Raw genomic sequence first — 53782 nt, forward strand, 5'->3', positions numbered from 1 at the left:
CGATGCGGGCGATGCCGTCGCCAGAGCCATCACCAATGCCGCGATGCGGCTTGCAAATGCCTTGCTCATTTTCAGCTCCTTGTCGATTGTGAACGACTTGCTGTACCGCTCCTCCCACCGATGCCGAAACGACGCCCGCAGCCATGCGCAAGACGCTGGCGAGCCATGGTTACGACCGGGGACGTACGTATCGCTTCGCCGATGGGCTGCGCGAGCTTAAAGGAGGGGTGTCTGGCGCATCCGAGATGCAGTAGGCATCCGATATTCAGCCAGGGTCGTTCGACGGGGCGTGTTGCCTAGCGACTGCGAGGTACTGCGCGCGCGTCGACCTATGTCCAGATATTCGGCGGCTACGTGGGCGTGGACATCCGCAGTGGCTTCGACTCGCCTGGGCTTGGCACGACGCCGGAATGAGTTCCCGTCCGCAGCGGGATCGTACATCTCAGTCCGGCGACTGAGGATAGCGCTTGTGCAGGGCATGCACGATGCGGTTGCGGCGCGCGGCGTCCATGCGCGGTCGGCTGCGCGCATCGGTGAACACGTAGCCCAGTTTAGGGTTGATGACGCGCACGTCGCCCTGTTGTCTTTCCGGGGGCGGCTGCACGAACCAGCCGGGAAGGCAGATCACCGGTATCACGGGCGTCGGCTCTCCGGTTTCGCCACGCAGGTATTCCGACAGCCAGCGCGCCTGTGCGCGAGCCTGGTCCAAGGGTTTCGTCTCGGCCCAGCCGGGGAACTGAATGGCGCTGCCGTCGTAGGCGGCCGTTGCCGAAGCCTTGCCCGTCCCGGATTTCCTGCGTGACTTCGTCTCGACCATGAAGACGGCAGTCGGGCCGATCACCACGTGATCCAGGTTTGATTTTTCGGCGGGAATGTCGTGAAGGACAAGACAATCCTGCGCCTGCAGGCGATCGAGCTGTTGGGCCGATGCGATTTCGGCGCGCATGCCGTCCCGCCATTTCCTGCGCTCCTGGGCGAGTGTCGCGATTCGCCATGCGAGCCAGGCGACCCACAGGGCGGTGGCAATGGAAATCACCCATCCGCTCCAGCCGAAGTGCAGTTCCGACCAGCGCACGCGAGGCAGCAGGAGCGACAGCATGATGATCGGCCCGATCATCGCGACCAGCATCGTCCGTTCCATGATGTCGCTGTTGAGACTTTCGACGCGCCGTCGGGCCTGCGCACCGGCTTGATGCAGCAGCTTGTCGGTCAAGGGCGACCGTCGTTTTCCTTGGCTGTCCATTCGCCTCAGGAACAACAGGGTGGCGACTACGATCCCGACCGGAACGATGGCCAGAACGAAGATGACTGCGGCTGGCAGCAGCATGCCGAGCGATGCATTCACGGATCAGCCCTCCCTGTGCTTCGTGTTTTCGCATCTTAGCGCGTCGGAAATGGATCACGCATACATCGTGATGTACCGGATGCCTTCTTTTCTGTTATTGCACAGGTTCACGATATTCTCCGCACTTCTATCCGGTGCTCAGCGAGGACTATGCGATCAAGATCGCACGCGACGGGAACGTTCCGGAAAGCGGTTGCGGCTTCGTGATGCGTTTCGAGGTGAAGACGAGCTACCTGGATCGATACGCGGTGCAGGAGGCGGTGGCTGCCAGCACCTCGAATAGTGGATTCCCGCCGAGGACATGGATGCGTTCAACGCAGCCATCGTCGGCGTGATCGAGGTCGTTCGCGAGTTCCGCTAGAAGGCTGCCAGTTCGCGCGATCGAGGAGCACCGGGAAAAACCCTACGCCCCCTGTGCCCGCACCCACTGCACGATCCCCGTGCTGTTCATCGCACCCGCCTGCCGCGCGACTTCGCGGCCACTGCGGAACAGGGCGAGGGTGGGAATGCTGCGGATGGCGTAGCGCGCCCCCAGGGCCGGTTCTGCTTCGGTATCGACTTTCAGCAGGCGCAGGCGCGGTTCCAGCTGCGCCGCCGCCTGCACGAACTGCGGCGCCATCATGCGGCACGGGCCGCACCACGGCGCCCAGAAATCCACCAGCACGGGAATGTCGTTGCGGGTCAGGTGTTTCTGGAACGCGGCTTCGTTCGCTTCCAGCGGATGGCCGTCGAACAGCGGTCGCCGGCACTTGCCGCAGGTCGGCGCTTCGCCGAGGCGTTCGGACGGCAGGCGGTTGATCGCCTGGCAGTGCGGGCAGACGAGGTGCAGGGCGTCGCTCATGGAATGGATCCGGTGGAGTTGCCGGCTTCGGATATGAGGCCGGATCCCGCGATCGAAATAGGGGGCATCGACGCGTGTTCCTCCGTGCGGCCGCAAAGGGCCGCAGCGACGCGCGGCAGGTTCGGGTGGTCCGCCTGCGCGAGGGCATTCGCGTCGACCTGCGGATGCGTCTCTTCGCGGTTCGTCGAACCGGAGTTGCGCTGTGCAGTCATCATGTAATAACGTAAGTTACATGAAGACGGGCGAAGCGGTCCGTCGAGCTCCATACGCTGCTCCCGGCGACGCCATTCACGCCGTTCCCCCCACGAGTGCCGATGCATTGGACAAGCCGACGTTCGACCATGACCACTGGGATCGCCTCTGGTCGAAGGCCCTGCGCGAACACGCCGACAAGATTGCACTGCGTCCGCCGAACGCGCATCTGCAGACGGAACTCGCCACGCTGCCGCCGGGCCGCGCGCTCGATGCCGGCTGCGGGCACGGAGCGGAGACGCTCTGGCTCGCCACGCGAGGCTGGCGCGTGGATGCGGTGGATTTCTCGCCGACGGCATTGGCGTGCGGGCGTGCGCTGGCCGAGCGAGCAGGTCAGGCAGTGGCAGAGCGCATCGACTGGATCGAAGGCGATCTCGCGCAATGGACGCCGGCGGCGGAACGCTACGACCTCGCGGTCTGCCTCTACGTGCACGTCGCCGGCGCGGTCGAGACCCTGGTGAAGCGATTGGCGGCGGCTGTCGTGCCCGGCGGAACGCTGCTGCTGGCGGGGCACCGGCCGATCGATCCCGCCACCGGCGCGGCCACCGCGGCGGCGAACCAGGTGCAGGTGTCGGTGGAGGCGGCGCTGGCCGCGCTCGATCCCGCCGCGTGGGAGATCCTCGTCGCCCAGGAGCGGCCGCGCGCGATCGCCGGCACCGGCGTGGACGCGGTCGTGCGCGCGCATCGCCGCTCGCACACGCGCCACGGAGCGCCAGCATGAAGAAGGACAGCCGCCTTTCCTCCGTCCTCCACGTGCTGCTGCACATGGCGCAGAGCGACGGTCCGCTCACTTCCGAGGCGCTCGCGCGCATGCTCGGCACCAATCCGGTGGTCGTGCGGCGCGTGCTGTCCAGCCTTCGCGAGAGCGGCTACGTCGCCTCGACGAAAGGGCACGGCGGCGGCTGGGTGGTCGCCTGCGACCTGCGCAAGGTGACCTTGCTCGACGTCTACCGCGCCGTCGGCGAGCCGACCGTATTCGCGATGGGCCATCGCCTGGAGAACCCGCAGTGCCTGGTCGAGCAGGCCGTCAACGAGGCGCTCGACGACGCCTTCCGCGAAGCCGAGGCCCTGCTGGTCGAACGGCTCGGCGGCGTCACGCTGGCCGATCTTGCCGCCGACTTCGGCCGCCGCATGAAGCGCGTGCGCCCCCAACCCTGCAGGAACGATGTCCATGCAAAACGATGATGCCGATGTCCTCTTCGACGCGATCGTGGTCGGCGGCAGCTACGCCGGCCTGTCGGCGGCGATGCAGCTGGCGCGCGCGCGGCAGCGCGTGCTGGTGATCGACGCCGGCGTGCGCCGCAACCGCTTCGCGACGCACGCGCACGGGTTGATCGGGCAGGACGGTCGTCCACCCGAAGTGATCGCCGAGGAAGCCCGCGCGCAGGTGCTGGCCTATCCGAACGTGCGCTGGCGGCACGGCAGCGCCACGCAAGCGTCGGGACGCAGCGAGGAATTCGTCGTCGAGGTCGACGATGGCAGCCGCCGCCGCGCGCGCCGCCTCGTGCTGGCGACCGGCATCGAAGACGAATTGCCGGCCATCGACGGCCTGCGCGAGCGCTGGGGCCGCAGCGTGTTCCATTGCCCGTACTGCCACGGCTACGAACTCGACCGCGGCCGCATCGGCGTGATCGCCGTCGGCGAGCTGTCGATGCACCACGGGCTGATGCTGCCCGACTGGGGTACCACCACCCTGCTCGTCAACGCGGCGTTCGAGCCGAGCGATGAACAGCGCGCCGCGCTGGCGCGTCGCGGCGCCGTGATCGAGCCTGCACGCATCGCCCGCGTCGACGGCATCGCGACGGTGGTGTTCGAGGACGGCCGCCGCATCGATTTCGACGGTCTGTTCGTCGCCACGCGCACGCGCGTCAACAGCCCGCTGGCCGGACAGCTCGGCTGCGAATTCGAGCAGGGCCCGCTCGGCGCCTTCATCCGTACCGATGCGCTGAAGGCGACCAGCGTCGCCGGCGTGTTCGCCTGCGGCGACGCCGCGCGCGGGGCGCACAGCATCGCGTTTGCGATCGGCGACGGCGCCCAGGCGGGTGCGTCGGCGCATCGCTCGCTGATGTTCGACTGAGGCTTCGCTCAGGCCGGGCCGGCGATCTGCAGGCTCGCAAACGTCGCGCGACTGGCGTCGTGCAGCGCCGCGGCGAAATCGCCTGCGCGGCAGGGGGCCTCGCCGGCGAGCCAGGCGACGATCGGCGAGAGCAGGCCGTCGGCGAGCGTGTGCGCGGCGAGGCGACGCGGCAGCCGCACAGAGCCGCCGGCGCCGTGCTTCAGTGCTTCTTCGACCCGCAACACCAGGGCATTGCGCACGACGCGATGCGCCGCACCCTGGAAGATGCCGGGCGCCATCGCGCGGTTGTGCCAGAAGTGATCGAGCAGCATGGCGAGCTGCGGCGGCGTGGATCTGCCGATCGGCACGCCGGCGAGCAGCGCGAGCGCATCGCCCATGCTGGCGACCAGCAAGGCGTCCTTGCCGGCGAAGTGTTCGTAGAAGGTCGAGCGGCCGACGCCCGAGGCTTCGAGCAGGTCGTCGATGCGGATCTCGTGGTAGCGCCGCCGCAGCGCGAGCGACACGAAGGCGGAGAGCAGGGCCTCGCGCGTCCTGCGCCGGCGCGGGTCGAGGTCGTGTGCGTTCGTCGCCATGCGTCGCATCTTCCCACGCCGGGCGGCGGACGAAGGGCCGGCATCGTCCGGAAAATGGCGTCGGCCGCTTGCTATCGTGGCCGCAACATTCCATCTGCGAGCAACCCGCCATGTCCGATCTGAGCGCATCCGACCTGCGGCCCTTCATCCCGGCCAGGGACTATGCAACGTCGAAACGCTTCTACGCCGCTCTCGGCTGGGAGACGAAGGACGTGGCCGCCGGGCTCGCGCTGGTGCACGTGGCGCGGGACCAGCACTTCTACCTCCAGGACTACTACCTGCGCGAGGTGGCGGAGAACTGCATGCTGCACCTGACCGTGACCGATGCGCAGGCGTGGCATCGGCACGTCACGTCCGTGCTGCGCGATGACACATTCCCCGGCGCGCGCGTGCAGCCGCCCAAGCTCCAGCCGTACGGCGCGCTCGTCACCTTCGTACACGACCCGACCGGCGTGCTGCTGCACCTGTGCCAGTGGCAATGAGCCTGCGTCGACGCGAGTGGGAAAGGCGGAGGGGACGGGGCGAATCGGCGGAACCGGACGTTTGCGCGCTCCCCGTTTCAACATAGTAAACCATGCACGGCTTGCGGCAAGCCCGTGCGCGTGAGGCAGATTCGCCGCCCGCCGCAGACCCCTGCGGAGACGGGAGAGGCGAAATGCACGACCAAATCGACGTGATCGTGGTCGGCGCCGGGCCGACCGGCCTGATGCTGGCCGCGGAGCTGCGCCTGCACGGCGTGCGGGTGCTCGTGCTCGAGAAGGAGGCGGAGCCGACACCGGTGGTGCGCGCGCTCGGCATGCATGCGCGCAGCATCGAGGTGATGGACCAGCGCGGCGTGCTGGAACGCTTCCTCGCGCTCGGCAAGACCCATCCGCTCGGCGGATTCTTTGCCGGGATCGCCAAGCCGGCGCCGCCGCGGCTGGATACCACGCATCCGTACGTGCTGAGCATTGCGCAGCCCGTCATCGAGCGGCTGCTCGCCGAGCTCGCGCTCGAACTCGGCGCGCAGATCCGCCGCGGCTGCGCGGTGGCGTCGCTGAGCCAGGACGACGCCGGCGTGAGCGCCGGACTCGCCGACGGCACGCGGCTGCGCGCGCGCTATCTGGTCGGCTGCGACGGCGGCCGCAGCACGGTGCGCAAGCAGCTCGGCATCGGCTTTCCCGGCGAGCCCTCGCGGGTCGACACGCTGCTGGGCGAAATGCGCCTGACGGCTTCGCCGGAGACGCTGGCCGCGGTGATGGGGGAGGTGCGCAAGACCCAGCTGCGCTTCGGTGCCATGCCGCTCGGCGACGGCATCTATCGTATTGTGGTGCCGGCCGAAGGCGTGGCAGCGGATCGCTCGATCCCGCCGACGCTCGAGGAGTTCCGACGGCAGCTGCGCGCGGTCGGCGGCACCGACTTCGGCGTGCATTCGCCGCGCTGGCTGTCGCGCTTCGGCGACGCCACGCGGCAGGCCGAGCGCTACCGCGCCGGCCGCGTGCTGCTGGCCGGCGATGCGGCGCACGTGCATCCGCCGGTCGGCGGGCAGGGTCTCAACCTCGGCGTGCAGGATGCGTTCAATCTCGGCTGGAAACTCACCGCCGCGATCGCCGGCTGGGCGCCGGACGATCTACTGGACAGCTACGAGGCCGAGCGCCGTCCCGTAGCCGCCGGCGTGCTGGACAACTCGCGCGCGCAGATGGCGCTGATGTCGCTCGAACCCGGCGCGCAGGCGCTGCGCCGGCTGCTGTCGCGGCTGATGGATTTCGACGAGGTGAGCCGTTACCTGACCGAGACGATCATCGCCGTCGACCTGCGCTACGACTTCGGCGATGCCCACGACCTCGTCGGCCGGCGGCTGGGCGACGTGGCGCTGACGCAGGGGCGCCTGTACGAACACCTGCATCGCGGGCGCGGACTATTGCTGGACCGGACCGGAGGTCTGTCGATCGACGGCTGGGCGGACCGCGTCGACCACCTCGTCGATGCCGGGGCGCAGCTGGACCTGCCTGCAGTGCTGCTGCGGCCGGACGGCCACATCGCCTGGGTCGGCGACGATGCACGAGACCTGCGGGCGCGGCTGCGGCGCTGGTTCGGCGCTCCCGTTGCTGAACGGCGGGAAACGCCGGATCGCGACGCTCGCTCTGCGGCGCGGACGAAGCCTGTAAGGTAAAGACTCGATCCGATCCGGAACTGCACGCTTGCGAAGGCGTCCAACGGACCCCAGCTCGACCATCGTGCGAACCGCCGGCGAATGCAGGACGAGGAATCCACCGTGAAAGTCTTCATCAGTGCCAAAGCCCAGGCCGTCGCGGCGGCCGGCGCCGTTTTTCTCTGCGCCGGCGTGGCCTTCGCCCAGACCGCCGCGCCCGCGCAGGACACCGCGCCGGTCGATCCGGCCGCGGCGACCGCGCCGCTGAAGCTGCAGATCCCCGAGGGCTCGCAGCCCTGGCCGCAGGCCGGAGGCGAGGACAGCCCCGGCGAGTACTTCGGCGACCACGGCGAGGATGACAACGGAGTCAGCGTGCACGGCAGCTTCACCACCGGCGTCGGCTATTCCAAGGGCTACGGCACGAGCACGTTGAACGCCGCCGAGCTGCACATCAGCAAGCAGTACGACGACGGCAAGACCGTCGACATGCACATCAACGTGGAGAAGACCAAGGGGCCGGGCTTCTCGCCGTACGGCTATCCGTACGGCGGCTACTACGGCCCGCGCTACCGCTGAAGGCTGCATACCGGAAGCGGCCGACGTCTCCGGAACATTTCGCGAGGCGAACGGAAGGGCGGCACGACAGCGATACGATGCAGCCGTCGCCCGCCGCGTGCCGCCATGACCTCGATCGTCGTCCATCACCTGAACAACTCCCGCTCGCAGCGCGTGCTCTGGCTGCTGGAAGAACTCGGCCTGCCGTACGAGATCGTGCGCTACCAGCGCGACGCGCGGACCCTGCTGGCGCCGCCCGAGCTGCGCAAGGTGCACGCGCTGGGCAAGTCGCCGGTGGTGGAATGGGACGGCGCGGTGCTGGCCGAATCGGGTGCGATCCTGGAAACGCTGGCCGGGCATTTCGCGCCCGGTCGCCTGGCGCCGGCCGCGAACACGCCCGAGGCCCTGCGCTACCGCTACTGGATGCACTACGCCGAGGGATCGGCGATGCCGCCGCTGCTGCTCAAGCTGGTGTTCGACCGCGTCGGCTCGGCGCCGATGCCGTTCTTCGTCCGGCCGGTGGTCAAGGGCGTGGTGCGCAAGGTACTCGGCGGATTCGTGCAGCCGCAGATCGAGCAGCATCTGGACTACCAGGAAGCCGCGCTGCAGCAGTCGCCGTGGTTCGCCGGCACGCAGTTCAGCGCGGCGGACATCCAGATGAGCTTTCCGGTCGAGGCTGCACGTGCGCGCGGCGGCCTCGATGCGCGTCGTCCACACCTGATGGCATGGCTGGAGACGATCCACGCGCGGCCGGCCTACCGGCGCGCGCTGGAGCGCGGCGGGCCGTACGCCTTGCTGGACGGGGATTCGTCCGCCTAGGCGGATGCGCGGTTTCCCGCCGGCCGGCTGCACGGCGACACGCCTGCGCCGTTTGACTCGCCCGGCGCGGGATGCGAGAAGAACGCCTCGCATTCCACCGGGGCTTCCGATGTTTCGACCGATCTTCTTCGTGCTCGCCGTCGCGCTGTTTTCCGCCACCGCCGCAGCGGAGCCGTCGCCCGCGGCGCCGGCCGTGCGCGAGATCGTGCTGGTGCGCCACGGCAACTACACGCCCGACGCCTCCGTCGACGAGAAGATCGGTCCGCCGCTGTCGCCGATCGGCGTGGCCCAGGCGCGGCTTGCCGGCGCGCGGTTGCGCGGCGAGCTGACGCGACCGGACGGCCTGCACGTCAGCCCGATGCAGCGCGCGCGCGACACGGCGGCGGCGATCGGCGCGGAATTTCCAGGGCGCGGATTCGAGGTGCTCGACGATCTCGCCGAGTGCACGCCGCCGACGCGTCGCGCCGAGGTCATGGCGAAGGAGAAACCCGAGGACGCGGCCGCATGCAAGGCGCGGCTGGACCGCCTGTTCGCGACCTGGTTCCGTCCCGCGCAGGGCGCGGCGCGCACCGACGTGTTCGTCTGCCACGGCAACGTGATCCGCTACCTCGTCACGCGCGCGCTCGGCGTGGACAGCGCGGCCTGGCTGGAGATGTCGGTCGGCCACGCCAGCCTCACGCGCATCCGCGTCGAGCCGGACGGGCGCTTCAAGGTGATCGCGGTGGGCGACGTCGGGCACATTCCGCAGAACCTGCGCACCGGGGCCAGCGGCGACGCCGATCGCAGTCTCGCGGCGCCCGAGCTGGAGCTGACGCGGGCGGGCGGTTCGGGCGGCTGAAGGACGGGCTTCGGTGGTGTCTGCGTAGCGCCCGGAGGGGAGTTGATTATTTACCTACTAGAAGGTAGATTATCGACATGGCCAAGCGACCGAACACCTCCGAGGAAATCCTGCGCTGCGCGCGATCGCTGATCGTCGCCGGCGGCTACAACGGATTCAGCTACGCCGACATCGCCAAGGTGGTCGGCATCCGCAATGCGAGCATCCATCACTATTTCCCGAGCAAGACGGATCTCGTCCGCGCCCTCGTCGCCGGCTACCGCGAGGACGTGGACGCCGGCATCGCCGAGATGGAGCGGCGCATCGCCGACCCGGTCGAACAGCTGCGCGCCTACACCGGCTACTGGGAGGCCTGCATCGCCGATGCAAGCGACCCGTTCTGCGTCTGCGCCTTGCTCGCCGGCGAAATTCCGGTGCTGCCCCAGGAGGTCGCGCTCGAGGTGAGGGCGCATTTCCGGCGGTTGTCCGCCTGGCTCGCCTCGGTCCTGGAGCGCGGCGCCAGTCAGGGCGGCCTGCGCTTGAGCGGTACGGCCAGGGACGAGGCCGAAACCTTCATGGCCGGCATCCACGGCGCCATGCTGTCGGCGCGTGCCTATGCAGATCCCCAGGTCTTCGGCATCGTCGCCCGGCGCCTGCTGGAACGCCTCGTCGTGTAGACCGGAAAGCGTGCTTTTTTTGCCCGAAATACCTACCAATCAGTAAATAGATAAACCGGTCCGGAACGAGTTCGTTCCACTGGCCTTCCAGTCCCACTCACGAACCAAGGAACTCGACATGTTTGGAATCTCTCCGCTCGGCTGGGTGCACACGCTCGGCAGCCTGCCCGCCATTCCCGCGGCGGCGTATCTGTTCGCCCGCCACGGCCGCATCGTGCCGAGATCGACGGTGGGCGCGGTGTACTTTGTCTCGATGCTGATCGGCGCCGTCACCGCCTTCCTCGTCGCGCACCAGTTGGTCAGCTACGTCATCGGCGCCGCCACCCTCGTGCTGCTGCTCGCCGGCTACGGCGTCGGATACCTCCCGACGCTCGGCCGGGCCGGCCTGTACGTGGAGACGATCTGCCTGACCCTGAGCGCATTCCTGCTGATGGTGCCGACGGTGACCGAGACGCTGCGGCGCGTTCCGGACGGCCATCCCCTGGTGACCGATCTGAATTCGCCGCTGCTGCTCGGCGCACAGGCCACGCTGCTCGGCCTTCTCGTCGTCGGCCTCACCGCGCAGATCCTGTATCTGCGCCGGCAGGGCCGTGCCGGCATGGCCGGGGTCGTCGCAGGCTGAGTCGTCGCGCCTGCCGCGACGACGCGCGGTCCTACAGGTTGCCCGCCGGCCCGTACGTGCCGGCGTAGCCGCTGGTGCAGCCCGTCGTGCAGGTCGTCGTCAGCATGTTGCGGACGATGACGCCGGTGTTCGCCAGCGAGCGGAAGTGCCCGACGCCGCCGCTGGTGTCGCCGCCGCCGGCGTTGTACGGGCTGCCGTCGGCCCAGTCCCAGTCGAACGCGTAGGCGCTGTCGCCGAAGCCGACGCCGACCTGCGCGATCACGTTGCTGCGCGCGTTGAACAGCGCGCCGCTGGCGCAGTTGCCGGCGTTGGTCGTGAAGCAGTGCACCTGGTCGTACAGGCCGGCGGTGATCGTGTAGAAGCGGATGCCGGTCCAGCTGGCGGGCAGGGTGCGCAGGCTGCCGCTGCCGCTGCCGGTCCAGCGGTTGTAGCCGTAGTACGGCACGCCCGAACTCGGGTACAGGCCGAAGGTGTAATAGTCGTACGGCCAGACGTAGGCTTCCGCATTGCAGGTCTGCGCATACGGCGACTGGTAGCCGGTGTACAGGCAGGTCTGCAGGCCGCGGATGCCGCCGCCGATGTTGACGAAGCGGCGGATGCTGGCCTGGTAGCCGTAGTAGCGGATCGCCGCGAGCGCCATCGACGAGCCGAGCGAATGCGCGACGACGTCGACCTGCGATTTGCCGGTGTAGGCCTTCACGCGGTCGATGAAGGTCTTGACGATGTCGTAGGTGTAGGGCTCGTGGTAGTTGTACTGCGGGTACTGGCGCTCGACGTCGGAGAGATAGGTCACGCCGAACAGCTCGCAGTCGTTGTAGCCGGCGGCCTTGAGCTCCTCGTAGACCGAGCGTGGCGGCGTCGCGTAGCCGTCGACCGCGCCGGGCGGCATGTCCAAGCTCGCCGCGAGGTCGCCGTTGCCGTGCAGGAATACCACTGGCGTCCGGCTCGCCGTGCAGTCGCCGCCGCCGAAGCCGCCGTAGCCGACGTTCGGGGCGAAACCGCCGGCGTACTGCGCGGTCGTGGTGGTGCAGGTGTAGCCGTTGTCGCTGCTGCACTGGAGTGCGGCGGCCTGGCCGGTCCAGCACAGGGCCAGCACGCAGGCCAGCGCGGGGAGGGCGCCGGGCGGGCGGGGCGGCAGGCCGGCGGAGTGCGGATCGTGCGATGCGCGCAGCATGGGCGACTCCTCGTGGCTTGGGAGGTGTCGCGATCATGCGCCGGCGCGCCGCTCGCTCCCACTGTACGAAAGGGCAACGAAAAGAGCGTGCGGGTTCGGGTTTTTCCCGCTGCGATGTCGAATTCGCTGCTGCGCGTTCGTCGTGAAGTACACCCCAAGGAGAATCCGCATGACTCTCGCCAAGCCGATCACGCCGCATCTGTGGTTCGACACCCAGGCCGAGGAAGCCGCCTCGTTCTACTGTTCGGTGTTTCCCGATTCGGGCATCGACGCGGCGATCCGCCTGCGCCAGACGCCGTCGGGCGATTGCGACGTGCTGCAGTTCCACCTGTGCGGGCAGCCGTTCATGGCGATCAGCGCCGGGCCACATTTCCGCTTCAATCCGTCGGTGTCGTTCTTCGTCAACTTCGATCCTTCGCGCGATCCGCAGGCGCGCGAACACCTCGATGCGCTGTGGAGCGCGCTCGTCGACGGCGGCCAGGCGCTGATGCCGCTCGGCGAATATCCGTTCAGTGCGCACTACGGCTGGGTGCAGGATCGCTACGGCCTGAGCTGGCAGCTGATCCTGACCCGGCCCGAGGGCGAGCCGCGGCCGATGATCATGCCCTCGCTGCTGTTCACCGGCGAGGTCTGCGGCAAGGCGCAGGAGGCCGGCGCGTTCTACCGTTCGGTGTTCGAAGGCTCACGCGAAGGCACGTTCGTGGCGTATCCGGCGGGCGATGCGACCAACCGCGAGGGCAGCACGATGTTTTCCGACTTCCGCCTCGGCGATACGTGGTTCGCCGCGATGGACAGCGGCTATCCGCACGGCTTCGCCTTCAACGAGGCGATCTCGTTCCTGGTGCCGTGCCGCGACCAGGCCGAGATCGATCGCCACTGGGCCGCCTTGTCCACCGTACCCGAATCCGAGCAGTGCGGCTGGTGCAAGGACCGCTTCGGCCTGTCCTGGCAGATCTCGCCGATCGCGATGCACGAGATCCTGGCGTCGGGCGATCAGGCGACGATCGACCGCGTCACGCGGGCGTTCCTGTCGATGCACAAGATCGATCTCGCCAGACTCGAGGCCGCGGCGAAATAGAGGCCAGGTGCAGGAACCGGAAGCGGCGGCACGCGACGGCCGCCGCTTCCGTGCGTGTCGCCGAACGGCGCGTCAGCCGCCCGTCTTGCGCGACACCACGTCGAACCCGCCGCCGGGCCACTGCCAGCGTCCCTTGATCGTCCTTCCGTCCGCGCTCAGGCGGCCCTTGAAGAAGTTGTCCGAGCCCTTGTCGCCCAACCAGGTCCAGTACGTCCCGTCGTCGTCGATCTGGTAGGTGTAGGTGAAGTTGCAGCCGTCGTCGGCCATCAGATGGGAGCGCAGGCTCTGCGTGTCCTCGTCCCAGGTGACGTATTCGATGCCCGCCAGCGTGCGGCCGCTCGGCGTGACCGTCTCGAATTCCTGGATCAGGTAGTGCCCGCCGAGGCCCATCCGGTAGACCGAAGTCCCGGGCGCGCCGCCTTCGTTGGTCCAGGTGCCGACCAGATGCGCCAGTCGCTGCATCGCCGGATGTGGTGTCAGGGGCAGCTCGGCTACCCGGTGGTTGTTGTTGTCGGCCATGGATCCTCCCGTCGAAATGCCGTTGCGATCGCACTTGCGCGAAATACGCCGTGTTCATGCCTACGACGGACGAATGCGACGCGAATCGACAGGCGCTGCGGCCTGCGGGGCCGGGTGGCTCAGGGCACGAAACTGAGGAACAGATAGGCCGCGAACATCACCAGATGCACCATGCCCGGCAGCATTGTGGTGCGTCCGGTCCTGAGCGAGATGGAGACGACGAACAGCGACAGCACCAGCAGCACGGTGGACTTGGCGTCGACGCCGAGCGCGAGCGGCCAGCCCATGACCACCGACAGCACGGCCACCGTCGGGACGGTCAGGCCGATGCTCGCGATGGCCGAGCCGATGGCGAGGTTGAGGCTGGTCTGCAGGCGATTGGCGTGCGCGGCGCGGATCGCGGCGACGCTCTCCGGCATCAGCACGATGGCGGCGATCAGGATGCCGATCGTAGCGGCGGGAGCGCCAGCGGCTTTCAGTGCCGCCTCGATCGACGGCGAGATGCCTTTCGCGCTCAGCACCACCGCGACCAGGGCCACCAGCAGCAGTCCGAGGCTGGTGAGGGCTTCGGCGTTGCTGGGCTGGCTGGCGTGCTCGTCGGGATCGTCGTGTTCCTTTTCCGTCGGCAGGAAGTAGTCGCGATGGCGGATCGTCTGGAACACGGTGAAAGCGGCGAACAGCACGAGCGTCGCCACGGCCACGAACAGCAGCTGGCTCGAGGTGTAGACCGGCCCCGGCGCGCTGGTGGAGTAGTTCGGCACGATCAGCGTGAACACCACGATGACCGTCAATGTCCCGAGCGCGGCGTTGACGCCTTCCAGCCTGAAATCCTGCACGCGATGCCGGCGGCCGCCGATCAGCAGGCTGGCGCCGACGATGCCGTTGAGGATGATCATCACCGACGCGAACACCGTGTCGCGGGCGAGACCGGACGTGCTCTCTCCGCCGGAGAGCATCATCGAGACGATCAGCGCCACCTCGATGATGGTCACCGCCAGCGCCAGTACCAAGGTGCCGAACGGCTCGCCGACGCGATGCGCGATCACCTCCGCGTGGTGCACCGACGCGATCACGCTGCCCATCAGTCCCAGGGTGAGCACTGCGACGATTCCGGGAAAGCCCGGCGCGAGCCAGGACAGGGCCAGGATGGCGATGCCGAGCGGGGGGACGGCGAGCGTCCACGAAGGATTGTGTCGGATCTGCTGGCTCATCGGTTCGGGCGCTCCATCGGGGGGGATGGTAACGCGGGAAGCCGCAGCCGGCATCGACATGCGCAGATTCAGTGCCGACAAGATGCGCCGTTTCGTGGCCGGTGATGCAGGACCATCGCCTCAGCGCTGCCGATCCTCCACCCTGAACTTCCCGTTCGCGACGGCGACCGCGCCGCCGTTGCTGTCCTTCAAGCGGAACGCGAAGCGGCCTTCGTAGACCTTGCCGTCGGCGCGCAGGATCTCGAAGCGGTTCTCCGCGGCGTCCTTGTCGAGGCGGTATTCGGCTTCGGGCGTGCCGCCCATCGGGCGGGTGCCCTTGTCGAAGCGGACGTCGCAGGTGCTGCGCTCGAATGCCTTGTGGTCGAGGGCGAGCGGTTTGCCGTCCTCGAAGCCGTCGCAGACGATCGACAGCAGGTCGACGCGGGTCTTCGGCGGTGGCCACGCCGCCGCACCCTTGGTCGAGGCGCTGAGCGAGAACGCACCGCCGACCGGAATCAGGGTGATCTCCGCGTCGCCGGACTCGAAGGCGACGTCGCCGACCTGGGCGCTCAGCGACTGCGGTTCGTCCGCGCGTGCGACGGACAGCGTGGCCAGGGCGAGGAGGGCGAAACAGATCGGCGTGCGCATGGTGGCGGGCTCCGGAGGTGGGTTTTCCTCGCGGGCTTGCGAGGGGTTCCGACAGACAGTTACGCGGTTCGGACCGGCGAAGGGACATCGCCGGCCGCTGTGTCGCAACCGCGAGCTCCGCCTGCGTATCTCCGGCCGCGCGGGCAGCGTCGCCCGCGTGTTGCGGGAGCCGTCGTGCCGAAATCGTTTGCGGGTGTTTCCTTCGTGTTCCTTCTGTTGGTGCTGCCGTGGACGGCGGCGGCGGAGCCGGCCCGTGTGGCCTCCGCACTGACCGCGCCGATCGGGCAGTCGCTGGATGCGGCGATGCGCGTGCCGGGCGCGGCGCCGGCGATGGCGGCGGTCGTCGTGCAGGGTGATGCGGCGCCGTGGATCCACGTGCGCGGACGTGTGCGCGCCGATGGCGACGCGCCGGCCGACGCCGACACGCGCTTCTACATCGCTTCGCAGACGAAGTCCTTCATCGGGCTGCTGGCGGCGGTGCTCGACGCGCGCGGCGAGTTCCCGCTGTCCAGGACCCTGGCGCAGGTATGGCCCGAGCTGCAGCTGCCGGCGCCGGCCGATCCGCGGCGCATCCGCATGGAAGATCTGCTGTCGCACCAGGAAGGCCTGTCCACCGACACGCTCAACGTGCTCACCGCGCACGTGCGCGACGTGCCGGCCGCGGACTATCCGCGCCTGCTGGCGAGCGAAACGACCTCGCGCGCTGCGGGCTTCCGCTACGCCAACATCGGCGACCTGATCTACGGAGCGGCGCTGGAGGCGGACACCGGCCGTTCCTGGCGCGACTGGCTGGAACGCGCATTGCTGCGGCCGCTCGGGCTGGGCGGCGTGACCGCGCGCAACGCCACGCGGGCGCCGGCGCAGCTGGCCTGGAACCACCAGTGGGACGGCACGCGATGGCGCGCGCTGCGGCCCAAGCCCGATGCGCTGATGCATGCGGCCGGCGGCCTGTCGGCGTCGCCGGCGGCGATGGCGCGCTGGATGCAGGCGAACCTCGCTCTGGCCGGCGCGGACGCCGCCTTGCCGGCCGCCGCGTGGTCACGCTCGCAGCGGCCGATCGCGCAGGCCAGGCTTGCCGACGGCGAGATCGACTGCAACGGCTACAGCCTCGGCTGGTACGCCTGCACGTATCGCGGGCAGCAGGCGCTGATGCATCCCGGTTCCTACGATGGCGCGGTGTCGGTGACCGTGCTGGTGCCGTCCGCGCGCGCGGGCCTGTCGCTGATGGCCAACAGCGACAGCGCGATGGAAAGCCTGCAGCTGGAATGGATGAAGGCCTTCATCGGATTGGCCACCGGTCAGCCGGGCGAGGACGAACGCCTGCGCAAGATGCGGGAAGCCTATCCGGCGAACGTCGCGGCGAAGGCGCGCAAGCGACTCGCGGCCATCGACAAGGAGCGCGCCGATCCGCAATGGGGCGGATGGACCTGGCGCCCCGACGCGGACGCGCTGCGCGCCTGCCGCGGCGAGTTCGCCGACGCGCTGTACGGAACGATGCGGGTGACGCGAGGCGCGCACGGACTGACGGCGCGCGTCGGCGAGCTGGAAATGACGCTGGAGCCGGCGCAGCCGGGCCTGTTCGGCGCCTCGACCCAGGCGCTGGAAGCGCCCGAGCCGCTGCGCTGCGAGGCGGACCAGGGGCGGCTGGTCTGGCGAGGCAAGGTATTCCGCAAGGCGCGATGAACGGGTTGCGCGCAGTCGCCGAGCCGCCTTGAGCCCCCGCAGGCGACGTGGGACCATCGCGCCGATGAACAGCCGACCCGCCGCGACGCCGTCCTTGCGCGATCTCGCGCGGCTGCGCCGCGTGCGCGATCGCATCGATCGCGAGTACGCGCAGCCGCTGAACGTCGAGGCGCTGGCGCAGGGCGTGCACATGTCGGCCGGGCATCTGAGCCGGCAGTTCAAGCTCGCTTTCGGCGAATCGCCGTACTCGTACCTGATGACCCGCCGCATCGAGCGCGCGATGGCCCTGCTGCGGCGCGGCGACCTCAGCGTGACGGACGTGTGCTTCACGGTCGGCTGCGCCTCGCTCGGCACGTTCAGCACGCGCTTCGCCGAGCTGGTCGGCGTCTCCCCAGGTGTCTACCGCCAGCAGCAGGCGGCGGCGACGGCCGGTTTGCCGTCCTGCATCGCGCGGCAGGTGACGCGACCGGTCAGGAATCGAGAAGCGCCGGCGGCCGAGCCCGATCTAGCATGACCGCTCGACCCACACCGAGCAGGACACCATGGACATCCACATTCACGCCAGCTTCCTCCCGCATACCGATCCGGAGGCCTCGCTGGCCTTCTACCGCGACGTTCTCGGCTTCGAGCTGCGCAACGACGTCGGCTACAACGGCATGCGCTGGCTCACGGTCGGCCCCGCCGGCCAGCCCGGCACCTCGATCGTGCTGTATCCGCCGGTGGCCAGCCCCGGCGTCACCGACGAGGAGAAGCGCACCATCGCCGAGATGATGGCCAAGGGCACCTACGCGACCCTGCTGCTGGCCACCAAGAACCTCGACGCCGCCTTCGAGAAGGTGCAGGCCAGCGGCGCCGACGTCGTCGAGGAGCCGACCCAGCAGCCGTACGGCGTGCGCGACTGCGCGGTGCGCGATCCGGCCGGCAACCTGCTGCGCATCCAGGAGCGGGGCTGACCGCTTCGCCGCACGCTCACGGGAGAGGCACGATGGCGACCACGAAGAAGACCACGGCGAGTGCGAAGAAGATCGAGGCGAAAGGCGCGGACACGCCGTCGCGGCGCATCGACGCGCGCATCCGCGAGCTGGGCGACTGGCGCGGCGAGCTGCTCGCGCGCATCCGCGCGACGATCCGGCAGGCCTTGCCCGACGTCGTGGAGGAATGGAAATGGCGCGGCGTTCCGGTCTGGTATCGCGACGGCATGATCTGCACCGGCGAGACCTACAAGGATCACGTGAAGATGACCTTCGCCAAGGGCGCGAGCGTCGACGATCCGGCCGGGCTGTTCAATTCCGGCCTGGACGGCAACGTGCGGCGTGCGATCGATTTCCATGAGAGCGACGAACTCGACGAGAAGGCGCTGAAGGCGCTGATCCGCGCTGCGGCGGCGCTCAACGCGCCGTCGGCAAGGAGCGCGAAGACGTCCGCGGCGCCAGCGAAGAAGGCCGCCGCCGCGCGTGGCGCCAAGGCGGCGCCGGCGCGTCGCGCGAGGACACCGCGATGATCACGAGCCCGTGGACGCGCCGGATCCATCGCCGGCTGTCGATGGGCGGGCGTCGGTGCCGCACCGCCGCCTAGGAGGGCGCACCATGGCCACAGACCGATCGAGAACCGCCGGCAGGCCCGTCGCCAAGAAAGCGGCCGCCAAGCGGGTCGCCGCGAAGACGGCGACGCCGCGCAAGTCCGCCGCGAAAAAGACGGCGGCGCCGCGCACCGACGAGCCGCGCCTGCTCTCCGGCGGCAATCCGCAGATCCCCAAGGGCTACGGCGATGCGCCGGTGCAGGCCTACATCGCCGCGATGCCGGGCTGGAAGCGCGAGCTGGGGCAGCGACTCGACGCGCTGATCGAGCGCGCCGTGCCCGGCGTATACAAGGCGGTGAAGTGGAATTCGCCGCTGTACGGCATCGAGGGACAGGGCTGGTTCCTCAGCCTGCACTGCTTCACGCACTACCTCAAGGTCGCGTTCTTTCGTGGCGCCTCGCTGCGTCCCGTTCCGCCGGGAGCTTCGAAGATGCCGCAGACGCGCTATCTCGACATCCGCGAGGATGACGCGCTCGACGAGGCGCGTTTCACCGACTGGGTGAAACAGGCCAGCCGCCTGCCCGGCGAACGCATGTAGACCGCGCATGTCGATCGCGGCGCCGCCGTCGCCATCCGCTGTACGATTCGGCGCGGCGGGATCGCGGCCATGCGCCGTGATGCCGTCCGATCCCGCAGCCGATGGCAGAACGAATGTCGCGTACCGAAATGGAAGCCACCCTCCAGGCGCATCGCGCTGGCCGACTCGACGAGGCCGAAGCCGGCTATCGCCGGCACGTGGAAGAGGGCAGGCGTGAGATGGAATTCCCGTTCGCCGTGCTGCTGCTGCAGCGCGCGCGCTACGCCGAGGCCTTGCCGCTGCTGGAGAGGCTCGCCGCGGCCGAACCCGCCAATGTGGACGTCGCTGCCAATCTCTCCATCGCGCTGCGCCACGGCGACCGGCCCGAGGAAGCGTTGCAGGCGGCGCGGCGCGCGAGCGAACTGGCACCGGACAAGGTGCAGGGCTGGAACGCGCTCGGCCTCGCTGCGCTGCAGCTCGACCGCGCCGACGAGGCGCTGCGCGCGTTCGAGTCCGGTCTCGCGCTGGATCCGCGCAGCGCGGCGATGGCGCTGCATCGCGGGCACTGCCTGCGCCGCCTCGGCCGCTACGACGCGGCCGCGCAGGCGTTCTCGCGCCTGGTGCAGGTCGCACCGGAGTGGATCGAAGGCTGGCGCGGACTGGCCCAGGTGCAGGCCACGGCGGGCCAGCTGCAGGCGGCATTGCAGAGCCGGCAGCGCGCGCGTGCGCTGGCGCCGGGCGATGCGGAACTCGAGCGCGAGTACGCGATCGCGCTGCTGCGCACCGGCGCGACCGCCGAGGCCGCGCAATGCCTGGAGCAGGTGCTGGATACGCATCCGCAGGAGTCGCAGGCGTGGTTCTGGCTCGGGCGCGTGCGGCTGGCGCGCAATGAAATTCCCGCCGCGCGCGAGGCCTTCGAGCAGGCGCGGCGCCTCGATCCGGACGATGCGGAAATCGCGCACGCCTGCGTCGCGCTTTCCGGCACGCTTCCCGAGCACGTGGAGAGCGACTACATCCGCTCGTTCTTCGACGAGTTCGCCGATCACTTCGACCACACCCTGGTGAACCGGCTCGCCTACGGCGTGCCGCGGCGGCTGGCGCAGTTCCTGCGCCGGCACGAGGCCGAAGCGGACCACGTGCTCGACCTCGGCTGCGGCACCGGCCTGATGGCGGTGGAGCTGCAGCGGCCGGGGCTGATCATCGACGGCGTCGACCTGTCGCCGAAGATGCTGCGCCAGGCCGAAGCGCGCCACCTCTATCGCACATTGCACGAAGCCGAGATCGCCCAGTTCCTGCGCGGCACGGACCAGCGCTGGGAACTGATCGTCGCCGCCGACGTGTTCGTCTACGTCGCCGACCTGCGACCGATCTTCGACGGCGTGTTCGCAAGCCTCGCGCCGGGCGGCCGCTTCGTGTTCTCGATCGAACGCAGCGGCAGCGGCGCCACCGAACTGCTGCCGCAGACCGGACGCTACCGCCACGACGGCGAGCGGCTGGCGCAGGAACTGGCCGCCGCCTGCTTCGTCGACGTGGTGCGCGAAGACGCGGTGCTGCGCCAGGAGCATCACAAGCCGGTGGAAGGGGAATTCCTGCTCGCGCGCCGGGGCGGCTGAGCGCGCCGCGCATCGCCGGCGCGCTTCACTCCGGTTCCGGATGCCGCTCGCGCCAGCGCGCGAGGCGTTCGCGATACAGCGCCAGTTCGTCGGCGTAGATGTCGTGCACGCAGCGCTCGCAGCCGCTGTCGCAGCAGTCAGCGGGAAGCGGAGGTTCGGGCGGGATCGGTCGCGGATCGGGGCCGGGCGTGTTCATCCGGAGCGCAGGATATCAATCCCGCCTATGCGCTCGTCCGTGTTCGCGCGTTTGTCCTTACACTGGCTGCCTCCAACGAGGGAGGACGTGCGATGCGTAGGCGATCGATGCGGATTTCCGCTGCCGCATGCGCGGCGGCGCTGTGTTCGGTTCTGGCGATGCCATCCGCGCGGGCCGTGGATGCGGCGCAAGCGGGCAGGCCGGTCGCGACCTACGACGCCGAGCTGGCCCGGCGCGTGGGCGCCGACGAGCGCGGCATGCGCAAGTACGTGCTGGTCGTGCTGAAGACGGGCGCCACGCGCGTGCCCGACGGTGCGGAGCGCGACGCGATGTTCGCCGGGCATTTCGCCAACATCGAACGCCTGGCGAAGGCGGGCAAGCTTGCGCTGGCGGGGCCGTTCTCGAAGGATCCGGCCGGCTGGCGCGGGCTGTACGTCTTCGCCGTCGACGGCATCGACGCCGCGCGCACCCTGGTCGAAACCGATCCGGTGGTGCAGAAGGGCGAGATGGTGCCGGAGTTCCACGAGTGGTACGGCAGCGCCGCGGCGATGCTGCTGCCGGAATGGCACGAGCGCCTGGTGCCGCCGGCGGCGAAGAAGCCTTAGCGCACACTCACTCTCTCGTTTGCGGGAGAGGTGAAATCAATCCGTTTCCTCTCCCGCAGGCGAGAAAGGTGAAGTGCGAATCGGCCTGCTCCCTCTCCCGCTGGCGGGAGAGGGCTGGGGTGAGGGCAGGCGGAGCGCCGCGCCGCGGTTTTCCCGCTAGCGCGCGTCGCCGACGACGAGGTTGTCGAACACGCCCCAGACGTAGCGGCCGTCGTCGACGGGTTCCGGGGCGCGCACGCGCAGGCCGGTGATCGGCTGGCTCGTGACGAAGCCGCGGAAGTCCTGCTGCCCGTTCGCGACGAAGGTCTCGCGGGTGCCGTCGTCGAGCGTCAGCACGATCGTGGTCGGCATCTGCAGGTTCGCCTCGATGCTGGTGGGGTCCTGGAACATCTGGCCCCAGAAGTTGCCGCCGACGGCGGTCACCGGCGTGTCGAACGTGATCGCCAGTTCGCTGTCCTCGCCCGGCGACACCGTCGACAGCACGCCGGAGCCGGCGAACAGATACAGGTCGCCCAGGTCGGTGTGCGGCGCCGCGGTGACCGAGTAGGCGAAGGGAGCGGCGCCGAAGCGCAGCGGACCGTTGACGTAGCCGGTGCGCAGGCCGGTGAAGGTCTGCTCGTCCTGGCTGGCCACATGCGCAAGGAAGCCGTCGCGGTCGTCGTAGATGCGCAGCGCGTGGCCGCAGCGGCCGTCCGAGGCGTCGTCGAAGCCGTTGGCGAACAGGCGGTCGGCGGCGGGGCAGGCGTCCGCCTCGACGGTCAGGCGCACGGGAACCTGCCGCAGCGGCTGCGCCGCGTCGTTGCTCGACACGCACAGCAGCGCTGCGTATTCGCCGACAGCGAGGCCGCCGGCATCGAACGTGAGCGCCACCTCGCCGCGCTCGCCGCCGGCCAGCACGCCGTCACCGGCGTCGAGGTGCAGCCAGCCCGGGCTCGCCGGCGTCGAGCAGTCGCCGTCGCCGACGGTGATCGACCAGTTCAGCTGTCCGCTGCCGGCGTTGCCGATCTCGAACGGTTCGATGCGCTGCACGTCGGCGCCGGTCGACACCGCCAGCCGCGCCGGCGTCGACACCGTCGGCGGTGCCGAGGTCAGGCGCACGCTGTCGATCCACCAGCCGTTCGGCGCGGCGGGCTTGCCGGCGCAGTCGGTGCCGAGCCGCCAGCGCCATCGCGCCCGATGCCCGGCCGCCGCGGCCGGCAGCACCAGCGTGGTGGTGCCGTAGGCGGCCTGCGTGCCGCTCCACGCGGCACGGCCGGCGAGCGGATTGGCCGCATCGCCGGAGCACGCCGGGTCGGCCTCGAGGGCGGCGCCGTAGCCGCCCGCGGTGAACTGGCCACCGGCGGCGAGGACGTCGACGAAATCGCCGTCGTCGATGGCGATCTCCAGCACGCCGCCGTCGCGGCCGCTTTCGGTCGCGTAGCGCTGGCGGAACTGCAACTCGGCGCCGCCGGCCGGCACCGGCACGGACGGGCTGGTCAGCACGGCTTCGCCGCTGGCCGCGGGCGCCGGCACGTAGGCCGCGTTCGGCCCGCGGTCGGCGGCGGTGGCCTGGGTCGTCCAGGCGAGACCGGCGCCGTCCGCGTCGCTGCTCCAGCCACCCGGAAGTGCGGGCGCGGCGACTTCGTCGAAGCCCCAGACGACCGGCGTGCCGGCGTCGGCCAGGGTCAGGGTCAGGCTCGCCTCGTTCGGTGCGTCGCCGATGCCGTCGCCGAGCACGTTGACGACGAGCGGCAGGTCGCCGCTGTATTCGGCCGGCACGTCGACGTCGATCAGCACGATCTGCAGTTCGCCCGGAGCCGGCGAGGCGGACAGGCTGCCGCAGCCGTCCAGCGCCGGATAGCCGAGCTGGTACCAGCCGCCCTCGCTGCTGCCCATGCCCATCACGGTCGGGTAGATGTCGCTGCAGAAGCTGAAGGTGTTGCGCTTGCGCACGGCCGACAGGGTCACGCCGTCGGGCAGCGAGAAATACAGCGCGTCGGCGCCGGAGAACGCATCGGAGATCAGATGCAGGTCGAGCAGGTAGGTGTTGGTGCGCCCGCGCGCGTACGTCGCGGGCTCGGTGGTGGCGGTGACGGCGATGTCGGCGCGCGCCGGCAGCGCGGCGGCGAGGGCGAGCGTGCCGAGCACGGCGGCGCAGCGGATCGGAGAGAAGGTCACGGTGCGCTCCCGACGACGAGGTTGTCCAGGGTCGGCCAGCGGTCCGGCGATTCTCCCGGTACCGGCGGATCGATCTGCGCGGCATTGACGAAGATGCCGGCGATCGGCGCGCCCGGAGCAGAGACGAAGCCGCGGAAATCGTCCGGCCCGGCCGATTGCAATGTCTCGGTCGCGCCGGTGCTGCCGTCCTGCATCAGCACCGTGATCACGATCGAGCCACCGGTCGGCAGCAGCGAGAAGTCCGACGGCCAGACGTTGCCGCCGATCGCGGTGATCGGCGGATCGTCGATGCTGGTCAGCACCGAGACCGGATCGCCGAGGCGATCGGTGGAGACGAAGCCGGCGCCGTTGTACAGCGTGTAGTGGGCGAAGATCCCGGTGAAGATGAAGTAGTTGTAGCCGGCGCTGCCGTCGGTGTAGTGGATCGGCTGGCCGGGGCCGGGGGCGATCTCGCTGAAATCGTGTTCGGCATAGCCCGCTTCGATCGCGGCGAGGAACGCGGCGCGGTCGGTGTAGACGGTGACCGCCGCGCCGGCCGGAGCGGTCTCCAGGCCGCTGGCGAAGAGGCGGTCGGGCAGGGCCGGCACGGACGCGTCGAGGACGACGGCGGCCGCGCCGGATCGGGACGCGGCCGCCGTGGCGGGCAGCGCGGGAAGCGCCAGGGCAAGCAGGGCCAGCCGTAACACGGGAAGTCGTTTCATGGATGCTCGGGGTCGCGAGGAGGAATTTCCGCGCCGGTTGCGGTCGCCGCGGCGCAGGGTGGAGCCGCCTTCTATGACGCGAAGGCGCGGCAGGCCATTCCGTGCGCCTTACGATCCGCTTCCGCTTTGCTTCCTGCGCGATTCGGCCATTTCTTTCAAGGGCTTGGCCGACGAACCTGAGGTCGGGGCGAGGAGCAGTTCCGGCGGAATGGGGCGCTCGCCGGCAAGCCGGCGGGCGTTCGCCAGCGCACCCTGCCAGGCGGTCGGGTCGCCTAGGGCGTGGGCGAGGCGCAGTTGCAGGATCGCGCAGTTGAAGTCGTCGGCGGCCCAGGCGCCGATGCGGCCGCCGACCGCCGCCGCGTCGGCCAGGCGCCCCTGCGCGATCAGGAACCCGGCATAGGACTGGATCACCTCGGCCAGCGCGAACGGCACGCCGTCGGCATCGGCGAGTGCCAGCGCCTGCCGGTAGGCGCGCTCGGCCTCGCCGGCGCGGCCGAGCCGTGCGGCGCGCTCGGCCTCGACGAGGCGGCGGTATGGCGCGCCGCTGCGCGAGCCGGCGTCGGCCTGCGCCGACGGCGCGATCGCGACGCCGGGCGCGGCCGGTGTCGGCGGCAATGCGCGCTGCCGCCACAGCGCCGCTTTCGCACGCAGGGTGTCGTCGGCGTCGCCGGGCAGCCAGCCGGTCGGCAGTGCGGCGGCCTCGCGCGCGGCGTCGGCGTCGCGGCCCTCGCGCAGGGCCAGTTCCGTGCGCAGCACGCGCAGGCGTTCCTCGTCGCGCGAGGCGGCCAGATACGCCTGGTCGCCCGCGTCGATGCGCGCCAGCAGTTCGTGCAGTTCGCGCAGCCGGCCACAGGCGAGCAGGATGCGCGCGCGCATCAGCGACAGCACGCGCTGCAGCAGCGGATCGCCCTTGGCCGAGCCGAGCGCCCAGGCGCGGTCGCTGCTGGCCAGCGCGGCGTGGTTCTGCAGCTGGTCGAACTGCACGTCCTGCAGACCGATCAGCGCGCTTTTCAGCGGCCGCACCGCGCCGAAGGTCTCGAACTGGCGCGCCGCCTGCTCGTAGCGCGGGCCGGCCTGGGCGAACGCGCCGCGCATCGAGTCGAGCAGGGCCAGGGCGAGGTCGACGCGCGCCACCGCCAGCGCGTCGCCGCTCTGGCCGAGCAGTACGCGCGCGCGGCCGAGGTCGTCGGCGGCAGCGGCGTATTCGTGGCGGTGCGTCAGGCTGGCGCCACGGCCGTGATAGGCGTCGCCGAGCGCGTGCACGAAGGTCTCGGCGCCGGGCACCGCGATCGCCGCGTCGAAATCGGCGCCGGCTTCGACCAACCGGTCGAGCGGCAGCCGCGCGCTGCCGCGCGCGATCAGCGCGCGCATGCGCAGATAGGCGTCGTCGTTGCCGTCGAGGCGTTCGAGCAGCTGCGTCAGCAGCGTTTCCGCGGCGTCGAAGCGGCCCTGGCGCGCCTCGATCTGCGCCAGCAGCAGGCGCAGTTCCGGATCCTCGCGCAGCGACGCCGGCGCCTGTTCCAGCACGCTGCGCGCCTGGCCCGCGTCGTCGGCGAGCAGGGCCGCACGTGCGCGTTGCAGCACTTCGGCCAGCGCCGCGTCGAGCGCACCCGACGGCGGCGCGCGGCCGAGCGCGACCAGCAGGCGATCGCTGGCCGCGCGCAGCGCCGCCATCAGGTCGCCGTCGCTGGCCGTGCTCTGCAGCGGCGGCAGGCCCGGTGCCTCGGCGCGCAGGGCGACCTGCCAGGCCGAACCCGCGCGGCCGACCTGGCCGTCGACCAGCAGTTCGATGCCGCTGCCGTCGCGCAGCCGCGCGGCGCCGCCGTCGGCCTCGGCGGGCGCGGCCATGACCAGGCCGAGCGTCGCCTCGCTGGGCTGCACGGCGACGCCGGCGCGGCGCAGGCGGTCGGCGACCAGGTCCATGCCGCCGAAGCGCACCCAGGCCGCGTCCGCGCCGGCCTCGACGCGGAACGGCAGCACGGCGACGCGCGCGTCGGCGTAGGCCGGCGCGGCGCGGCGTTCCGGCGCGTTCGGCGCTCGCTCGCTCGAGAGCCACAGCGTGGCGACGCCGATGCTGCCGGCCAGAATGGCGGCCGCGAGAGCCCACCGGCCTCGCGGCCGCGGCGACGGTGCCGCCGCCGGAGCGGGCTGCTCTGGCGACGCAACGTCCGCCGCTTCGCCTGCCGGGGATGTCGCCTCCGACGAGGCGGCTTCGGACGAGGGCGCCTCGTACGAGACCTCGGTCGGCGCCACCCAGCGGTAGCCGAAGCCGGCCACGGTGCGGATCACCTGCTGGCGCTCCGCCTCGTCGCCGACCAGCCGGCGCGTGCGCAGGATCAGCTGGAACAGCTGCGTATCGGAGACGTTGCTGCGATGCCAGAGCGCCTCGATCAGCTCGGTACGGCCGATCGCGCGCTCGCGGTGCTCGATCAGGTACAGCAGGCCGGCGAAGGCGCGCGCGGGCACCTCGACCAGCGCGTCGCCTCGCCAGAGTTCGCGCTTGACCGGATCGAGGCGGAACTCGCCGAAGCGGTAGACCGGGGATTCCATCGCCGCCGATATGCGTCGCCGCGGCGCGCCTGTCAATCGCGCGCTCGCCATGCCACCCCTGAACGAGGCAGTTGCATGCGCCTTGCCGGGCGGGCGTCAGCAGCGCGACGCTTCGATTTTCCGCGCCCGGGACGCTGGGCGCCGCGCTCTTCCGCGGGCGGGGAGAGGTATCGGCGATTTCATTTCCTGCGCATGCTGCTGTGCAGCATAATGACCGCATGCAGACGATTTCTCCGCCGGACGCCGCGCCGGCGACTCCGGTCGTGTCCAGCCGTCACCGCGCGCTGATCCTCGCCGCGTTGACCCTCGGCGGCTTCGCCATCGGCACCAGTGAGTTCTCCTCGATGGGGCTGATGCCCGAGATGGTGAAGGCCTTCGGCGTGACCGAGCCGCAGGTCGGCCACGTCATCAGCGCCTACGCGCTCGGCGTGGTGGTCGGTGCGCCGCTGCTGGCGATCCTCGGCGGGCGGCTGCCGCGCCGCACGCTGCTGCTGGCGCTGATGGGTTTCTACGTGCTCGGCAACCTCGCCAGCGCGTCCGCGCCGGACTACCTCGGCATGCTGCTGGCGCGCTTCGTCGCCGGCCTGCCGCACGGCGCGTACTTCGGCGTGTCGGCGCTGACCGCGGTGGCGATCAGCCGTCCGGAGGAACGCGGCAAGGCGGTCAGCCTGACCATGTTCGGACTGACCGTGGCGATCCTGGTCGGCAATCCGCTGGCGACCTGGATGGGCCAGACCATCGGCTGGCGCTGGGCCTTCGTGCTGGTGGCGGCGGTGGCGCTGGCGACGGTGGCGCTGATCGCCGCGTTCATGCCGCGCGATCGCGCCGCGGCACCGAAGCGGGTGCTCGACGAACTGCGCGCGTTCCACCGCCTGCCGGTGTGGCAGGCGCTGGCGATCGGCGCGGTCGGCTTCGCCGGCCTGTTCTGCGTCTTCAGCTATCTGGCGCCGACGATGCTGCAGGTGACCGGCGTTTCCGCCGCATGGATCCCGCTCGGGCTGGCCGGCTTCGGCCTCGGCGGCGTGATCGGCAACTTCGCCGGCGGCTGGCTGTTCGACCGCCTGCGCTTCCGCGCGGTGCCGGTGATCCTGCTCGGCGCGGCGGTGGTGCTGCTGCTGTTCCCGTCGGCGACCGGCTCGCTGTGGACGATCCTGCCGGCGACGGTGGCGGTCGGCCTGATGGGCGCGCTCGGCCCGGTGCTGCAGACGCATCTGATGGACGTGGCCGGCGATGCGCAGACGCTGGCGGCCGCCTCGCACCACGCCGCGTTCAACGCGGCCAATGCGCTCGGCCCTTGGCTCGGCGGCATGGCGATCAGCGCCGGCTGGGGCTGGACCTCGACCGGCTACGTCGGCGCGATCACCGCTCTGCTCGGCATGGCGATCTACGCCTGGGCCGCAGCGACCCTGCGCCGGCCGCGCCGGCAAGCCTGCGCAGCGACGACCTGAGCGTTCAGCGCCGGCGCGATGTCGCGCCGCGCTTGATCGCCATCACCCCGTCCAGCGCGCGTTGCGCCGCGAAGCCGGCCTTCTCCAGCCGCCGCGCGACCTCCGCCGGCACGTCGCGGCCGCTGGTCTTGCGGTTCGGCGTGCCGGTGTAGTGGAACAGGCGTGCCTGCGCGCGCAGCACGCGGGCGAGCTGGTCGTAGAACGCCTGCGAATACAGTTCGCCGGCGATGCCGAAGCGCGGCGGATCGTGCAGGGCCGCGTCGTAGGAGGCATCGGGCAGGCTCGCGATGCGTTCGCCGACGTCGGCATGTTCGAGCCGCAGGCGGCCGCCCGATGCCGCGTCGTGTGGATCGGGCGACCACGGATTGAGTCGGCGCAGCCACAGCACGTCGGCGTTCTTCTCGAACGAATCCATCTGCGCCACGCCGTCCTCGAGACAGGCGCGCGCGAAGTAACCGAGCCCGCCGCAGGTGTCGAGCACGCGCTTGCCGCGCGGCGCGATCAGCGCGACCTTGCGCTGCGCATCCTCGAACGGCGACGCCTGCGCCGTCGGCAGCATCTTGATGCCGTCGATCTCGAACGTCGGCGCGCCCCACGGGGTCGGCACCAGCTTGATCAGCGAATGGTCGTAACGCTGCGCTGCGCGGAACGCCTCGCCGTCCCAGACATAGATCGTGCGTTCCTTCGCGTCTTCCGGCCACGGATAGTCGTGCCCGCGCCAGCGCCAGCCGTCGACACGCAGCGCCACTTCCTCCTGGCTGCGGCCGAGATCGAACGAACCCGACCAGACCGAAGCGCCGGCTGCACGTGCCGCGCGCATCGCCTCGACGACCTCGCGCGTGAGCACGGGGCCGGTGTAGCGGGCGGCGGGGGTGGTCTGCATGGCGAAGGCCGAGGGGGATAGGGCGAGTGGGGGATGATATGTAGCGCTTGGCTTGGCTTGCGAAGCGCGACACAGGGTTTGCGACGCGATCCAAGGAGCCTCAAAGAGGCATCGAAGGTAGTGCGCGAGGATGCGCTGCTCTAACGTACAACGGGGCGCGTTACCGCGCCCCGTTGTCGTTTCTTACTCGATGCTACAGCTGAGCTTCACGCCGTTCCAGGTGCATTTGTAGCGCAGGATGCGAGTTCCGCTTCCGCGAGTGATCTGCACGCCTTGGCGAGACATGTTCTGATAGAAGCTGTCAAAGTCCTGCGGTTTGACGAGGTAGTTTCCGCCGCTCGTCGGGCCAATACTTTCAAGGATCGGGTTGTCATTCGAGTCCTCGCCAGAGCCAACTTTGCGCTTGGCGTCGCCATTGGTCTCCGCAGTCATCGACAATTCCATCTTGCTTCCATCGGTGAACGCAACAGTGATGTCCACCTTGAGGATTTCGCCGTCGGTAAGCGCTTTGTCAATGGCCTGTAGGAGATTGGCGAGCTTGTCTACGATGTAGCCTGGGACGTGCTGTCCCATGATCTCGGCACGGCGCTCGTTAAAGTAGTCCTCAAGCCTATTGCTGAACGCAGGGGTGTTCACGACGTCGTAGGCGTTATAGGTGCCAATCGGATTGCCTCGACTGTCCGTCGCGCCTGGCGGCATTTGATAGTTGATCGGGATACCAGCCAGCGGACGGCCGAAGAAATCCCGCACAGCAAGCATGTCGTCGAAGTACGTCTGATACTTCGTTTCCACCGGCAACCAAGTGACCATCTTCTCGGCAGCAAGCACGTCCCCGCCCGATGCCTTGAGTATGCCAACGACCTCGTATGTCTTCGCCGGGTCGCCGCCGCCTTCAGCATAGTCGACCCGAAACTTTCGGATCTGCCGCGAAGCGATGCTGTAGAGATAGCCTACGTAGCCGATGCGGTAGCCCTTCGCTCGATTCTCCCAAATCTGATCCGTAGCGCAGTCGCAACGGTCGGGACGTATATCCGCCGCCTTGGCAGGCACAGAGATTGCGCCCACTACGGCTACCAACAGAACAAGCAGTACTCTGATCATTTTTATATCCTTCCATAGTTTTAGATGCCCGCTTGCGGGCCACGCCAGCAAGGCCTCGCCAGCCGGGCAATTAGGGACGATCTCCAGGCTGGCGTTTGGGAGGGTCTTGGCAGTTGTGGAGTCCAAACGCGCCTGCGGGAAGTCGGAGCGGTTTGCCTTGGAATCGTTGGGCGTGGTGCTCTAAAGTCTGGAGTTAACAACGGCAGCAGCGAGCGACACAGCGATGGACACGACACCCTATCCGATTGGCACACCCGGCACTGCCTGGGGCGAGGCGGAGAAGGCCGAGTGGCGCTCGCGCCAGCTGCGCCGGCGCAGCTACGCGGACGACGTGCTGAGTCCGATCGAACGCCTGCGCGAGCGTTTCGAGGTGACGCAGTACGGCCAACTCGACTATGCGCCCGACAGCTACCCGCTGTTCGCGATCCGCAGCCGCGAGTGGCGCGACGAGCTGCCGTGCGCGCTGGTCACCGGCGGCGTGCACGGCTACGAGACCAGCGGCGTGCACGGCGCGCTGCAGTTCGTCGACGCGCACATGGCCGGCTACGCGGGGCGGATCAACCTGCTCGTCGCGCCGTGCATCAGCCCCTGGGCGTACGAGCGCATCCATCGCTGGAATCCGCAGGCGATCGATCCGAACCGTTCGTTCCGCGAGAACAGCCCGGCCGGCGAATCGGCGGCGCTGCTGCGCCTGGTCGCGCCGCTGCTCGATCGTTTCCTGGTGCACGTGGACCTGCACGAGACCACCGACAGCGACGAGAGCGAGTTCCGCCCGGCGCTGGCTGCGCGCGACGGCAAGCCGTTCGAGCCGGACGGGATTCCGGACGGGTTCTACCTGGTCGACGATGCCGACAGCCCGCAGCCGGAGTTCCAGCAGGCGATCATCGAGGCGGTCGCGAAGGTCACGCACATCGCGCCCGCCGACGCCAGGGGCGAAATCATCGGCTCGCCGATGGTCGCGCCGGGGGTGATCCGCTATCCGCTGCGTTCGCTCGGCCTGTGCGCCGGCGTCACCGACGCGCGCTACAAGACCACCACCGAGGTCTATCCGGACAGCCCGCGCGCCACACCGGAACAGTGCAATGCCGCGCAGGTCGCCGCGGTGTGCGCTGCGCTGGATTTCGCGCTGGCGCACGCCTAGCCGCACGCGCGGAGAAGCGCTCAGGGTTTTTCCGCGTCCGCGTCCTTCGCCAGCGGCAGCACGTACTGCACCAGTCTGAGCACGGTCTTGCCCGGTTCCTCCCACGGGATCATGTGCGCCGAATGCTCGAACCAGATGCCGCGCTTGTAGGGCGCGTCGACGGCGCGCAGCCAGGCCTCGGTCGGCGCCGACGGCGTGGTGTAGTCGTGGCGGCCCATGAACATCAGCACCGGAATCGGGAACGAGCGCACGCCGCGCTGGTCGACGGCGAGGAACTCGTCCAGCACGCGGCCGAGCGTGAACATGTTGCCCTCGTCGACCGCGCAGCGGTCGCGGTCTTCGTAGTCGGGTGACAGCAGCGGCGCCTTGAAGAAGTAGTCGGAGGCGTCGCGGAACGCGCTGAGGCCGCCGTAGTACTGCGCCCACTTGCGCGCGACGACGATGCGCTCGCGCGTGATCGGGCGGTCGCCGGGGTAGGGCGCGATCGACTCCAGCTCCTTCACCGCCGCGGCATTGCCGTGCACCTTGGCCTGCTGCAGGCCGTAGTCGAAGCTCAGGCGCTCGTTCTCGCGCACGTCGATGACCTGGCCGATGCCGACATAGGCGTAGAACAGGTCGGGCCGCTTCAGCGCCGCGCGCATGCCGATGAGGGTGCCCCAGCTGTGCGCCATCAGCACCAGCTTGCGCTTGCCGTAGCGCTTGCGCACCTGTTCGGCCAGCTCGATCGCGTCGTCGACGTAGCGCTCGATGCGCAGGCTGTCGCCGACCGCGGCCGAATGGTCCTCGACGTAGGTCCTGCCGGCGCCGCGCTGGTCGTAGTTGACGACGGTGAAGTATTCCTCGATCGGGCGCTGGAACTGCCACAGCGTCGGCGTTACCGGCGAGGCGGGACCGCCGTGGACGAACAGCAGGACCGGATTGGCGCGGTCCTGGCCGCGCGCGTTGACCCAGTGGTCGACGCCGCCGATGCGCATCTTGTACGACTCCTGCACGCCGCCGGGTGCGACGATGCGGTCGAGGTCGCGCACGATCGCGCGCGCATCGGCGTAGTTGGAGGTGTCCTTGCATTCGGCGAAGGCCGTTCCGGCGACAGGCAACAGCAGAAGGGCGAGCGAGGCGAGAAGGCGTTTCATGCGCAGCGGTTGGACGGAGACGGATTCATCGAAGCATCCTCCACGAATCGTGCGCGATGCAACACGCACGCGGCGCAGATCGCCCGGATTGCCGGGCGGGGCGCGTGTCGACGAGGCCATGTACGAGGTGAAGCGCCGGCGCAAGGCCGGCACGATGCACTGACGGCGCGTGGCGCTCAGCCCGGGCCCTTCAGGTCGAGCAGCGGCGCGAAGCCGCCGAAGATCATGCGCTTGCCGTCGTACGGCATCTGATCGTTCGCCATGCGCGGGTCCTGCATCACCTTGGCCATGCCGGCGTCGCGGGTGGCCTTGTCCGGCCATTCGATCCACGAGAACACGACGGTCTCGTCGGCCTTCGCCTGCACCGCGCGGCGCAGGTCGGTCAGCTTTCCGTCGGGGACGTCGTCGCCCCAGCACTCCATGACGCGGACGGCGCCGTGCTCGACGAAGATGGCGTCGACGCGGCGGGCGAAGTCGAGAAACTGCTGCTTGTTGGCGGTGGGCACGGGGATGACGCAACCGTCGACGTAGGACATGAAATGGCTCCTGTTCCGGGGGAAAGTCGGATCCGCGGCGCAGTGCCGACCGGGTCCTCGTCATGACGACGAACGGGAGCGCGCGGAATCGACAAGCCTGCGCCCGAGCGCAGTTGTCGCGAGCGGGGCCTTCCATTCCGCATCCGTTCCGATAGCGCCGGTCCGGGACTGCCGTCCCTCAGCTGCCGAAGGGGTGTCGCCGACCGATGCGGTCGGCGCGGCCGAGGAGCTGTCGGCCGCGCCGTGTGTGGGCGATCCAGGCCGATCGCGGTGCCAGCGTAGCGGCCGCGAACAAGTCCTCAGCGGCCGACCTGGCGAAACCGCGCGACGATCGTGTCGTCGCGATCGAGCATGCGCACGCTCTGCCGGGCGGAGCCGGAGCGCACGCGAGCGGACGCCCGAATACGGGGCGTCCGCCCGGAACAGCGATGTGAAAGCCGCCGCGTCCGGCCGTTCTTCAGCGGGCGGCGGTGTTCGCCGCCGGAACGGGGCGCGGAATGCGCGCCGTCCGGCGAGAGCGGTCCTGGCCGGCGCGGAGTCCTATTCCCACACCTTGGTGCCGTCGTCGAGCATGCGCATCCCGAGAACGAAAATATTGCCGTGCTCCAGGGGCTTGTACTTGAGCGCGTAGCTCCCGTCCGCCCTCAGTTCGTAGTCGGGATTGTTCCGGTAGTAGCTGGCGTCGCGCCCGCCACCGGCGGTGTTCGGGTTCGCGCGCGGCGGCTCGTGGTTCACCGGGCCGATCGTCGGGCGATGGCCGTCGGCGGGGCGCGCGTCGTCTCCGCCGCCGCCGAGGTTGGCGAACAGATGGATCGGATTGGCGAATGGCGTGACGGCGAATCCACCGCCGGTGTTGCCGCTTTGGCGCGGCAGGGTGTCGCTGCCCGACGCGGGGCGGTCGTCGCGGATGGTGCTGAGGAACGCGCCGTCGACCTCGGTCAGGAAGCCGCCCTCGTTCATGCGCAGCCAGCCGGTGCCTTCCGGGTTCTCGTAGAGGTTGGCGCCGTCTTGGTTGACTGCGTCGACCAGACGGCCGCCGTTCGCCACCTGGCCGATGCGCAGGTCGCCGAGCTGGTTCTGGTCCAGGCCCTGCACGACCATCGCGCGATCGCCCTGCGTGATGACCAGCTCCGTCGCCAGTGTCGCGCCGTTGCCGCCGGCAGCCCACGGCGTGGTGTGGATGGTGATCTTGGTGCCGTCGTCGAGGTTCAGCGTGGTGGTGCCGTAGAAGTCGCCGACCGCCTTCAGGTTGCCGTTCTCGTCGGTGGTCTGGAAGTGCGGGTCGCCCCACACGCGCGTCTGCTCGCCGGTTTCCTTGTTGGTCAGCGTGAACTCGGAGTTGCCCTCGTTGAGATCGAGCGTGTACTTGCCCAGGTCGATCTGCGCCTTGCCGCCGTCCTGCTTGACCTGCCAGTCGCCGTTCTGCGGCGGCTTGATGCCCTGCGCGCGATTCAACGTGTCGATGATCGCGTTCGATTCGATCTTGCTGATGTGGCCGTCGAGGGAGGCAAAGCCGATCTGCTGCAGGATCTGCGAACGCTCCTGCGGATTGAGCTTGGACAGGTCGGCGTCGCCGAGCGCCTTGCTGACGCCCTGCTGGTTCCGGCACCCGTCGCAGGTGCCGAGCATGCTCTGGCCCGCGCCCATGAAGAGGCCATCCTGGAACGCCTGCACGACCTTGTCGACGACCAGGCCTAGCAGGCCGCCGAACATCGGATTGGCCGGCGAGCGGCCAGCCGCTTGCGCGGTCGGCGACGGATTCCAGCCCTGCGGCACGTCGAGGCGGCCGCTGTTGCCGCCGGAAACGGTGTCGGCGAACCGGCCGCTCGACTCGAAGCTGTGCACCAGACTGCTCACCGTGTCGGCGTCGCCGGCGCTGATGTGACCATCCCTGGAGAGAAGGTCCACCGTCGACATCAGCACGTTCTTTTCCTGCGTCGACAAACGGTTCGGGTCGACCGAATCCAGCGTCGCGCGGATGCGCGTGGCGCCCAGGCTGGGATCCGTGCGACCCAGCGAGCTGTCGATGCTGCCCTGGAACTGCGTGTTCTCGGAGAAATTGCGCAGAGTGGAAATGCCGGTCATGAGAGTTCCCTTCGCTGATGGCTCGGTTTGAGCATGTATATTTGTATACATGTATCCATACGGATGGCAGTCGGGTAATCCCTAGCTAGGGATTACCCCGGGAGTCAGATGATCTTCAGCGTGATCGCCTTCAGCACCGCGCGCGTGCGGTCGCGCGTGCCGAGCTTGTCGAAGATGTCCATCAGATAATTCTTGACCGTGCCTTCGGTCACGTGGATGGCCTGGCCGATCTCGCGGTTGGTGTAGCCGCCGGCGAGCAGGCGCAGCACGTCGATCTCGCGCCGGTTGAAGCGGCCTTCGGGCAGGTCGCCGTCGCGGTAGGCGTAGCGTTCGCGGATCGCGTCGGTGGCGATCGGCGCGACCAGCGTGCGGCCGGCGGCGACTTCCTCGATCGTCTCGACCAGTTCCAGCGGCGAGGCGTCCTTCAGCAGGAACCCTCTGGCGCCGGCCTCGATCGCGCGCAATGCGAGGCCGGCGTCGTCGAACGTGGTCAGCAGGATCACCGGCGGCGACGCGGCGAGGCGGCGCAGCCGCGCGCAGACCTCCAAGCCGTCCAGCCGCGGCATGCGCACGTCGCACAGCACGACGTCGACCGTCGTTTCCGGCAGCGCCTGCAGCAGCTCCTCGCCGTCGCCGGCCTCGAGCACGATCTCGAACTGCGCGAAGCCGCCGAGCAGAGCCTTCAGGCCGCCGCGCACCAGGGCCTGGTCGTCGGCCAGCGCGATGCGGATGCGCTTAGGTTCGATGCGCGTCATGCCGGCAGCCGCGCCTGCAGGCGAAAACCGTCGCCCTGGTGGCCGAAGCGCAGCTCGCCGCCGAGGGCGTGCAGCCGTTCGCGCATGCCGGCCAGTCCGCCGCCGGGGCGGGTGTCGCCACCGCCGCCGCCGTCGTCGCGCAGGTCGAGCACGATCTCGCTGCCTTCGCGGCGCAGCTCCGCGCGCAGCTCGCCGGCGTCGCCGTGGCGGGCGGCGTTGGTGAGCCCTTCCTGGAACGCGCGCAGCAGCACCTCGGCCTGTTCCAGGGTCGCCGCGCGCGCGTCGGCGGCGATCTGCAGATGCACGCGCGGACGCGGGAACGGCGCCGCCATGCGCCGCATGGTCGCGCCAAGGTCGAGGCCGTCGTGCAGGCGCAGCTGGTGCGCGACCGAGCGCAGGTCGTCCAGCAGTTCCTCGGTCAGGCGCGTGCACAGCGCGACGACCTCGTCGGTGTCCAGCCGCTTGTTGTGCGCCAGCGCGGCGAGGTTCAGGCGCAGCGCGGTGAGCTTGTGGCCGGCCACGTCGTGCAGCTCGCGCGACAGGCGCAGGCGCTCCTGGCCGCGCGCGATTTCGGCCAGCATGCCGCGCGTGGCGAGCAGCTCCGCGTGCGTGGCGGCCAGTTCGTCGCGCGCCTGCTCGGTCCTGCGCGCCGAACGCACCAGTGCGATCGCGAACAGCTGGATGCCGGCCTGCAGGCCGACGTAGGTGAGCGGAAAATCCATCTGCCGGAACGCCACCACGACGGCGAGCAGCAGTGCGTTGGTCGCCAGCCACGCGCCCGCCAGCGCGGGCAGGCCGAGCAGGGCGGCGAATTCGAGCATCGGGATCACCAGCAGCGCGGCGGCCGAGTTGTAGCGGTAGAGCGCGACCAGCACCAGCGCGAGCGTGCAGAGCAGAGCGGCCAGCGCGAGCCGTGCCGTGCGGCGGGCGCGCAGCGCCAGCGGGATCGCGAACACCAGTCCGAACGCCAGATGCAGGGCGCGCGCCAGTCCGTGCACCGGCAGCGAGGCGCCGATCGCCGTCGCCACGACCGGTCCGGTCCACAGCTCCAGCCCGACCGCGGCCCAGGCGACCGCCGCCGCGATCGCCGCCAGCGGATGAGCGTAGGACGTCCGTTGCGACATGCGGCCAGCTTCGCGTCGGTGCGCGGCGAAGGCAAGCCGATCCGCAAAACGGATGACTTTCGTCACCCGCTGCGGTGACTTCCGATATCTGGGTCGCCACGGCGCAAACGCGGACAGTGCGCATCGTCCTTCCGGAGCAATGCCGCATGAACCCGAAGATCCGCAAGACCCTGAAGATTGCCGCCTGGGCGCTGCCGGCACTGGCCGTCGCGGCGCTGGCGCTGAGCGCGGTGCCGGCGATCCGCATCGGCGAGCGCAACGCGTTCGGCACCGAGCTGCCCGCGGCGACGGTGACGCATCCGCGGGCGATCGCGCAGGCCTACGACTACCTGCCCAAACGCACGCGCTTCGATGCCTTCGTCGCGCTGAAGGACGGCCGGCTGCTGGCGCGCTGGGGCGAGGTGGACCTGCCGATCAACACGCATTCGGTACGCAAGAGCCTGCTCAGCGCGCTGTACGGCATCGCGATCGAGAAGGGCTATCTGCGCCTGGACCAGACACTGGCGGAACTGGGCATCGACGACGCGGTGGTGCCGCTGACGGCGGTGGAGAAGATGGCGACGATCCGCGACCTGCTCGAATCGCGCTCGGGCATCTACATCGAGGCGGCCGGCGAGGCGCAGGGCATGAAGGACGGGCGGCCGCGGCGCGGTTCGCATCGACCGGGCGAGGCGTTCTACTACAACAACTGGGGCTTCAACGTGCTCGGCGTGATCTTCGAGCGGCGCACCGGACTGAGCATCGGCCAGGCGCTGTACAACTGGATCGCCAGGCCCACCGGCATGACCACGTTCAAGCCCGGCCACGTGATCTACGACCAGCCGCGCTACACCGAGCATCGCCAGTTCGTCGTCTTCATGTCGGCGGCGGACCTGGCGCGTTTCGGCGCGCTGTACGCGAACGGCGGCCGCTGGGGCGCGCTGCAGGTCGTGCCGGAGGCCTGGGTGGCCGAAAGCACGAAATCCCGCTCGCAAGTCCACGGCATGGACCCGTTCGACGGCTACGGCTATCTGTGGTGGATCGACCGCGAAGCCGGCACGGTCTGGGCCGACGGCTGGGGCGGCCAGTTCATGATCGTCGACGCCAGGCGCCACCTGGTGCTGGTCTCGCGCAACGACACCGGCCGCAGCCTGCTGCAGCTCGGCCTGTTCATGCTGTTCGACGGCGACGGCTGGCGCAGCCATCACCAGAAGCTGCACGAATGGATGATCCAGGCGTCGACAGGGACCTGAGGCCGCGCTACGGCTCGAAGCCGTCGGCGAAGATGCGCTCGCCCGGCTCGACGAACTGCCCCGTGATCGAGAAGCCGCCGAGCGCGCTGCGCGCTTGGACCGTCGCCGTGTAGACGCCCGCGGCCGGGGTCGCGATCGCGCAGGTTTCCTCCGCCGACGGCTGGCGCGATTCGCAGACGACGTCGCCGCCGAAGGCGATCGAAAGATCCGCATCCTCGCCGGCGCTGCCGGAAACGGTGAAGCGCAGGTCCGCCGCGTCCGGCGGCACGTCGAGCGTGAAGACCTGCACGGTGTCCTGCTGCGCGGCGAGCCCGTCGGCCGCCACGCCGTTGGCGAGCGGCACGATGCCGTTGTCGACGTCGATCGTGGCGGTGTGCAGGTTCGGCAATCCGCCGTCATCGGTCACCGTCAGCGCGACGGCGTAGCGGCCGACGGTGGCGTAGGTCTTGACCGGATCGGTTTCGCTCGACGCGGTGCCGTCGCCGAAGTCCCACTGGCGCGAGGCGATCGTGCCGTCGGCGTCGCTGGAAGTGTCGGTGAAGCGCACCGTCATGCGCTCGGTGCTGTAGTCGAAGCCGGCGACCGGCGCCTGGTTGGTGCCGCCGTCGTGCGTCTTGGCCAGTTCGCCGAGGAAGGCGAGGCCGAACTGCGCGAACTTGACGCTGTGTTCGGCGGAGTCGTCCATGTTCGCCAGCGTGTCGCCGGAGGAGTGCACGTAGGGCAGGCCGCCGAGGCCGCCGTTGGGGCGCGGCTGCCCGGCCTCGAACACCATGCCGGCCGGATAGCCGGCCTGCGTCCACGAGGAATGGTCCGAACAGCCGTAGCCGCAGGCCAGGCTCGTGCGGGTGAATCCGAGCGGGGCGAGGTATTCGTCGAACAGCTCGCCGAAATAGGTCAGCAGCGCGGCATTGGAGTTGTCGCTGATGATCTGCATGTCGTACGCGGTGCCGTTCTTGTAGTTGGTCATGTCCAGCTGCAGCACGCCGACGACCTGCGCGCCGTCCTCGTCGAAGCGGCGGGCGATCGCCTTCGATCCGCGCAGGCCGACTTCCTCCGCGGCGTAACCCATGAACTTGACCGTGCGCCGCGGCTGCCAGCCGTTCGCCATCGCGATGCGGATGATCTCGGTGATGGTGGCGATGCCGGAGGCGTCGTCGTCGGCGCCGGGCGCGACGTCGTTCGGGCCCGGATTGCCGGTGGACCAGTTGATCGAATCCAGGTGGCCGCCGATCACCACGATCTCGTCCGGCAGGTCGGCGCCGCGCACGGTCAGGATCACCGACGGCTGCGTCGAGCAGTCCGTGCAGTCCTCGAACAGCTCGACCTCGGTGTCGGTGCGGTTCGCGGCGAGGTCCTGCCAGGTGTCACGGATCCACTCCGCGGCCTCGCGGCCGTGGCTCGACGCGTAGAAGCGGTTGCGGTAGGCCGACAGCGTGGCGATGGTGGTGCGGATGTTCGCTTCGGCCGGCTGCGGCAGCCACGCGTCGACGGTGGCGCGGTTGTCGATCGTGTAGAGGGCGCCCAAGGGGAGGGCGATCGCCTCGGCCGTGCGGTCGCCGGCGAGGAAGGCTTCGGCCTCGGGCCGGCTGCCGAAGGTGAAGAAGCCGCCGCAGCGTCCTTCGCCCTCGTGTACGTGCCGGCTGACGGCGTCGAGCTGCGCCGCATCGAGCTGCGCGACGACGAGGTCGCGGCCGAGACGGTCGCGCCACGCCGTCGCCTCGCGCGCCTGCGCCAGCGCGCCGTCGAAGGTCTCGCGCGACAGCACGGCGTAGACGGTGCCGCCGCTTTGCGTCGACGAAGCGGGCGGCGCGGCCAGCGCGGCCGAAGCGAAGGCCGCCGAGGCGGCGAGCAGCGTGCGAATGAGATTCATGATTTCCCCAAGGAGTGCGGCGGCGACGGGCGCTGGAGGCTCGTCGTCCCGGGGAGAACGAGCAGGCGGCCCGGATACCCTACCCGATCGGGAAGCGGCGACGACATCGCCGCCCCGATTGCTTCTCGCCCCGGAGCCAAACCCTTATACTGCGCGGCCCTGCACGGCCGCCTGCCGTGCAGCGCAGGCCGAAGTGGCGGAATCGGTAGACGCAGCGGACTCAAAATCCGCCGCCCTTAAAAGCGTGTGGGTTCGAGTCCCACCTTCGGCACCAGATCGACGTTCGGCGACGTCCGAGGAAGTCCCAGAAACCCGCAGAAATGCGGGTTTTTTTCTTGACGTCCCGTGACGTCCACTACCATCCACTTGAATCTGCGGGAGCCTGGGCAAGCCATCTGGAACCCCTTGGGGAACCCATGTCCGGTGAATCCAAGGCGCTTACGGCATTCACGGTAGCCAAATCGAAGCCCAAGGCGACGAAATACAAGCTCCAGCCGGTGGCGGCCTCTACGATGCAGCCCGCGTGCTCAAGGAGCATGGCGGCAACGGCTACTTCGCGAAGACCAAGGGTTGGGCAGCAATGGAAGCGTCGATGCGTCGAGAGATTGCTGCCAAGTGGCTGGCAATCTTCGTCATTCCCTGCGCACTTCTATGGCTGACTATCAACGGCCCCGTAACTGTCTATTCGGGAACTTTGCCGTACTACAACGATGTGGTGCACAACGTGCCGGCAAACTCCGCGTTCAATTCTTCCTGCACGTCGGCCTCGGTGGGTATGCAGTAGCTAAAGGCAAGGATGTGTGAGTGCGTGTGAGGCCCCGCCGTTGGTGGGGCCTCACCGTCTGGTCTGGCAGACGCGCCATTCCACAATGGTCCTATGGCGGAGCGCCGGCGAGGCATTCAGCGCTTCGCGATCACGGTCGTGCTCTTCGTTCCGCTCCGTCGAATGAGAGCTGTTCTCCGATACCGCTCGGCTGAGCCTTGCGGTGGCAGGTCGGAAAATTTTGCGCAAGACGCGCTTTTCTCGTGTCGGTCTCGGCCCGCTGTTCGGATACGGCTTCGCCGCAACGGCACGCGACATTTCCGGCACCGTTCGTCGCGCGAATTGAGACGCCGCACGCGGACACTCGCTGCGCCCGCCGCGATCCCCCTCCTGGCGGGCGTCACAGCCTTTGCCCGCTGCCGCTCGTCGGGAGACGCCGGAACAGCGGGATTTTTCGAACCCGCCTTTCACGGCGGCGATCGCGCAAAAAAAGAGCGGCGCCGAAGCGCCGCTCCACGGGTGTCACCATGGCATCGGGCTACAGCTTGCGGCCGAACTCCTCGACCTGCTTCTTCGCCTCGTCCCTGGCGATGCCGTAGCGTTCCTGCAGCTTGCCGGCCAGGTATTCGCTGTTGCCTTCCGCGACCGTCAGGTCGTCATCGGTCAGCTTGCCCCACTGGGCCTTGAGCTTGCCGGTCAGCTGCTTCCACTGTCCCTTGATCCGGTCTTCGTTCATCGGAACCTCCTCGTTCGTTCGGGAATGGAGCCGGGCGGCGCCCTCACTCCTTCGACTTCAGGCCGGACGCGTCGACGCGCTTGACGCCCTTCACGCTCTCGGCGGCGGCGACGGCCTTCTTGACCGCGACATCGGTGGCCAGCACGCCGGTCAGCGTGACCACGCCGTCGACGGTCTTGACGTCGACTTCCATGCTCTTGACGCCGTCGGTGGTGGCGAGCTCCGTCTTCACCTTGGTCGTGATCCAGGTATCGGTGACCGGCTGGTCCGACTTCGTCGGTTCGTTCCCGTCGGCTGGCGCCGCCGTCTGCGCAGTCGCGAAGGAAGCGGCGCCGACGAGCAGGGCGGCGGCCAGGGAAAGGGAAACGAGCGAAGCATTGCTGCGATTCATGGGGATCTCCTTCTGGGGATTTCCGTCGCGCTGCACGTGCGAGCATCGATGCGGCTGCGACGTGGGAAACCATAGACGAACGTCCCCACTCTCCGATGAACAACGGAATGTTCACCGGATGCCAACGAAACCTTGTCGTCGGCGAACACGTGTGCCGGAGCGGAGAGGAGCGCGTCCGCCGCACGCTGCGGCGGCGAGCATCAGCGCGTTCGTCGCGCGGACACGTGGACGCAATCGCTTCCCGGTCCGCGTGGAGCGGTCGCCTCGTCAATGCCCCCCGCCGGCGGCGCCGCCGACCTTGGCCACGAACGGCGGCCGCGTCAGCCAGAGCACGAGGATCAGGCCGAGGAAGATCCAGCCGAGCACGAAGAACAGTTCGTTGAACGAGAGCTGGTAGGCCTGCTGGTTGATCGTGCGTTCGAGCATCGCGTAGGCGGTGTCGCTGCTGCCGTGGCCGAGCGCGGCGATCGCCTCGCGCGAGCCGGGGTCGTAGGGCGTGACGTGCTCGGTCATGCGCGCATGATGGAAGATCGCGCGGTCCTGCCACATGTAGCTGGTGATCGAGGCGGCGAAGCTGCCGCCCATGTTGCGGATGCAGGTCGCCAGGCCCGTGCCGGCGGCGATCTCGTGGGAGTGCAGCGGCGACAGCACGATTTGCGTGAGCGGCATGAAGTAGATCGCCACGCCCAGCCCGGCGATGAACTGCGCCATGGCGACGTGATGGAAGTCCACGTCGAGATAGAACTGCGAGCGCAGGAAGCACGTCGTGCCGAGGATCGCGAAGGAGACGCTGGCGACCAGGCGCAGGTCGAAGTTGTTGACGTAGCGGCCGACCAGCGGCGTCAGCAGCACCGGCAGGATGCCGATCGGCGCCGCCGCCAGGCCGGCCCAGGTCGCGGTGTAGCCCATGTACTGCTGCAGCCACTGCGGTACCAGGATGTTGATCGCGAAGAACGCGGCGTAGCCCAGCGTCATCGCGAACGTGCCGGCGCTGAAGTTGCGGTGGCGGAACAGGCGCAGGTTGACGATCGGTTCCTTGTCGGTCAGCTCCCAGATCACGAACACGACCAGGGCGATCGCCGACACGACGGCGCAGGCGACGATGAACGATGAGTTGAACCAGTCTTCCTCGTTGCCCTTGTCGAGCAGGATCTGCAGCGCGCCGATGCCGATGACGAGGGTGGCCAGTCCGACGTAGTCCATCTTCGGCCGCGCGGTGACGTCGCCGCGGCGGCGCATTTGGTTGAACACGATGAAGGCGGCGAAGATGCCGACCGGCACGTTGACGAAGAAGATCCACGGCCAGGAATAGCTGTCGGTGATCCAGCCGCCGAGGATCGGGCCGACGATCGGCGCGACGATGACCACCGTCATCAGCAGCGCCAGCGCCTGGCCGCGCTTGTGCGGCGGGTAGATCGACAGCAGCAAGCTCTGCGTCACCGGATACATCGGGCCGGCGACCGCGCCCTGCAGCGCGCGGAACGCGATCAGCATCGGCATGCTCTCGGCGACGCCGCACAGCAATGAGGTCAGGCTGAACAGCAAGGTCATGCCGATGAACAGGCGCACCTCGCCGATGCGGCGCACCAGCCAGCCGGTCAGCGGCAGCGCGATCGCGTTCGACACGGCGAAGGAGGTGATGACCCAGGTCGACTGGCTCGCGTTCGCGCCGAGGTCGCCGGCGATGTGCGGCAGCGCGACGTTGGCGATGGTCGTGTCGAGCACCTGCATGAAGGTCGCCAGCGACAGGCCGACCGTGGTCAGGGCGAGATTGGGCGGACGAAAACTTTCGGTGCTCATGGCGGAGTCTTGTGCGTCGCATTCGCCGCGCCGGTTTCGCGCGCGACAGGCGGCGGTTGCTGAAGAAGCGGATGGCCGCGCGGCGTTCGCGTCACTTGCGAAAGCCGTGCGGCCGGACCTTCACCGCTGCGAGACGCGCCGCTCGTCGCCGGCGCGCGCGGCGTTCTCGTGCACGATGCGCTCGATCTCGGCCTCGGCGCCCTGCGCCTGTCCGGCGTACACGTCGGTGGTGAATTTCGGTTCACCCGGTGCGTGCAGGGCCAGGGCCGGGCCGGAACGGTCGTGCAGGTCGACGTCGGCGCGCATCGACAGGCCGATGCGCAGCGGGCTCTTCTGCAGTTCCTTCGGATCGAGCGCGATGCGCACCGGCAGGCGCTGCACGATCTTGATCCAGTTGCCGGTCGCGTTCTGCGCCGGCAGCAGCGAGAACGCGCTGCCGGTGCCGACGCCGAGGCTGTCGACCTTGCCGTGGTAGATCGCCTCGCCGCCGTAGAGGTCGGACTTCAGCGTGACCGGCTGGCCGATGCGCATCTGCGCGAGCTGGGTCTCCTTGAAGTTCGCGTCGACCCAGATCTGCCCGGCCTGCTGCAGCGGCACCACGGCCATCAGGGCAGTGCCGGGCTGGATGCGCTGGCCGACCTGCACGGTGCGCTGCGCGACGTAGCCATCGACCGGCGCGTAGATCTTCGAGCGCACGTCGGCGAGCCAGGCGGTGCGCAGCGTCGCCGCGGCGGCGAGCACGTCCGGGTGCCGCGCGATCACGGTTTCGTCGACCAGCGCCTTGCTCGTGCTGAGCTGCTGCTGGGACGAGGCGAGCTGGCTTTCCGCCGCGGCGAGCGCGTCGCGCGCGTGCGCGAGTTCCTCGGCCGAGATCGCGCCGGTGGTGGCCAGGCCCTTGCGGCGCGCGTAGTCGGCGCGCACGCGATCGAGCGTGACCTTCTGCGCGGCGACCAGCGCCTGGCCGCTCTCGACGTTGCTGTAGAGGCCGCGCACCTGGCGCACCGTGCGCGCGAGGTTCGCTTCGGCCTGCTGCAGCGCGATGCGCGCGTCGCTGCCGTCGATCTCGACCACCACGTCGCCCTTGTGCACCAGGTCGCCGTTGTCGGCCTGGATGCGCACGACGGTGCCGGCGACCTGCGGCGTGATCTGCACCACGTTGCCGTTGACGTAGGCGTCGTCGGTGCTCTCGTACCAGCGGCTCACCGTGTAATACCAGATGCCGATGCCGATCGCGGCGAGGACGACGGCGAGCAGGACGAGGCGTAGCAGGAAACGGCGCCGGCCGTTGGTCGGCACGGCGGTTTCGCCGGCGGTGGGGTTCGCGGTGCTCATGGCATGTGCTCGTGAAGTGGATCTTTGTAGAACGGATGATCCGGAAGCGGTTCGGCCGAACTGGCCAAGCCGCTCGCGACCGGATCCGGCGTGCGTCGGCGCGGCGGTCTACGGCGGTGGTGCACCGGCGATCGACGGCACGTCGCCGGCTGCGTCGAAACCGCCGCCGAGCGCCTGCACCAGGCGCACCGAGGTGTCGAGCCGTTGCGCGTCGAGCGCGGCGGCGCGCTGCTCGGCGGCGAGCAGCTGCTGCTGCACGCTGAGCGCGTCGAGATAGTTGCCGATGCCGGCCTTGTAGCGCTGCTGGCTGAGATCCCAGGCCGAACGCGCGGCGGCGACGGCGCGCTGCTGGGCGGCGATCTGCGTCTGCAGCGAGTCGAGGCTGGACAGCTTGTCGGCGACGTCGTTGATCGCGCCGACCAGGGTCGTGTTGTACTGCGCGACGACGAGGTCGTAGCCGGCGTCGGCGCGATCGAGGTCGGCGCGGCGACGCCCGCCGTCGAAGATCGGCAGGCTGATCGCCGGCTGGATCATGAAGAAGCGCGCCGGCAGCGAGAACAGCGTGTCGACGGTGGAGGAGGTCAGACCGGCGAAGGCCGACAGCTCCAGGTTGGGCAGGAACTCGGTCTTCGCCGCGGCGATGTTCCGGTTCGCCGCCTCGACGCGCCAGCGCGCCGCGACGAGATCGGCGCGGCGGCCGATCAGATCGGCCGTCAGATTCGGCGGCAGCGCCAGCACGCTCGGCTGCAGCGCTTTCGGCCGCGCGATGTCCAGGCCGCGATCGGGTCCCTTGCCGAGCAGCACGGACAGCGCGATGCGCGCGGCGTCGATCGAGCCGTCGGCGTCGGCCACCTGCTGCTCGGCGCTGGCGATTTCGGTTTCCGCCTGCTTCATCTGCAGCTGGTTCTCGATGCCGGCGGTGACGCGCTGTTCGACCAGCGCGTGCGAGGCCTTTGCGCGCGCCAGCTGCGCATCGGCCACGTCCTTCTCGGCGAAGGCGTAGCCGAGCTGCACGTAGGCGCGCGCGACGTTGATCGACAGCGCGAGCCGCGCGGCATGCGCGTCGATCTCGGCGGCGCGCGCCTGGCCGAGCGCGGCCTCCCAGGCGGCGCGCTTGCCGCCCCAGATGTCCAGGCCCCAGCTGAAGCTGGCGTAGAGCGTGGGATAGCTGTTGAAGCGGCCGCCGACCGGCTTCGGCGCGGCGGTGGTCGGCAGATGCACACCGGCGACGTTGGCGGCGGAGTTCACCGTCGGCAGGCGTTCGGCGTAGCGCGTGTCGACCTGGCTCTGCGCTTCCTTCGCGCGCGCGTCGGCGCTGGCGAGGTCGGGATTGTCGCGCAGCGCCTCGGCGACCAGGGTGTCGAGCTGCTCGTCGCCGAGCGTCGTCCACCAATCGGACGCCGGCCACGCCGCCGGGGTGGTGCGGACGTCGGCGAAGCTGCGTTCGCCGTGCAGCGCGACCGCGTCGATCGGCGTGCCGTCGGTGTGCAGGCCGCGCGTGCTGGCGCAGCCGGCCAGGGCGAGCGCGGCAGCGGCGGCGAGCGGGGCGAGGAAGGCGGGAGAGCGCATGGGATGTCTTTCGGGCGTGGCGGTCATGGAATGTCTTCGAGCGCGTCGCGCACGTGCGTGAGCAGTTCGAGCAGGCGCGCGCGGTCCGCCGCGGACAGGCCGCGCAGGGCCAGCTTCTGCATGCGTTCGGAGTAGCCGCTGATCGTGCGCCAGAGCCGCTTGCCCGCCGGCATCAGTTCGATCGTCAGCGCGCGCCGGTCCTGCCCGTGCGGTTCACGCCGCACGTAGCCTTCGGCTTCGAGCTGGTCGATCAGCCGCGTCATCGCGCCGGCGTTGTGGTCGAGGTAGCGGGCCAGGTCCCCCGGCCTCTGCGGGCCGTACTTGTCGAGGATCTTCACGACCAGATACTGGCTGAAGCTGATGCGGATGCCGTCGGCTTCGAGCTGGCGCTCGATCTGGTGCTGGCAGCCGTCGCGGATCTGGCGTACCAGCAGCGCGAAGTTGCCGTCGTCGCGGACACCGTGCAGGGCGGTTTTCTTCATGCGCGCTGTAATGTTGCCTAGGCAACAATTTTCAAGGCAACGACAGACGATGAAGTTTATTTAATGAGGCAAGGCGTTCGAGCCGTGGGGGACGTGCGTCGGCTTGCGTGGTTTCGGGTGCGGAAGACCGGCCGCAACGGCGCCTCGTGAACGAGGAGGCGCATCGACCGTGCGCCGCCGGGCGGAGGCATGTCCGCCTCTTGGAGAATGTCGGAATTCCTCGGCTGCCGTCGCGGGACGGGCAGCCGGGCCGGCGCGGATCAGTGCGTGCGATCGAGCGACAGCTTGCGTTCGTCGCGCTCGTACCAGCCGCTCTCGGCCGGCTGGAACACCGAGCAGGCGTTCATCGCGCCGCGATAGATGTGCAGCGAGACCGCGATGGCGTCGTCGCTGGGGTTGCGGATCGTGTGGTATTCGTGCGGCGGGATCAGGCTGCCGGCGGAGCCGGGGCCGGCGTTCATCGTGCCGCGCGACTCGAAGCGGTAGCGGCCGTCGCGGTTTTCCATCAGTTCGTACGGCGTGACTTCGAGGAAGCCTTCCCACACGCCCTCGACGCACCACATGCCGGCGTGGTCGTGGATCGGCGTGCCCTGGCCGGGGCCCCAGGTCATCGCGATGACGCTGTAGCCCAGGTTCTCGCTGCGGTACAGCTCGCGCCGCGCGTAGTGGTCGCTTTCGCGCTCGAACACGCAACCGGGCAGGCGCACGTTCTGGTCGCGGATCAGGCGGCACAGCGTGTTGCGCAGGGCATCGGCGATGGCCGCTTCCTCGCGCTGCGACACGGCGCGGTCGATTTCCTCGATCAGGTGGCGGGCGCCGGGGAATTCGAGCGACAACATCGGGCTATCTCGACAGAGGGAAAAATCATTTCCATTCTACAGCGCGGCCAGGAAGCGCGCGATGGCCGCGCCGAAGCGCGGGATGTCGACCAGGAACGCGTCGTGCCCCTGCGGGCTGTCCAGCGCGACGAAATCGACCTCGGCGCCGCCGGCGCGCAGGCCGTCGGCGATCTGCTCCTGCTGCGGCAGCGGAAACAGGATGTCGGTCTCCACGCCGATCACCAGGGCGCGCTCCACGCCCAGGCGCTTCAGGGCATTGTCGACGTTGCCGCCGGCGTGCTCGCCGATGTCGAACCAGTCGCTCGCGCGCGACAGGTACAGGTACGAGTTCGGGTCGAAGCTGCGCACGAAGCGGCGTGCATGCCCGGCCAGGTACGACTCGATCTGGAACTCGACGGCGAACGGTTCCTCGTCGCGCTGGTCGGAATCGAGCCGGATGCGCGCGAACCGTCCGACCCATTCCATCGCCGAGCGGTAGGTGATCACGCCGAGCTTGCGCGCGATCGACATGCCCGCTTCGGGGTAGTGCGCGTCGTCGTAGCGGCCCTGCTGCCAGTTCGGATCGAGGCGGATCGACTCGCGCTGCAGCGAGCGGATCGCGATCGCGAACGGCTGCGCCTGCGCGGCGGTGGAGATGCTGGCGTGGGCGCGCGCGCTGCCCGGATGCTGGGCGAGATAGGCCAGCGCGGTCATGCCACCCATCGAATTGCCGAGCAGGCAGGCGAGGAGGTCGATGCCCAGTCCGCGCACCAGCTCGAAGCTGGCGTTGGCGGCGTCCTCGAGCGTCAGCTCGGGAAAATCCAGGCGGTACGGTTCCCCGGTCACCGGATTCACGTCGGCCGGGCCGGTCGAGCCCTTGCACGAGCCGAGCGTGTTGGCGCAGATCACGAACCAGCGGTCGGTGTCGATGTGCTTGCCCGGGCCGAGCATTTCTTCCCACCAGCCCGGCGACGGATCCTCGTCGCTCGAGGCGGCGTGCGCGCTCGGCGACAGGCCGGTCAGGATCAGGATCGCGTTGTCGCGCGCGGCGTTGAGTTCACCCCAGGTCTCGTAGGCGAGGCGCGCGCCGACGAGTTCGCCGCCGCGCTTCATGCGGAACGGCGAGGACAGGTCGAACCAGCGGCGGGCGTCGGACATGGGCGGGCGAAGTCGGGAACGGACGCCGGAATGTAGCGGGGGATGCCCGCCTCGCCAAGGCGCGTGCGCGTGCCGGCCTCTGGGGTGTCCGGCGGCGGCGACCGTTCTGCTATGTTGCCGCGTCGTCGCGGGGAGACTTCGATGCCGAGCATCTACCAGCTCAAACCGGCCTTCCAGGGCCTGCTGCGGCCGTTCGTGCGCGCGCTGGCACGCGCCGGTGCGACGGCGAACCAGGTCACCGTCGCCGCCGTGCTGATCGCCTTCGCGGTCGGCGCGGCGCTGCTTGCGTGCCCGCGCCGCGAAGTCCTGCTGCTGTTGCCGCTGGCGCTGTTCCTGCGCATGGCGCTGAACGCGATCGACGGCATGCTGGCGCGCGAACACGGCCAGATGTCGAAACTCGGTGCGGTGCTCAACGAGCTCGGCGACGTCGTCGCCGACGTGGCGATGTACCTGCCGCTGGCGCTGCACCCGGAGTTTCCCGCGGTGCCCGTGGTGCTCGTCGCGGTCTGCGCGGTGGTGGTGGAGATGACCGGTGTCGTCGGCGTGCAGATCGGCGCCAGCCGCCGCTACGACGGCCCGTTCGGCAAGAGCGATCGCGCCTTCGCGTTCGCCGCGCTCGGCCTGCTGCTCGGCCTGCTGCTCGGCCTGGGCGTGCCGGGCGGCGCGTGGATCGGCTGGCTGCTGTGGCTGCTGCTCGCCGCGTCGCTGTGGACCGTCGTCAACCGCGCGCGGCAGGCGCTGGCCGAGGTCGCGGGCAAGGAGGGCGCGGCATGATGGCGGAGTTCTGGATCCCGCGCAGCGTGCAGTGGACGCTGGCCGCGGTCATCGCACTGCTGCTGGTCGCCAGCCTTGTCGTCGCGCTGATGCGCTGCGGCGACGCGGCCGGCCGGCATGACGAGCTGTCCGCGCGGGTCAAGTCCTGGTGGGTGCTGGTGTTCGTGTTCGCGGTGGCGATCGCGTTCCGCCGCGGCGTGGCGATCGCGTTCTTCGCGATCCTGTCCTTCCTGGCGCTGAAGGAATACCTGTCGCTGATCCCGACGCGGCGCGCCGATCGCCGCGTGCTGTTCTGGGTCTATCTGTGCGTGCCGATCCAGTACGGGTGGGTGTGGCAGCACTGGTATCACATGTTCCTGATCTTCGTGCCGGTGTGGGCGTTCCTGTTCGTCGCCGCGCTGATGGTGCTGCGCGGCGACACCAAGGATTTCCTGCGCGCGGCCGGCACGCTGCACTGGGGCCTGATGACGATGGTGTTCGGCCTCAGCCACCTGGCCTACCTGCTGGTGCTGCCCGACGGCCAGGCGACCGTCGCGCACGGCGCCGCGCTGCTGCTGTTCGTGGTGCTGCTGACCGAACTCAACGACGTTGCGCAGTACCTGTGGGGCCGCACCCTCGGGCGGCGCAAGGTGATCGAATCGGTCAGCCCGAAGAAAACCGTGGAAGGCCTGCTCGGCGGCGTGCTGACGACGACGGTACTGTCGTTCCTGCTCGCGCCGGTGCTGACGCCGCTGACCGCGACGGATTCGATCGCGGTCGGCCTGATGATCGGCATCGGCGGCTTCCTCGGCGACGTCACCGTCTCCGCGGTGAAGCGCGACATCGGCGTGAAGGATTCCGGTTCGCTGATTCCCGGCCACGGCGGCGTCCTCGACCGCGTCGACAGCCTGCTGTTCACCGCGCCGCTGTTCTTCCACTTCATGAAGTATTTCTACTTCTGATGGGCTACCTGCTGCGCCTGTTCTTCTACGGCGTGCTGGTGCGCCTGGTCGTGCTGTTCGTGCTCGGCCTCAACGTGCGCCATCGCGAGCGGCTGCCGGCGAAAGGGCCGGCGATCCTCGCCGCCAACCACAACAGCCACCTCGACGCGATGGCGCTGATCAGCCTGCTGCCGCTGCGGCTGCTGCCGCGCGTGCGGCCGGTCGCCGCGGCGGACTACTTCCTGCGCAACAAGCTGCTCGCCTGGTTCGCGCTCAACGTGGTCGGCATCGTGCCGCTGAACCGGCAGCGCCGGCACCTGCACGACGACCTGCTCGCGCCGGTGGCCGCGGCGCTCGATCGCGGTGACATCCTGGTGTTCTTTCCGGAAGGCTCGCGCGGCGAGCCGGAACTGATGGCGGAGTTCAAGACCGGCCTGGCGCGCATCGCCGAACGCCGCCCGGACGTGCCGGTGATCCCGGTGTTCACGCACGGACTCGGCAAGGCGCTGCCGAAGGGCGAGTGGGTGATCGTGCCGTTCTTCGTCGACATCTTCGTCGGCGAACCGCTGCGCTTCGACGGCGACCGCGCGGCCTACATGCAGCGCTACGTGGAATCGATGCGCGCGCTGGCCGAGCAGGAGAGGCGGGCGGAGTGGTTGTGAGCGGGAATCGGCGTGAAAGATCTGCTCAGAGAGCCCTCACCCGGCGCGGAGCGCCGACCTCTCCCGCGAGCGGGAGAGGTGAAAGCCTGCAGTGCAGTCCGGGGATGAGCTTTCCCCTCTCCCGCTTGCGGGAGAGGGCCGGGGTGAGGGCGCTTTCGAGACGCCGCCTGGATTTTCCTCGCCGCGACGTCGCGCTCCGAACGACGCTCAGTTCTTCGCGATCGCCTTTTCCAGGCGCTCGACGCGCTTGGCCGACGGCGGGTGGCTCGACACGATGCTGCTGGCACTGCCCTTCTTGCCGCCGTCGAGCTTCTCGAGCTTCTGCATCGAGGTGACCGCGGCCTTCGGGTTCAGGCCCCTCTTCTTCAGCAGGGTGAGGCCGTACTGGTCCGATTCCAGTTCGTTGCTCTGCGAGAACTGCGCGTTGATCACGTTCTCGACCACGCCGCCGAGTTCGGACGAGGCGACCGCACCGGCGGCGCTGCCCTGGCTGGCGACGCCCTTGCGCGCGGCCTGGGTCAGGTAGGCGGTCTTGAAGCGCGCCTTGGAGTGGCCGTACTTCACGTGGCCGATCTCGTGGCCGATCACGAAGCGCAGCTCGTCGTCGTCCATCAGGTCCATCAGGCCGGTGTAGACGCGCACCGAGCCGTCGGGCAGGGCGAACGCGTTGACGGTGTCGGACTGGTACACCTTGTAGTTGAGCTTGAGGCCGTCCTCGCTGGTGTAGCCGGAGGTGATCTTGGCCAGGCGCTGCGCGTACTTGTTGCTCGCCGGCAGCACCTTGCTCTTCTTGTCGTAGGCGACGGCGGATTCGGCGCCGAGCTTGGCGATGTCGGCGTCGGAAAGGGTCAGTCCCTTGACCGCGTCGGAGCCGGCTTCGAGCAGCTTGCCGGTGTCGGAGCCGCCCTTCTTGCCGCCGAGCAGGCCGCCGATTCCGCCCAGCACGCCCTTCTTGTCGTCGGCGTGGGCGGCAGTGGCGAGGGCCGCGAAGGCGACGGCGGTGGCGAGTGCGAGCTTGCGAAGATTCGGATTCACGAACAGGTCCCTCTAGTGAATGGAACGGGGAACCTAGCATCGCGCGCGAGACGCCCGCAATCGGAGGTCTCCCCAGCTTGCGCGGGCGATTGCAAAAAAGTGATTCGCCGGCACGCGCGGCTGCGCACGCCGGAACCGGTCAGGGAACGACCTGGTCGATCGTCAGCGCGATCGTGTCCTTGCGGTTCACGTCGGTCGGCGCGGACAGCGTCTGCAGATCGCCGCTCTGCGGCATGGCGTTGCCGGATTTCGACACGCGCGCGCCGACCACCACCTGCGGGAACGTCGACAGCTTCATGTTCGGCATCATCGCCATGCCGTCGTCGAGTTCCACCGTGACCGGCAGCTGGGCGGCCTTGAGGTGCTGGATCGCCAGCGGCATCGGCGGCCCGCTGGCGGCGCGCGCGAACACGAACAGGGTGGCTTCGGGATCGAGCTTGTCCTTCAACGCCGGCGCGAGCGCGACGCTGACGCGAAGCCGCGGCGATTCGGCTGGGGCCTGACCCGCTGCCGCGGTCGCCGTTTCTGGTGGAGCAGGCGCCGGAGCGGCCGGCGGTTCCTTGCCGTCGCGCTTGGCCTGCGCATCGGCGATCTGCGCCTGCACGCTGCGCGCGACTTCCGAGCCGGGCTGCAGCAGCGGCAGCAGCACGTTCCAGCGCGCGATCGCCGCGTCGTAACGGCCGGCCTGGTAGTCGCCGATGCCGACCAGCCACAGCGCGCGCTGGTTGTTCGGATCGGCGGCGAGCACGCCTTCCAGCAGGGTGCGCGGCTCGCCTTCGATGCGCTGTCCCGGCGTCGACAAGGCCAGTGCCTGCGCATACTCGACCGCCAGGGTCGGATTGTCCTTGGCCAGCTCGTGCGCGCGGCGGTAGGCGTCAAGCGACTCGGCGACGCGGTTCATCGCCTGGTAGGCACGGCCGAGCAGGGCCCAGCCCTCGACGTCGTCGGGCTGCTTCTGCAGCCGCTCGGCCAGCAGCGCGATGGCCTTTTCCATCTCCGGACCGCGGTCGCCGTGCGGCGCGGGCGCCGCGGCGAGATTGGCCGGATCCAGCGCCTGCGGTGCGCCGACCAGGCGGTACAGCAGGATCGCCGACGCCGGCAGCAGCAGGGCGGCGG

Annotated in this window: 56 protein-coding genes and 1 tRNA gene (2 of these 57 only partly in view); 26 read left to right on the forward strand and 31 right to left on the reverse strand. The window is 69.4% G+C overall.

Going from position 1 to position 53782, the window contains the following annotated elements; all coding sequences use genetic code 11:
- From ACFO6Q_RS14725 to ACFO6Q_RS14740, 4 genes are all read right to left on the reverse strand, one after another.
- Positions 1–69, reverse strand: the start of a protein-coding gene (locus ACFO6Q_RS14725) for a hypothetical protein (protein ID WP_380021864.1). It extends 501 nt beyond the left edge of the window; the window shows 69 of its 570 coding nt (coding positions 1–69); the start codon lies at positions 67–69; its stop codon lies off the left edge, out of view.
- A gap of 373 nt (positions 70–442) precedes the next feature.
- The gene (locus ACFO6Q_RS14730) at positions 443–1345 is read right to left on the reverse strand and encodes an NERD domain-containing protein (RefSeq protein ID WP_380021865.1); all 903 of its coding nucleotides are present in this window, start codon (positions 1343–1345) and stop codon (positions 443–445) included.
- A gap of 403 nt (positions 1346–1748) precedes the next feature.
- Positions 1749–2186 (reverse strand): thioredoxin TrxC, encoded by a 438-nt coding sequence (gene trxC, locus ACFO6Q_RS14735; RefSeq protein WP_380021866.1) that lies wholly within the window; start codon positions 2184–2186, stop codon positions 1749–1751.
- Positions 2183–2452, reverse strand: coding sequence for a hypothetical protein (locus ACFO6Q_RS14740; RefSeq protein WP_380021867.1), 270 nt, complete (start codon positions 2450–2452; stop codon positions 2183–2185). The genes trxC and ACFO6Q_RS14740 overlap by 4 nt, the downstream gene beginning before the upstream one ends.
- Before the next feature lie 53 nt (positions 2453–2505).
- Here ACFO6Q_RS14740 and ACFO6Q_RS14745 point away from each other — a divergent pair, with 53 nt between their 5' ends.
- From ACFO6Q_RS14745 to ACFO6Q_RS14755, 3 genes are read left to right on the forward strand one after another with little or no spacing between them, the layout of a single operon-like run.
- Positions 2506–3159: a class I SAM-dependent methyltransferase gene (locus ACFO6Q_RS14745; RefSeq protein ID WP_380021868.1), complete on the forward strand. Its 654-nt coding sequence runs from the start codon at positions 2506–2508 to the stop codon at positions 3157–3159.
- Positions 3156–3623 carry an Rrf2 family transcriptional regulator gene (locus ACFO6Q_RS14750; RefSeq protein WP_380021869.1) on the forward strand — a complete coding sequence of 156 codons (468 nt, stop codon included), beginning with the start codon at positions 3156–3158 and terminating at the stop codon, positions 3621–3623. The genes ACFO6Q_RS14745 and ACFO6Q_RS14750 overlap by 4 nt, the downstream gene beginning before the upstream one ends.
- Complete coding sequence (locus tag ACFO6Q_RS14755; RefSeq protein ID WP_380021870.1) at positions 3610–4515, forward strand: NAD(P)/FAD-dependent oxidoreductase; 906 nt, start codon at positions 3610–3612, stop codon at positions 4513–4515. Before ACFO6Q_RS14750 ends, ACFO6Q_RS14755 begins: the two co-directional genes overlap by 14 nt.
- 8 nt (positions 4516–4523) lie before the next feature.
- On the opposite strand, the gene ACFO6Q_RS14760 is transcribed toward ACFO6Q_RS14755, so the two are convergent.
- Positions 4524–5087 carry a TetR/AcrR family transcriptional regulator gene (locus ACFO6Q_RS14760; protein WP_380021871.1) on the reverse strand — a complete coding sequence of 188 codons (564 nt, stop codon included), beginning with the start codon at positions 5085–5087 and terminating at the stop codon, positions 4524–4526.
- A gap of 110 nt (positions 5088–5197) precedes the next feature.
- On the opposite strand from ACFO6Q_RS14760, the gene ACFO6Q_RS14765 reads away from it, so the two are divergent.
- The 7 genes from ACFO6Q_RS14765 (at position 5198) to ACFO6Q_RS14795 (ending at position 10708) form a co-directional block, all read left to right on the forward strand.
- Positions 5198–5569 carry a VOC family protein gene (locus ACFO6Q_RS14765; RefSeq protein ID WP_380021872.1) on the forward strand — a complete coding sequence of 124 codons (372 nt, stop codon included), beginning with the start codon at positions 5198–5200 and terminating at the stop codon, positions 5567–5569.
- Between the two features lie 173 nt (positions 5570–5742).
- Entirely contained in the window at positions 5743–7239 is a 1497-nt protein-coding gene (rox, locus tag ACFO6Q_RS14770) for a rifampin monooxygenase (protein ID WP_380021873.1), read from the forward strand.
- A 102-nt stretch (positions 7240–7341) separates the two neighbouring features.
- Positions 7342–7794 (forward strand): hypothetical protein, encoded by a 453-nt coding sequence (locus tag ACFO6Q_RS14775; protein WP_380021874.1) that lies wholly within the window; start codon positions 7342–7344, stop codon positions 7792–7794.
- A 105-nt stretch (positions 7795–7899) separates the two neighbouring features.
- On the forward strand, positions 7900–8592 hold the full coding sequence (locus ACFO6Q_RS14780; protein WP_380021875.1) for a glutathione S-transferase: 693 nt from the start codon (positions 7900–7902) through the stop codon (positions 8590–8592).
- Positions 8593–8701: 109 nt separating this feature from the next.
- Complete coding sequence (locus ACFO6Q_RS14785; protein ID WP_380021876.1) at positions 8702–9430, forward strand: histidine phosphatase family protein; 729 nt, start codon at positions 8702–8704, stop codon at positions 9428–9430.
- Between the two features lie 77 nt (positions 9431–9507).
- Entirely contained in the window at positions 9508–10086 is a 579-nt protein-coding gene (locus ACFO6Q_RS14790; protein WP_380021877.1) for a TetR/AcrR family transcriptional regulator, read from the forward strand.
- Positions 10087–10204: 118 nt separating this feature from the next.
- Positions 10205–10708, forward strand: a complete 504-nt coding sequence (locus tag ACFO6Q_RS14795; RefSeq protein WP_380021878.1) for a hypothetical protein — start codon at positions 10205–10207, stop codon at positions 10706–10708.
- Positions 10709–10739: 31 nt separating this feature from the next.
- Here the strand turns inward: ACFO6Q_RS14795 and phaZ7 are convergent, their stop codons facing one another.
- Positions 10740–11882, reverse strand: a complete 1143-nt coding sequence (gene phaZ7 / locus ACFO6Q_RS14800; protein WP_380021879.1) for an extracellular native short-chain-length polyhydroxyalkanoate depolymerase PhaZ7 — start codon at positions 11880–11882, stop codon at positions 10740–10742.
- A gap of 169 nt (positions 11883–12051) precedes the next feature.
- Between phaZ7 and ACFO6Q_RS14805 the strand changes: the two genes are divergently transcribed.
- Complete coding sequence (locus ACFO6Q_RS14805; protein WP_380021880.1) at positions 12052–12960, forward strand: VOC family protein; 909 nt, start codon at positions 12052–12054, stop codon at positions 12958–12960.
- Between the two features lie 72 nt (positions 12961–13032).
- Here the strand turns inward: ACFO6Q_RS14805 and ACFO6Q_RS14810 are convergent, their stop codons facing one another.
- The 3 genes from ACFO6Q_RS14810 to ACFO6Q_RS14820 all read right to left on the reverse strand — a co-directional run bounded on the left by ACFO6Q_RS14810 (position 13033) and on the right by ACFO6Q_RS14820 (position 15317).
- On the reverse strand, positions 13033–13479 hold the full coding sequence (locus tag ACFO6Q_RS14810; protein ID WP_380021881.1) for a hypothetical protein: 447 nt from the start codon (positions 13477–13479) through the stop codon (positions 13033–13035).
- 119 nt (positions 13480–13598) lie between these two features.
- Positions 13599–14690 (reverse strand): calcium:cation antiporter, encoded by a 1092-nt coding sequence (locus ACFO6Q_RS14815; RefSeq protein WP_380021882.1) that lies wholly within the window; start codon positions 14688–14690, stop codon positions 13599–13601.
- 120 nt (positions 14691–14810) lie between these two features.
- Positions 14811–15317 carry a hypothetical protein gene (locus tag ACFO6Q_RS14820; protein WP_380021883.1) on the reverse strand — a complete coding sequence of 169 codons (507 nt, stop codon included), beginning with the start codon at positions 15315–15317 and terminating at the stop codon, positions 14811–14813.
- A 204-nt stretch (positions 15318–15521) separates the two neighbouring features.
- On the opposite strand from ACFO6Q_RS14820, the gene ACFO6Q_RS14825 reads away from it, so the two are divergent.
- The 6 genes from ACFO6Q_RS14825 to ACFO6Q_RS14850 all read left to right on the forward strand — a co-directional run bounded on the left by ACFO6Q_RS14825 (position 15522) and on the right by ACFO6Q_RS14850 (position 20709).
- Positions 15522–17000 (forward strand): serine hydrolase domain-containing protein, encoded by a 1479-nt coding sequence (locus ACFO6Q_RS14825; RefSeq protein ID WP_380021884.1) that lies wholly within the window; start codon positions 15522–15524, stop codon positions 16998–17000.
- A 64-nt stretch (positions 17001–17064) separates the two neighbouring features.
- On the forward strand, positions 17065–17514 hold the full coding sequence (locus ACFO6Q_RS14830; RefSeq protein ID WP_380021885.1) for a helix-turn-helix transcriptional regulator: 450 nt from the start codon (positions 17065–17067) through the stop codon (positions 17512–17514).
- Positions 17515–17542: 28 nt separating this feature from the next.
- On the forward strand, positions 17543–17953 hold the full coding sequence (locus tag ACFO6Q_RS14835; RefSeq protein ID WP_380021886.1) for a VOC family protein: 411 nt from the start codon (positions 17543–17545) through the stop codon (positions 17951–17953).
- A 32-nt stretch (positions 17954–17985) separates the two neighbouring features.
- Positions 17986–18501, forward strand: coding sequence for a DUF1801 domain-containing protein (locus ACFO6Q_RS14840; RefSeq protein ID WP_380021887.1), 516 nt, complete (start codon positions 17986–17988; stop codon positions 18499–18501).
- Positions 18502–18586: 85 nt separating this feature from the next.
- Positions 18587–19117: a DUF1801 domain-containing protein gene (locus ACFO6Q_RS14845; RefSeq protein ID WP_380021888.1), complete on the forward strand. Its 531-nt coding sequence runs from the start codon at positions 18587–18589 to the stop codon at positions 19115–19117.
- A gap of 128 nt (positions 19118–19245) precedes the next feature.
- On the forward strand, positions 19246–20709 hold the full coding sequence (locus tag ACFO6Q_RS14850) for a tetratricopeptide repeat protein (protein WP_380021889.1): 1464 nt from the start codon (positions 19246–19248) through the stop codon (positions 20707–20709).
- Positions 20710–20734: 25 nt separating this feature from the next.
- Here the strand turns inward: ACFO6Q_RS14850 and ACFO6Q_RS14855 are convergent, their stop codons facing one another.
- Positions 20735–20905: an oxidoreductase-like domain-containing protein gene (locus tag ACFO6Q_RS14855; RefSeq protein WP_380021890.1), complete on the reverse strand. Its 171-nt coding sequence runs from the start codon at positions 20903–20905 to the stop codon at positions 20735–20737.
- Positions 20906–21063: 158 nt separating this feature from the next.
- Here ACFO6Q_RS14855 and ACFO6Q_RS14860 point away from each other — a divergent pair, with 158 nt between their 5' ends.
- Positions 21064–21510, forward strand: coding sequence for a YciI family protein (locus ACFO6Q_RS14860; RefSeq protein WP_380021891.1), 447 nt, complete (start codon positions 21064–21066; stop codon positions 21508–21510).
- Positions 21511–21666: 156 nt separating this feature from the next.
- On the opposite strand, the gene ACFO6Q_RS14865 is transcribed toward ACFO6Q_RS14860, so the two are convergent.
- From ACFO6Q_RS14865 to ACFO6Q_RS14875, 3 genes are all read right to left on the reverse strand, one after another.
- Positions 21667–23667: a hypothetical protein gene (locus tag ACFO6Q_RS14865; RefSeq protein WP_380021892.1), complete on the reverse strand. Its 2001-nt coding sequence runs from the start codon at positions 23665–23667 to the stop codon at positions 21667–21669.
- Complete coding sequence (locus tag ACFO6Q_RS14870; RefSeq protein ID WP_380021893.1) at positions 23664–24368, reverse strand: hypothetical protein; 705 nt, start codon at positions 24366–24368, stop codon at positions 23664–23666. The genes ACFO6Q_RS14865 and ACFO6Q_RS14870 overlap by 4 nt, the downstream gene beginning before the upstream one ends.
- A 108-nt stretch (positions 24369–24476) precedes the next feature.
- Positions 24477–26918, reverse strand: a complete 2442-nt coding sequence (locus tag ACFO6Q_RS14875; protein WP_380021894.1) for a winged helix-turn-helix domain-containing protein — start codon at positions 26916–26918, stop codon at positions 24477–24479.
- Positions 26919–27136: 218 nt separating this feature from the next.
- On the opposite strand from ACFO6Q_RS14875, the gene ACFO6Q_RS14880 reads away from it, so the two are divergent.
- Positions 27137–28366 (forward strand): MFS transporter, encoded by a 1230-nt coding sequence (locus ACFO6Q_RS14880; protein WP_380021895.1) that lies wholly within the window; start codon positions 27137–27139, stop codon positions 28364–28366.
- A 4-nt stretch (positions 28367–28370) separates the two neighbouring features.
- Here the strand turns inward: ACFO6Q_RS14880 and ACFO6Q_RS14885 are convergent, their stop codons facing one another.
- Positions 28371–29249 (reverse strand): class I SAM-dependent methyltransferase, encoded by an 879-nt coding sequence (locus ACFO6Q_RS14885; protein WP_380021896.1) that lies wholly within the window; start codon positions 29247–29249, stop codon positions 28371–28373.
- 183 nt (positions 29250–29432) lie between these two features.
- A complete protein-coding gene (locus ACFO6Q_RS14890) occupies positions 29433–30350 on the reverse strand; it encodes a hypothetical protein (protein WP_380021897.1) in 918 nt (305 codons plus the stop codon).
- Positions 30351–30573: 223 nt separating this feature from the next.
- Here ACFO6Q_RS14890 and ACFO6Q_RS14895 point away from each other — a divergent pair, with 223 nt between their 5' ends.
- Positions 30574–31491, forward strand: a complete 918-nt coding sequence (locus tag ACFO6Q_RS14895; protein ID WP_380021898.1) for a M14 family metallopeptidase — start codon at positions 30574–30576, stop codon at positions 31489–31491.
- A 20-nt stretch (positions 31492–31511) separates the two neighbouring features.
- Here the strand turns inward: ACFO6Q_RS14895 and ACFO6Q_RS14900 are convergent, their stop codons facing one another.
- The 5 genes from ACFO6Q_RS14900 to ACFO6Q_RS14920 form a co-directional block, all read right to left on the reverse strand.
- Positions 31512–32624: an alpha/beta fold hydrolase gene (locus tag ACFO6Q_RS14900; protein ID WP_380021899.1), complete on the reverse strand. Its 1113-nt coding sequence runs from the start codon at positions 32622–32624 to the stop codon at positions 31512–31514.
- Positions 32625–32800: 176 nt separating this feature from the next.
- A complete protein-coding gene (locus ACFO6Q_RS14905; protein ID WP_380021900.1) occupies positions 32801–33160 on the reverse strand; it encodes a DUF1428 domain-containing protein in 360 nt (119 codons plus the stop codon).
- Positions 33161–33700: 540 nt separating this feature from the next.
- Positions 33701–35245 (reverse strand): DUF1521 domain-containing protein, encoded by a 1545-nt coding sequence (locus tag ACFO6Q_RS14910; protein WP_380021901.1) that lies wholly within the window; start codon positions 35243–35245, stop codon positions 33701–33703.
- Positions 35246–35349: 104 nt separating this feature from the next.
- Positions 35350–36000, reverse strand: coding sequence for a response regulator transcription factor (locus ACFO6Q_RS14915; protein WP_380021902.1), 651 nt, complete (start codon positions 35998–36000; stop codon positions 35350–35352).
- Positions 35997–37124, reverse strand: a complete 1128-nt coding sequence (locus ACFO6Q_RS14920) for a sensor histidine kinase (protein ID WP_380021903.1) — start codon at positions 37122–37124, stop codon at positions 35997–35999. Before ACFO6Q_RS14920 ends, ACFO6Q_RS14915 begins: the two co-directional genes overlap by 4 nt.
- A 146-nt stretch (positions 37125–37270) precedes the next feature.
- On the opposite strand from ACFO6Q_RS14920, the gene ACFO6Q_RS14925 reads away from it, so the two are divergent.
- Positions 37271–38356, forward strand: coding sequence for a serine hydrolase domain-containing protein (locus ACFO6Q_RS14925; protein ID WP_380021904.1), 1086 nt, complete (start codon positions 37271–37273; stop codon positions 38354–38356).
- Between the two features lie 7 nt (positions 38357–38363).
- Here the strand turns inward: ACFO6Q_RS14925 and ACFO6Q_RS14930 are convergent, their stop codons facing one another.
- Positions 38364–40226 carry a M20/M25/M40 family metallo-hydrolase gene (locus tag ACFO6Q_RS14930; protein ID WP_380021905.1) on the reverse strand — a complete coding sequence of 621 codons (1863 nt, stop codon included), beginning with the start codon at positions 40224–40226 and terminating at the stop codon, positions 38364–38366.
- Positions 40227–40413: 187 nt separating this feature from the next.
- Between ACFO6Q_RS14930 and ACFO6Q_RS14935 the strand changes: the two genes are divergently transcribed.
- Positions 40414–40500: transfer RNA gene (locus ACFO6Q_RS14935), tRNA-Leu, on the forward strand.
- 249 nt (positions 40501–40749) lie between these two features.
- Positions 40750–41010 (forward strand): hypothetical protein, encoded by a 261-nt coding sequence (locus tag ACFO6Q_RS14940; protein WP_380021906.1) that lies wholly within the window; start codon positions 40750–40752, stop codon positions 41008–41010.
- Positions 41011–41527: 517 nt separating this feature from the next.
- Here the strand turns inward: ACFO6Q_RS14940 and ACFO6Q_RS14945 are convergent.
- From ACFO6Q_RS14945 to metX, 8 genes are all read right to left on the reverse strand, one after another.
- Positions 41528–41725 carry a CsbD family protein gene (locus tag ACFO6Q_RS14945; RefSeq protein ID WP_380021907.1) on the reverse strand — a complete coding sequence of 66 codons (198 nt, stop codon included), beginning with the start codon at positions 41723–41725 and terminating at the stop codon, positions 41528–41530.
- Positions 41726–41768: 43 nt separating this feature from the next.
- Positions 41769–42116, reverse strand: a complete 348-nt coding sequence (locus ACFO6Q_RS14950) for a BON domain-containing protein (RefSeq protein ID WP_380021908.1) — start codon at positions 42114–42116, stop codon at positions 41769–41771.
- Between the two features lie 267 nt (positions 42117–42383).
- Positions 42384–43916, reverse strand: coding sequence for a DHA2 family efflux MFS transporter permease subunit (locus tag ACFO6Q_RS14955; protein ID WP_380021909.1), 1533 nt, complete (start codon positions 43914–43916; stop codon positions 42384–42386).
- Positions 43917–44036: 120 nt separating this feature from the next.
- Positions 44037–45248 carry an HlyD family secretion protein gene (locus ACFO6Q_RS14960; protein WP_380021910.1) on the reverse strand — a complete coding sequence of 404 codons (1212 nt, stop codon included), beginning with the start codon at positions 45246–45248 and terminating at the stop codon, positions 44037–44039.
- A 108-nt stretch (positions 45249–45356) separates the two neighbouring features.
- Positions 45357–46817, reverse strand: coding sequence for an efflux transporter outer membrane subunit (locus ACFO6Q_RS14965; RefSeq protein WP_380021911.1), 1461 nt, complete (start codon positions 46815–46817; stop codon positions 45357–45359).
- A 23-nt stretch (positions 46818–46840) separates the two neighbouring features.
- The gene (locus ACFO6Q_RS14970; RefSeq protein ID WP_380021912.1) at positions 46841–47299 is read right to left on the reverse strand and encodes a MarR family winged helix-turn-helix transcriptional regulator; all 459 of its coding nucleotides are present in this window, start codon (positions 47297–47299) and stop codon (positions 46841–46843) included.
- Positions 47300–47559: 260 nt separating this feature from the next.
- The gene (locus ACFO6Q_RS14975) at positions 47560–48138 is read right to left on the reverse strand and encodes a cysteine dioxygenase family protein (RefSeq protein WP_380021913.1); all 579 of its coding nucleotides are present in this window, start codon (positions 48136–48138) and stop codon (positions 47560–47562) included.
- Between the two features lie 36 nt (positions 48139–48174).
- The gene (gene metX, locus ACFO6Q_RS14980) at positions 48175–49275 is read right to left on the reverse strand and encodes a homoserine O-acetyltransferase MetX (protein WP_380021914.1); all 1101 of its coding nucleotides are present in this window, start codon (positions 49273–49275) and stop codon (positions 48175–48177) included.
- Between the two features lie 141 nt (positions 49276–49416).
- Between metX and ACFO6Q_RS14985 the strand changes: the two genes are divergently transcribed.
- The 3 genes from ACFO6Q_RS14985 to ACFO6Q_RS14995 are packed head-to-tail and all read left to right on the forward strand — an operon-like array spanning position 49417 to position 51631.
- Positions 49417–50049 carry a CDP-alcohol phosphatidyltransferase family protein gene (locus tag ACFO6Q_RS14985; RefSeq protein WP_380021915.1) on the forward strand — a complete coding sequence of 211 codons (633 nt, stop codon included), beginning with the start codon at positions 49417–49419 and terminating at the stop codon, positions 50047–50049.
- Positions 50046–50990: a phosphatidate cytidylyltransferase gene (locus ACFO6Q_RS14990; RefSeq protein WP_380021916.1), complete on the forward strand. Its 945-nt coding sequence runs from the start codon at positions 50046–50048 to the stop codon at positions 50988–50990. The genes ACFO6Q_RS14985 and ACFO6Q_RS14990 overlap by 4 nt, the downstream gene beginning before the upstream one ends.
- Positions 50990–51631, forward strand: coding sequence for a lysophospholipid acyltransferase family protein (locus ACFO6Q_RS14995; RefSeq protein WP_380021917.1), 642 nt, complete (start codon positions 50990–50992; stop codon positions 51629–51631). The genes ACFO6Q_RS14990 and ACFO6Q_RS14995 overlap by 1 nt, the downstream gene beginning before the upstream one ends.
- Before the next feature lie 207 nt (positions 51632–51838).
- Here the strand turns inward: ACFO6Q_RS14995 and ACFO6Q_RS15000 are convergent, their stop codons facing one another.
- Both ACFO6Q_RS15000 and ACFO6Q_RS15005 read right to left on the reverse strand, forming a co-directional pair.
- The gene (locus ACFO6Q_RS15000; RefSeq protein ID WP_380021918.1) at positions 51839–52666 is read right to left on the reverse strand and encodes a M48 family metallopeptidase; all 828 of its coding nucleotides are present in this window, start codon (positions 52664–52666) and stop codon (positions 51839–51841) included.
- A gap of 139 nt (positions 52667–52805) precedes the next feature.
- Positions 52806–53782 carry the 3' portion of a c-type cytochrome biogenesis protein CcmI/CycH gene (locus ACFO6Q_RS15005; RefSeq protein ID WP_380021919.1) on the reverse strand. 253 nt of this gene lie beyond the right edge of the window, so only the last 977 of its 1230 coding nucleotides appear in the window; the start codon falls outside the window, past its right edge; the stop codon is at positions 52806–52808.

The organism is Dokdonella ginsengisoli (assembly GCF_042652785.1).
In the GTDB taxonomy this organism is placed as follows: Bacteria; Pseudomonadota; Gammaproteobacteria; order Xanthomonadales; family Rhodanobacteraceae; genus Dokdonella_A; species Dokdonella_A ginsengisoli.

Bases quoted from the DNA above. Each gene is read 5' to 3' on its own strand.
- ACFO6Q_RS14880 (WP_380021895.1), top strand. From the start codon at position 27,137: ATGCAGACGATTTCTCCGCCGGACGCCGCGCCGGCGACTCCGGTCGTG.
- ACFO6Q_RS14780 (WP_380021875.1), top strand. From the start codon at position 7,900: ATGACCTCGATCGTCGTCCATCACCTGAACAACTCCCGCTCGCAGCGC.
- ACFO6Q_RS14920 (WP_380021903.1), bottom strand. From the start codon at position 37,124: ATGTCGCAACGGACGTCCTACGCTCATCCGCTGGCGGCGATCGCGGCG.
- ACFO6Q_RS14810 (WP_380021881.1), bottom strand. From the start codon at position 13,479: ATGGCCGACAACAACAACCACCGGGTAGCCGAGCTGCCCCTGACACCA.
- ACFO6Q_RS14790 (WP_380021877.1), top strand. From the start codon at position 9,508: ATGGCCAAGCGACCGAACACCTCCGAGGAAATCCTGCGCTGCGCGCGA.
- ACFO6Q_RS14900 (WP_380021899.1), bottom strand. From the start codon at position 32,624: ATGAAACGCCTTCTCGCCTCGCTCGCCCTTCTGCTGTTGCCTGTCGCC.
- ACFO6Q_RS14885 (WP_380021896.1), bottom strand. From the start codon at position 29,249: ATGCAGACCACCCCCGCCGCCCGCTACACCGGCCCCGTGCTCACGCGC.
- ACFO6Q_RS14905 (WP_380021900.1), bottom strand. From the start codon at position 33,160: ATGTCCTACGTCGACGGTTGCGTCATCCCCGTGCCCACCGCCAACAAG.
- ACFO6Q_RS14870 (WP_380021893.1), bottom strand. From the start codon at position 24,368: ATGAAACGACTTCCCGTGTTACGGCTGGCCCTGCTTGCCCTGGCGCTT.
- ACFO6Q_RS14970 (WP_380021912.1), bottom strand. From the start codon at position 47,299: ATGAAGAAAACCGCCCTGCACGGTGTCCGCGACGACGGCAACTTCGCG.
- trxC (WP_380021866.1), bottom strand. From the start codon at position 2,186: ATGAGCGACGCCCTGCACCTCGTCTGCCCGCACTGCCAGGCGATCAAC.
- ACFO6Q_RS14955 (WP_380021909.1), bottom strand. From the start codon at position 43,916: ATGAGCACCGAAAGTTTTCGTCCGCCCAATCTCGCCCTGACCACGGTC.
- rox (WP_380021873.1), top strand. From the start codon at position 5,743: ATGCACGACCAAATCGACGTGATCGTGGTCGGCGCCGGGCCGACCGGC.
- ACFO6Q_RS14930 (WP_380021905.1), bottom strand. From the start codon at position 40,226: ATGAATCTCATTCGCACGCTGCTCGCCGCCTCGGCGGCCTTCGCTTCG.
- ACFO6Q_RS14750 (WP_380021869.1), top strand. From the start codon at position 3,156: ATGAAGAAGGACAGCCGCCTTTCCTCCGTCCTCCACGTGCTGCTGCAC.
- ACFO6Q_RS14760 (WP_380021871.1), bottom strand. From the start codon at position 5,087: ATGGCGACGAACGCACACGACCTCGACCCGCGCCGGCGCAGGACGCGC.
- ACFO6Q_RS14965 (WP_380021911.1), bottom strand. From the start codon at position 46,817: ATGCGCTCTCCCGCCTTCCTCGCCCCGCTCGCCGCCGCTGCCGCGCTC.
- ACFO6Q_RS14755 (WP_380021870.1), top strand. From the start codon at position 3,610: ATGCAAAACGATGATGCCGATGTCCTCTTCGACGCGATCGTGGTCGGC.
- ACFO6Q_RS14890 (WP_380021897.1), bottom strand. From the start codon at position 30,350: ATGATCAGAGTACTGCTTGTTCTGTTGGTAGCCGTAGTGGGCGCAATC.
- ACFO6Q_RS14995 (WP_380021917.1), top strand. From the start codon at position 50,990: ATGGGCTACCTGCTGCGCCTGTTCTTCTACGGCGTGCTGGTGCGCCTG.
- ACFO6Q_RS14795 (WP_380021878.1), top strand. From the start codon at position 10,205: ATGTTTGGAATCTCTCCGCTCGGCTGGGTGCACACGCTCGGCAGCCTG.
- ACFO6Q_RS14975 (WP_380021913.1), bottom strand. From the start codon at position 48,138: ATGTTGTCGCTCGAATTCCCCGGCGCCCGCCACCTGATCGAGGAAATC.
- ACFO6Q_RS14860 (WP_380021891.1), top strand. From the start codon at position 21,064: ATGCCATCCGCGCGGGCCGTGGATGCGGCGCAAGCGGGCAGGCCGGTC.
- ACFO6Q_RS14805 (WP_380021880.1), top strand. From the start codon at position 12,052: ATGACTCTCGCCAAGCCGATCACGCCGCATCTGTGGTTCGACACCCAG.
- ACFO6Q_RS14840 (WP_380021887.1), top strand. From the start codon at position 17,986: ATGGCGACCACGAAGAAGACCACGGCGAGTGCGAAGAAGATCGAGGCG.
- ACFO6Q_RS14740 (WP_380021867.1), bottom strand. From the start codon at position 2,452: ATGGAGCTCGACGGACCGCTTCGCCCGTCTTCATGTAACTTACGTTAT.
- ACFO6Q_RS14925 (WP_380021904.1), top strand. From the start codon at position 37,271: ATGAACCCGAAGATCCGCAAGACCCTGAAGATTGCCGCCTGGGCGCTG.
- ACFO6Q_RS14785 (WP_380021876.1), top strand. From the start codon at position 8,702: ATGTTTCGACCGATCTTCTTCGTGCTCGCCGTCGCGCTGTTTTCCGCC.
- ACFO6Q_RS14910 (WP_380021901.1), bottom strand. From the start codon at position 35,245: ATGACCGGCATTTCCACTCTGCGCAATTTCTCCGAGAACACGCAGTTC.
- ACFO6Q_RS14895 (WP_380021898.1), top strand. From the start codon at position 30,574: ATGGACACGACACCCTATCCGATTGGCACACCCGGCACTGCCTGGGGC.
- ACFO6Q_RS14950 (WP_380021908.1), bottom strand. From the start codon at position 42,116: ATGAATCGCAGCAATGCTTCGCTCGTTTCCCTTTCCCTGGCCGCCGCC.
- ACFO6Q_RS14820 (WP_380021883.1), bottom strand. From the start codon at position 15,317: ATGCGCACGCCGATCTGTTTCGCCCTCCTCGCCCTGGCCACGCTGTCC.
- ACFO6Q_RS14830 (WP_380021885.1), top strand. From the start codon at position 17,065: ATGAACAGCCGACCCGCCGCGACGCCGTCCTTGCGCGATCTCGCGCGG.
- phaZ7 (WP_380021879.1), bottom strand. From the start codon at position 11,882: ATGCTGCGCGCATCGCACGATCCGCACTCCGCCGGCCTGCCGCCCCGC.
- ACFO6Q_RS14855 (WP_380021890.1), bottom strand. From the start codon at position 20,905: ATGAACACGCCCGGCCCCGATCCGCGACCGATCCCGCCCGAACCTCCG.
- ACFO6Q_RS14835 (WP_380021886.1), top strand. From the start codon at position 17,543: ATGGACATCCACATTCACGCCAGCTTCCTCCCGCATACCGATCCGGAG.
- ACFO6Q_RS14765 (WP_380021872.1), top strand. From the start codon at position 5,198: ATGTCCGATCTGAGCGCATCCGACCTGCGGCCCTTCATCCCGGCCAGG.
- ACFO6Q_RS14845 (WP_380021888.1), top strand. From the start codon at position 18,587: ATGGCCACAGACCGATCGAGAACCGCCGGCAGGCCCGTCGCCAAGAAA.
- ACFO6Q_RS14985 (WP_380021915.1), top strand. From the start codon at position 49,417: ATGCCGAGCATCTACCAGCTCAAACCGGCCTTCCAGGGCCTGCTGCGG.
- ACFO6Q_RS14915 (WP_380021902.1), bottom strand. From the start codon at position 36,000: ATGACGCGCATCGAACCTAAGCGCATCCGCATCGCGCTGGCCGACGAC.
- metX (WP_380021914.1), bottom strand. From the start codon at position 49,275: ATGTCCGACGCCCGCCGCTGGTTCGACCTGTCCTCGCCGTTCCGCATG.
- ACFO6Q_RS14945 (WP_380021907.1), bottom strand. From the start codon at position 41,725: ATGAACGAAGACCGGATCAAGGGACAGTGGAAGCAGCTGACCGGCAAG.
- ACFO6Q_RS14960 (WP_380021910.1), bottom strand. From the start codon at position 45,248: ATGAGCACCGCGAACCCCACCGCCGGCGAAACCGCCGTGCCGACCAAC.
- ACFO6Q_RS14815 (WP_380021882.1), bottom strand. From the start codon at position 14,690: ATGAGCCAGCAGATCCGACACAATCCTTCGTGGACGCTCGCCGTCCCC.
- ACFO6Q_RS14990 (WP_380021916.1), top strand. From the start codon at position 50,046: ATGATGGCGGAGTTCTGGATCCCGCGCAGCGTGCAGTGGACGCTGGCC.
- ACFO6Q_RS14875 (WP_380021894.1), bottom strand. From the start codon at position 26,918: ATGGAATCCCCGGTCTACCGCTTCGGCGAGTTCCGCCTCGATCCGGTC.
- ACFO6Q_RS14850 (WP_380021889.1), top strand. From the start codon at position 19,246: ATGGAAGCCACCCTCCAGGCGCATCGCGCTGGCCGACTCGACGAGGCC.